We start from the raw sequence: 57,671 nt of genomic DNA, 5'->3' as shown, positions 1-57,671 counted from the left end.
TAAGCTTTGCCATCCTATTGACAGAGCCCTGCCATCATTATGGCAAAACATTGCATCTTAAATGACATAACACAGTCAAAGGGGAGATACAATCGCATTTACGATAAGACACTGTAGACCAGCACAAAGGCTGGAAACACTTCATAGTTTAAAGTATAAGACAAGGTTTCCGGCGTCCGGGTTTCGTTAGCACGGATTTGCCCCGAGTTTGCATAAGTAAAAGGTTCGACATGCAGATGTTTAATAAAGTCGACATCCTGCTGGCGGATCATCTTAAATAAGGCTTCTTTGACACACCAGTGAATGAGCAGATGTTCCACCACATGGTCAGGACAAACGGATGCATCTTCTTCCGGAGACATAAAACGGCTACGGATCTTCAACACACGATTGGAATGATATTCAATATCTATGCCGGCAGTCTCCTGATCCTGCAACAGCACTGCCGCATAACCGTTTGTATGGGAAATACTCAGAGAAAGAGACGAACCGGGCAAGTAAGGAGCACCATCGTCATGATAAGCGATCAGCAACTCCTCTCCTATCAACTCTTTCAGAAGAACACGCGACGCCAGCCATTCCTGACGACGTTTTTCCGTTTTTATCCCTTGCAGAAAAGGGAGGTATTCAGATTGTAATCCCAGCATAGCGAGCAATTCATCCGAACTTTCTTCGATCTTCCACACACCCAGTAACGGTTCTGTATGTTTAAACAGGAGAGGCATTATTTTTTCCAGCTAAAAGATTGTATCAACTCTATAATATCTTTCCGCAGATAATCTGTTACGGGAGCCAGCGAATCGGCATTCGGCACGCAATCATAATACAAAGCACCACGAAAGAAATTTGAAATACTGTCGGTCAGCATGAACTGAACAGGAGAAGCAGCTTCTCCACCCAACAGAAACAGAGAGCCATAAACCCGTTCTTCCGAATTACTATATTCCTGCACCTTTACCTCATTCGCCGTTTTTATCTGACGGGAAACCAGCGAACGGGATTCACTCGCGGCGACCGGTAAAGTAGCCGGTGTTACCGGCAAATAACTGCAATAAATCTTTACTCCCAGAGATGGATAAGATAAATTAATCCATCCTTCCGGACTTCCGGCTTCCGGCAACTCGACAGTAGCCAGTTGGGATACATTAAAAGAATAAGGCAAACTGTCCAACGACAAAACCTGATAACGCGCCGCAGGTGGTTCGATACGAAAATAACCACGTGGTTTCGGCGTATAATCCGTACAAGACGAACCAATCAGGAGATACAGGAAAAGCGCAACGGACAGTACTCGCTTCATCAGTCCTCCCCTTTTTTCACTGTATCCGTAATACAGTTAAATTTTACTTTCAGGATTCTTCTGTTGTCCATTTCCAGCACCTGGAAACGATACTTCCCATAATCCAGGATCTCCCTGCGACGTGGAAAGTCACCCTTTATTTCCAGTAAAAGTCCGGCTAATGTTTCTACATCTTCGGTCAGTTTTCCAAATTCCGTCGGATCGACATTGATCACACGGAAGAAATCGGTTAATAATATCTTAGCTTCGAAGATCAGGCTTCCATCCGCCAAACGGACAAACTGCTTTTCATCATCATCGTATTCATCCGATATTTCTCCGACAATTTCCTCCAGAATATCTTCCATCGTCACAATACCGGACGTACCGCCAAACTCATCCACAACGATTGCCATATGGATCTTATTCGTACGGAATTCTTCCAGCAGGTCGTCGATCTTTTTGGTTTCAGGAACAAAGTAAGCCGGACGGATCAGGCTCTGCCAACGGAATGTATCCGGTTTGTCAATATAAGGAAGCAAGTCTTTTATATAAAGGATACCTTTAATATTATCTTCCGAATCAGCATACACCGGAATTCGTGAGTAACCTGATTTGATAATAAAATCTATGACATTACGAAAGCTGGTCTTTATCTCCAGATCCTCCATATCCAATCTCGGTGTCATGATCTCATCGGCTGTTTTATTATAAAATTTGATGATCTCGGCCAGCATCTCTTTCTCTTCCGGAATCTCTTTAGATGTCAACTCCAACGCTTTGGATAACTCGTCGACCGACAAGTCATATTTTTTCTTTACCAACGCCTTGTTGATAATAGATGTAGAATTTACCAGCACGGTCGAAAGCGGGCGACAGATACGTTCCACCATATTCAACACGGAAGCCGAACGACGGACAAAGCGAAGTGAATTTTTTTGTGCATAGATCTTAGGCATGATCTCGCCAAAAAGTAAAAGCAAAAAGGTCAGTACGATCGTTTCAAGAACAAAACCCAAAACCGGGACAGCCGAGAAATTGATCAAAGAATTGATGCCGTAAGTACAAAGCATGACCACGGCTACGTTCACAAAGTTATTGGCAATCAAAATAGCCGCCAGTAAATATTCGGAGCGGTCCAGTAATTTCCGGATAAGCGGATCTGAAGGCGAATTCTCCTCCCGGATGTCATTGATATCACCCGGGGTAAGAGAAAAAAATGCCACTTCTGAAGCCGATACGAAACCGGACACTAACAGCAGTAAACAAGCAAGGCTTAATGCTATAACAGGACCTGCTGTAAGTGCCTGCATAGTTACCTGGTCAAATAAGCCCGACAAATAATAGTCTGAGTCCAAGGGGAACCGTATTAGTTAAACAATATCAGAACGGAAGATCATCCGCACTGTTTGATTCTGATGAAATATCCGGTTGCGCCGGCTGCTGATAAGAGGTCGTCTGTTGTGCCTGTCCTCCCTGCTGGAAACCGGTTCCGGCATTCGTAGTCGTACCATCGGCTGGCCGTGTACCCGTATTATAAAATTCAATACGGTCCGCATGAATTTCGGTAACATAACGCTTCACGCCACTCTGGTCGTCATAACTGCGGGTACGGATCTTACCTTCCACGTAAACACCTGAACCTTTCTTCACCCATTTTTCTACAAAAGCAACCTGGTCGCGGCGAACAACGATATTGTGCCATTCCGTTCTTTCCGGAACAACCGTACCATTAGCCAGTGTATAACCTCTTTCAGATGTTGCTAAAGGGAAGTTTGCAACAGCCGTACCGCTGTCGAAATAACGAACGTCGGGATCTTTACCCACGTTACCGATCAATATGACTTTATTCAATGACATAGTAGTAATTCTTTTAATATCTTACAAAGAAACATAAATTCGATCATTCAGACAAATTTCCGTTTAATTTCTCTAAATAAATATGTATCAGCCGGGGAACGGCATAACGTTCTATATCTTCATACGGAACAGCCAGATACGAATTCAGTGCCTCCGGTATTTTTTCAATCTCTACCCGGTAAAAAGTAGTGTACAGGACCTGATGGGAAAGGACATGTTTTACTTCTGCCATGTCGGAAGATATATTTAATCTGCCGACCCCGGTAAACAATTTCCGGAATGCCTCCGTTTCCTGCAATCCGGCAAAATCCATCGGTTTTTCCGTCTCGATCAGAGGGAACTCGTATAATCCTTCCCAGATATCTTTTTTACCCCGGCGGGAAAGCCAGGTTTGTCCTCTATATATAATGTATAAGTAATGAAAATAACGGGCACGCGTCTTTGTCTTATTCTGCTTGACCGGTAAATCCTGTACAGTGCCGGAAGCATACGCCATACACCGTTCTTTCAACGGGCAGACTTCGCAGTCCGGATTCTGCGGAACACATTGCAATGCACCGAACTCCATGATTGCCTGGTTATGCTGTCCCGCCTGTTTGGGATCCATAACGATCCCCGCCAGTTCTGTAAACTGTTTCTTCCCCTGCGTAGTGTCGATAGGCACATCCATCGCAAACAAACGTGCCAATACACGAAACACATTTCCGTCTACGACCGGATAAGGTTTATTCCATACAAAAGAGGCGATCGCCGCTGCCGTATAGTCGCCAATACCTTTCAAGGACAATATATCTTTATGCTTCTCCGGAAAAACACCACCGAACTTTTCCATGATCTCTTTAGCGGCAGCATGCAGATTCCGCGCCCGGCTGTAATACCCCAATCCCTGCCAGTATTTCAATACCTCATCCTCTTCTGCCGAAGCCAGAGAAGCGACATCAGGGAAACGCCCGGTGAAGCGGAGAAAATAATCCATCCCCTGAACAACACGGGTCTGTTGAAGAATAATTTCTGATATCCAGATAATATACGGATCGGACGATTCCCTCCAGGGCAGCATCCTCTTATTTGTTTTATACCAGGTCTGTAAAATATGACTGACTTCCAATTCGTTTTCCATTTACTATATCGTGTCCTCTTTTTGTACGTTTTCAAACTCTCAACTCGTTGATTAATGCAAACATACACAGATATAATGAATTGTAAGGAATCTTTTTTATTAAAAAATGGCAGGCAATTCTTTTTCCACTTAAATAAAAAGCTATATATTTGCATTCCAAAAAATTAATAGGTCCAAATCATTAATTAATTTATAGACATGACTAAAGCAGATATTGTTAGCGAGATTTCAAAAAGTACCGGTATCGATAAGCAGACGGTATTGAGTAGCGTAGAATCTTTCATGGACATCGTGAAAAGTTCATTATCTCAGGGTGAAAACGTTTACCTGAGAGGATTCGGAAGTTTCGTTATTAAGAAGAGAGCTCAGAAAACTGCTCGTAATATTTCAAAGAATACTACGATCATCATTCCGGAGCATAATATCCCTTCATTCAAACCGGCTAAAACTTTCCTGAACGAAGTTAAGTAATTAGTAATTATAGTTTAATTTAAAATTTAGAAACGATGCCTAGCGGAAAAAAAAGAAAAAGACATAAAATGTCTACGCACAAGCGCAAAAAGAGACTGAAAAAGAATAGACATAAAAAGAAATAAGTCTATCAAGAAACTCTAAAGAACAAACTTAATAAGTGACCTTTTAAGTTTGTTCTTTGCGTATTTAGAAAGGTCTGAATAAAAAAACCCTTTTTTAGTGATAAGTGAATTAGTAGTTGATGTACAACCCAAAGAGGTATCTATTGCCGTATTGGAAGACAAGAACCTTGTGGAACTCCAGAAGGAGGCCCGCAATGTCTCGTTTGCCGTAGGCGATATCTATCTTGGCAAAGTTAAAAAACTGATGCCGGGTCTGAACGCTGCTTTCATTGATGTAGGGTATAAAAAGGACGCATTTCTTCACTACCTGGACTTAGGTCCGAACTTCAACACCCAACAAAAGTTCCTCAAACAAGCACTTGGCGACCAGAAAAAAATGCCCGCCATTTCTAAAATGCAGATACTTCCTGAAATAGAAAAGGACGGAAGCATCAGCAATGTGCTTAAAGTCGGACAGGAGGTGTTGGTACAGATTGCCAAAGAGCCGATCTCAACAAAGGGTCCACGATTGACTTCCGAGCTGTCTTTTGCCGGAAGATACATCGTTCTGATACCATTTGCCGACAAGGTCTCTGTCTCCACAAAAATCAAGTCGAGCGAGGAACGCGCCCGTTTGCGGCAGTTAATCCAGAGCATCAAGCCGAAAAACTTCAGTGTGATCGTACGTACTTCCTCCGAAGGAAAACGCGTGGCTGAACTCGACCATGAATTAAAGACATTAGTGAAACGATGGGAAGAAAACATCGTCAAGGTCCCTAAATTAAAAGTACCGTCGATCGTATATGAAGAAACGGCACGTACTGTGGCCTTGCTCCGTGATATTTTCAACCCTTCTTTCCAGAATATTTACGTAAACGATGCGGATGTTTACCATAACATACGCGATTATGTCAGCCTGATCGCTCCCGGGAGGGAAGAGATTGTACAGCGATATACCGGCGAACTACCGATCTTCGACAATTTCGGTATCACCAAGCAAGTTAAATCGTTGTTTGGACGGACGGTTACGTATAAAAGTGGAGCTTACCTGATCATCGAGCATACCGAGGCCATGCACGTAATAGATGTGAACAGCGGCAACCGTTCCAAAGGAAGCGATGCCCAGGAAAAAACAGCTATCGATGTAAATACTGCTGCCGCCGACGAAATCGCACGCCAGCTTCGTCTTCGTGATATGGGCGGTATTATTGTAGTCGATTTCATCGATATGGCAGAAGCCGCCAACCGGCAAAAGCTGTTCGAACACATGAGCAAAGCAATGGCAAACGACCGGGCCAAACACAACATCCTGCCTCTAAGCAAGTTTGGCCTGATGCAGATTACCCGTCAGAGGGTACGCCCGGCAATGGATGTGGATACGACAGAATCATGTCCTACCTGTTTTGGCACAGGAACAATCAAACCTTCGATCTTATTCACCGACAATCTGGAAGGAAAGATCGACTGTCTGGTAAACAAACACAATGTGAAGAAATTCGCCCTGCACGTACATCCCTACGTTGCAGCGTTCGTAAACAAGGGGCTTTACCCCCTTAGTATGAAATGGAAACTGAAATACTCTATGAGTATGAAAGTCATTCCTAATCAAAGTCTGGGTTTTCTGGAATATAAATTTATCGATTCCGACAAAAATGAACTCGACATGATGGAAGAAAAGGAAATGAAGTAAAAAAATCCCTGAGCTTTTATAGGTCAGGGATTTTTTATATTCGGACTAAAAAAAAAGGAGCCAAAAACTTTTTACTTGTTTATATTGTCTATTTACATACTCTGCAATACGCTCATAAGCCTTAGCAATATGTATATTCACAGTCTTCTCACTAATACCTAACAGATCTGCAATTTCCCTGTTCTTTAATTTATCGGAGAGAACAAGACGGAAAACCTCCTTACATTTAGGAGGTAAAGAATCGATAGCCTGTTTGATTAATGCCTGGTATTCCTCATCCATCAAACTTTTTTCCGGTGTATCCGAATCCGGAATCAGTTCTATTTCATACAAAGAAAAAGAATCCTTTTCCTGCACATACCCCCTTCTTACATAATGTAAAGCCTGATTTTTTACTGATATATACAAATAACGTTCCGGTTCTTTCACATGGGACAACGTTTCCCTCTTTTGCCAAATGACAGTAAAGACATCCAGAACAGCTTCTTCTGCCAGTTCACGAGAATTCAGATAATAATAAGCGACATGGAACAGACGCCGGGAATAAGTTTCAAATAATAACCGGAACGCTGTTTCATCCCCTCTCACTACACTTTTAAAAAGAGACATGCCACTCTCCTTCTCCATCTCGAATACAGTCTTTTTACAATATATTAGTCAGTAAATGTAATTAAAAATTCTTCAAGATACTACCTAAAGATAAAAAATGTATCTTTTCATGAAAGTATTTTATACTCCACATATGATATATAATACAAAAATACACAACAACCATAGATGTTAGGGTTAAGAAGAAAATGAGCATGTAAATGACTATTTATCGATGTATTTTGAATACTTCCTAAAAAAATATATTTTTTTCGCATTCCGAGTAGGAGTTTTTTACTTTACCTGTCATCTCTATCTATAAAGGTATCGGAATAAGATGAAAAATGAACAAAACAACAAAGAACTCGAATCACTGACAAAGCGTATACATTTTAAGTCTTTGCCATTTGATGAAAAGCAGATGTTCGATCGCTTAGCAGATAGAGTCAAACGACCTGTCGTCATTTCTTATGCCGATAGAGGAAATTCCGCCTGGAAATATTTATCTATAGCTGCATCCATTGCCCTATTAGTTGTTACAAGTATCTTCCTGATAGATAAAGAACCGAAACGAGCGCTTGTCTATTATGAAACAACGGCGGTTCCTGATGCTAAAACAAAAATTACATTGCCGGATAGTAGTGTCGTATGGTTAAATGCAAATGCCTGTTTACGTTATCCGAGAGAATTTAGTCAGCAAATCCGTCAAGTTGAAATAAAAGGAGAAGCATTTTTTGAAGTCCGGAAAGATGAAAAAAGACCTTTTATCGTTCAGACCGATGGAGTAGGAATCAAGGTTTTAGGCACAACATTTAATGTCGATGCCGAACCGGATAAAACACAGATCACTCTTCTTACCGGAAAAATCGGATTATACAAAAGTACGAATCAATCACAAACAGCAGACCGCATACTACAACCTGGCGAACAAGCAGTATATTTCAAATCAGACAATGACTTGAAGATTTCTACTATACGCCCGGAAAATACAATATCGTGGGTTACCGGAATATTTGAGTTTAAGGACAATTCGTTAGAAGACATCATGCAAGAGTTGCAACGGGCTTTCCATGTGAAAATACATATCGAAAACGAAAATCTGAAAGGACAGACTTTCAATGCAAACTTTACAGAAAAAGAAACACTGGAAGAAATATTATCAGTTTTACAGATCTCTGCCCGATATAAAATAGAAAAAAAGAAAGGAGAAATTTTCCTCAAATAAATACAAAATGTCAAACCACAAAAACAAACAATTATGGATAGTTCATGAAAAACATAACTTAATTCAATGAGACAGATACAAAAAGAATTGGGAATGTTGAGACCATTCCCGAATTCTACATTGTTTATCAGCAGATACACACCTGCTAATTAAAAAATTAATACATACAAAATTATGGATAAAAATTCATTTATCAGGCAAAATCTGAAGGATTTTACCTGCAAGGAATATTATTCCTTATCAAAAAAGACTTTTAAACATAAAATCAGTGTTACCGGACTTCTTTTACTATTTCTGTTTATCAATATTTCATTTATACATGCGCAGACGGTAAAGTTCTCCCTTCATAAACAAAATGCAACGCTTGAAGAGATATTCAACGAGATAGAAGAAAAGACCGGATATAAATTCGTCTATAATACTTCCGACATCGATCGAAATGAAAAAATTTCCATTCAGGAAACCAATCTTGATTTAAATGAAATGCTACGGAGTCTACTCCGCAACAAAAGAAATATTTCTTTTCGCATATCTAATAAACACATTGCCCTATTCAAAGCGCAGATCAATACTATTTCCGGAACTGTTCTTGACTCTCAGGGACAATCGGTTATAGGAGCCAACGTTCTGGTCAAAGGCACTACGAATGGAACCATCACCGACATTAATGGCAAGTTCCAGCTGGAAGCCGCTGAAGGCGACATCTTGTTAATATCCTATATTGGTTATAACACTCAGGAAATCACTATCAACAAAAAACAGACTCTCTCCATTACCCTGGTTGATGACACAGAACTGTTAGATGAAGTAGTCGTTACAGCTTTGGGGATCAAACGAGAACAAAAGGCACTGGGATACGCAGTCCAGGAAGTGAAAAGTGATCAATTGACTGTTGCCAAAGGAGCAAATGTAGCGACCTCTCTGACCGGTAAAGTTGCAGGTCTGAATATCAAGAACAGTACAGAATTTGCCGCATCCCCCACTCTGACTTTGCGCGGAAGCACACCTTTACTGGTTGTAGACGGCATTCCCCATTACAATGTTTCTTTATCCGATATCCCGGCAGACGACATTGAATCCATCAGCGTCTTGAAAGGTTCTACAGCTTCGGCTCTATATGGTTCGAGAGGTGGAGACGGAGCTATTATGGTTACAACTAAAAAAGCACAAAAAGAAGGACTGGATATTTCCGTGAACTCCAGTACAATGTTTCATGCCGGTTTTTTAAAATTACCGGAAGTGCAAAATTCATATAGTTCGGGGGGGAGCGGTAAATATGCCCCTGGCGATTATGTATGGGGAGACAAGTTAGATATAGGGCGCGTGGTCAGCCAATACAATCCCTCCACCTATGAATGGGAAGACCAACCTTTAACCTCTAAAGGGAAAGACAATCTCAATAACTTCCTTGAACAAGCATTAGTTACCAATAACAATATCAGCGTTTCACAAAAAGGTGAGTATGGCAGCGTACGAGCCTCTCTGAATCATGTGTATAATAAGGGACAATATCCGAACTCAAAGCAACAAAAATTGACTTTTTCCGTAGGCGGAGTTATGGATTACAAAAAATTTCATTTAGATGCAGAGATCGCTTACAATAAAAATATATTCTCAAATAATAACGGAGCCGGTTACGGAATGGGTAGTTATATGTATAATCTGCTTATTTGGACAGGGGCGGAATATGATATCCGGGATTATCGTAATTACTGGAGAGAAGGCAAAGAACAGGAAGAACAGAACTGGATGGATGATTGGTGGTACGATAATCCTTATTTCCTGGCTTATGAGCGCACCAACCACCGTCATCAAGATTTAACAAATGGAAGCCTGAATATGAGTTTGGAACTGACCGATTGGCTAAAACTGGTTATGCGTGTAGGAGGTGACAGTTTCAGAAACCAGTATACGTTTAAAGAACCCATCAGCACACGCAGCAATCGAAAAGGAGGATATAGCGTGTCAAACTATTCTGGCTACAGTACTACAGATGATGTGATGTTATTGGCAAATAAAAAACTGGGAGATTTTACATTAGACGGCTTTCTGGGAGGCTCCTTATATTTCAGAGAAAATAACGATCAATATTCTTCGACCAATAACGGGCTGAATATGCCGGGCTTTTTTTCATTGAATGCTTCCGTAGATCCGGCAACAACATCTTCTTCCGTAACGAAGGAACAGATAAACAGTCTATATGGGAAAATCGGATTTTCCTGGAAAAGTGCCGCTTTTATAGAAGTGACCGGACGTAATGACTGGGCTTCTACTTTGGCTAAATCGGAACGGTCTTATTTCTATCCTTCCGTTTCCGGAAGCCTTGTTATATCCGAACTTGTCCCGCTGCCCGAGATTTTCAATTTCTGGAAGATAAGAGGTTCATGGGCACAAACCAAATATCCGACTGGAGTATATGATATAAATTCGACGTATAGCGTTTCACGTAATTACTGGGGTAACATGACTGCAGCTTTTTATCCTTCTACAATTCGTGACGTTTCATTACGTCCCCGTTCTTCCCGCTCTTATGAAATAGGTACGGATTTATATTTCTTCAATAACCGGTTAAAATTCGACTTGGCTTATTACCATAAACTTCTTTATGATTTACAACGATACGTTGACATGAGCTATGCCAGCGGTTTTTCAAATACATTGATAAATTACGGAGAAGAACAACTAAGCCGAGGAGTTGAATTTACAATCAGCGGCGACATTATCAAAGAAAAAGATTTTTCATGGAATTCTTCATTCAATTGGGCTGCAGACCGGTACTATTACGCAAAAGTAGACGAAAAGTATTCAACTCAAAAGCCTTGGGTTGCTGCCGGAAGAGATTGGTACTGGTTAGAAATGAATGATTGGGAAAGAAGCCCGGACGGCCAGCTGATCCTCTATAACGGAATGCCTAAAGAAAGTATTTACCCCAGTTATGCAGGTAGTTACAACCCGAAATGGATCTGGGGTTGGACAAATACATTCAATTATAAAGATTTCACCTTGAGCTTTTCTTTTGACGGCCGTGTCGGCGGTCATATGTTTGACTACATGAGTTCCCGTTTATGGCACTCCGGACGACACATCGATTCTGATAACGAATATCGGTACGACGAAGTGGTAAACGGGAATCATGAAGGATATATCGCTGAAGGGGTTAAGGTCATTTCCGGGGATGTCAAGTATGATTCTGACGGAAATATACTTGAAGACACCCGTGTTTTTGCGCCGAATGATGTAGCCGTTTCTTATGAAACTTATATGCGCTCCTATAATGGAAGTTCTTCTAAATCAAACTTTAAGAAAAGTAAAACCTTTTTTAAATTAAGGGAATTATCAATCGGCTATCGGTTACCGAAAAAATATTGTACACATATTGTAAAAGGAGCAGAAGCAGCCTTGGTAGGACAGAACCTATTAATATGGACGAAAGGTTTTAAATTTTCGGATCCGGATGTTGATACGGAGAATATAAACTCACCGTCTGTACGTTATGTCGGGGTTAATCTAAAGTTGAACTTCTAAAACAGAAATGACATGAAAAAAATAAAATCATATATCAACTATTGTCTTTTGGTTGTAGTAATATGCATGACTTATAGCTGCAGCAAGTTTGATGAAATTAATACGAATCCGGATTCTGCAACTACTGCAACTCCGGGGATGTTGGCTACCGGGCAATTGAAAGAAGCCTTGAGAATAGGCGGAAAATCTGATCCTAAAGGATATTTTTACGATATGTTCTTCACTAAAATGATTAGTTGGCATGAGGGAGCGGAAGATAGCCGAAAAGTTCAGTATAACCGGATAAACACAACCGGATTCGGAGTGTACAATAGCCTGACAAACTGTCTTAAGATGGTAGAGCTGGCATCGGATATTGATAAGGAGGCTTATCAAGGATTAGCACTGTTCATAAAAGTGTTCAGGCTTTATGACACCACAATAAGTCTGGGAGATATTCCTTATTCGGATGCATTGAAAGGAGAAGAAGGAAATATCAAACCGAAATATGATACCCAAAAAGAAGTGTTCGTGCAAATGTTGGATGACCTGGATGCTTCGTACACACATTTTTCCAATGCGACTCGTAATTTCGATGGAGATTTTGTGTATGGGGGAGATCCTGAAAAATGGAAAAAAGCCGTATCCGCGTTGCAGTTAAGGATATTGATGAGCTTGTCTAAAAAAGAGAAAGAGGCAGGACTGAACGTCAAACAACGCTTTGCGGCAATCGTATCTCAACAAATTTTATTTGAATCAAACGCCGACAATTTCCAGTTAGTCTACGGGACGTTGTCTTCTCAACAGTATCCTCTTTATCTTTCACGATTCAATTTTTACTCGGGAGTATCCGTTACAATAATAGATACCCTGAAAAAATATCAAGACAATCGTCTTTTCTTTTATTGCAGCCCGGCAAAGGCACAAACTAAAGCGGGTATGACTGACGACGACTGGGATGCTTACTTAGGAGTTGACCCGTCCCGGGTGTATAGTGAAATATTGGATTTATATACTGCCGATAGCATATCAAATATAAATTCTCGTTTCTTTGAAATAGACAACTGCCAACCAACAATCCAAATGGGGTATGCTGAACTAAATTTCGTTTTAGCGGAAGCTTGCCTCAGGGGATGGATTGATGGAGACGCAAACTCTTATTATCATAAGGGGATTGAAGCCAGTATGAATTTCGCAGCAGATTACACTCCTCTCGCTTACAGGCATAATAGAGAAATAACGGACGATTATATCCAGTCTTTCTTAGATAAACCTGAATTACAATTAGGTGCAAAAGAAAGTACTTTTGAAAATGACCTGAATAAAGTTCTCACACAAAAATATCTGGATCTGTTCATGCATAATACTTATACCTGTTATTATGATTTTCGTCGGACCGGATACCCTAAACTACCCGTTAATCCGTCGACAAACATGAATACTATACCGGACAAGATGCCGATGAGATGGAGATATGAACAGCGCGAGTATGATTTTAACCGCGAAAACCTGGAAGATGCGATTCAACGTCAATATAATGGTAATGATGATTGGAATGAATTAATGTGGATATTAAAATAAAAACAGACTTATGAAACTCAAATGGATAATACTTTTTTGCAGTATTTCTTTAATATCTATGGCTACAAAAACAAAAAAAGCTGTGTTTATTATTGTTGATGGTATTCCTGCCGACATGATAGAGCGTCTAAACACACCGGCTATTGACGAAATCGCATCCCAAGGGGCTTATGCCCGAGCCTATACCGGAGGAGAAATTGGTAATTATTCACAAACTCCGACAATTTCAGCAATCGGCTATACCAATTTGCTTACAGCTACCTGGATGAATAAACATAATGTAGATGGTAATTCGAATTTGAAGCCTAATTATAATTATTGGACGATTTTCCGGATTGCCAAAGAGCAATCTAAACCGTATAAAACGGCGATTTATTCAAGCTGGACAGATAACCGGACAGTTTTGTTGGGAGAAGGAAAGCCGGAAACAAATTATTTGAAGATAGACTTTATTTGCGATGGATATGATTTGGATACACTTCGTTTCCCGAAAAAAGAGAAAGACCTGCGCATTTTCGACATTGACGAGTATGTGACAGAACAGGCTGCCAAAGGTATACGACAAGATGCCCCGGATTTAAGTTGGGTATATCTGTGGTATACGGATGATGCTGGCCATATTGAAGGGAACGGGCATTTTTTTGACGGTTATACGCAAAAAGCAGATACACAGATCGGCAAGATCTGGGACGCAGTGAAGTATCGGGAAGCTAATTTTGACGAAGAGTGGATGATAGTCGTTACGACTGATCATGGGCGCAGCGAGAATGGTCATGGACATGGTGGCCAATCGAAACGAGAACGAACTACCTGGATATCAACAAACCAACCCGTCAATGAGCGATTCAATACTGATGGCTTGGCCATTGTCGACATAACCCCTTCCATTTGCCGTTTTATGGGATTTAATATTCCTCAACAGGTAGGATGGGAACAGGATGGAATCCCCTTTATCGGCCAAGTGGATATCACACAAATGAGTACTTCTCCTTATGACAACTCTGTCACACTTTCTTGGAATTGCCTCAATCCGGACGCAATGGTGGATATTTATGTGTCTTCAACGAACCAATACAAAGAAGGCGGCAAAGATCAATGGAAAAAAATTGCGAGAGTTCCTGCCAAGAAACAGATGTATGTGGTTCCCGCCGATGAATTACCAGATTCTCAATATTACAAATTTGTATTGGAAACCCCCAACAATCATTTGAACCGTTGGGTACAATAAACAGATAAATAAAAGTAGAATATAAATAAAAGAAAGTATAATGAAACATATTTGTGTTTGGATAACACTGCTCGCATTTGTTTGTGTGGGCTGTACAAAGGAGACACATGAGTTAAGTGTTTTGCATCTGAATATTTGGATGGAAGGGACCGTTGTAGAAAATGGCTTTGAAGCTGTAGTAAACGAGGTAGTTCGGATAGATCCGGATATCGTAATGTTTAGCGAAGCCGGCAATAAAGAGGGCGTTTTGTTTGTACCTCGTATTCTAGAAGCTTTACGCAAAAAAGGGAAAACTTATTATGGGCAAAGCAGCTTGTTGGATGTCGCATTGTTGTCTAAATATCCTATATTGGAACAAACGGAAAATATCCCGCAAAAAGACCGGGTATTGAGAACCCGGTTGGATGTTGAAGGCAAACAGGTGGTTGCTTATACAGGTCATTTGGATTATACACATTATGCTTGTTACCTGCCACGGGGATATAGCGGTGTGACGTGGAAAAAACTGAAAGCCCCGGTAACAGATAAGAAGGAAATAGAGAAAGCGAATAACGAATCTTTGCGTGATGAATCCATCCGGCTCGTGATTGAAGATGCCAAAAAACTGAATGCGGATTTCGTAATTTTGGGAGGTGACTTCAATGAGCCTTCCCATTTAGATTGGACGGAAGATACAAAAGAACTATGGGATCACAACGGAGCAGTAGTTCATTGGGACTGCTCTAAATTGTTATATGAAGCCGGTTTCCGGGATGCCTATCGTGTTAAGCATCCGAATCCGATAACCCATCCCGGTTTTACCTTCCCTTCGGACAACCCGGATATGGCAGTTGAGCGATTGACATGGGCACCGGAAGCAGATGAACGCGATCGTATCGATTTCATTTATTATATTCCGGCTGACGGTTGGAAAGTGAAAGACGCTATCGTGGTCGGCCCCAGATCCTCTATTGTTCGTAGCCAACGTGTCGATGAAAACAGCCAGGATTCTTTTTCACCCCCGGCAGGGATTTGGCCGACGGATCACAAAGGAGTCTTGATCAAATTTAGTTTCTAATTTTATTCACATTGAGACACGCGAAATAACAAATTCAAATCCGTGTCTCAATGTTTTTATTTTTAAGCCGTTCTTTATTTTTTCTTCGCTTTCGCCATATCCAATGCCGATGTCGTCGTGTAATACTTAGCCAGCATATTAGGTACTTCCCAATCCGGCAATTTACCATCCTTCAGATATTCCAAAAAATGTTCCGTTACCTGACCGAAATGAGCTTCATGACCTACACGATATCTAGCCGGTATTTCAATCTGCCATACACCATCACCTTTCTTATTCAGAGCAACACCGGGATATGCGGCTGATACTTTTTCCATTGAAGCTGCCAGATCCTTTTCATAAGCAGCCAGGTCAATCCCCTTAACAGCCTCTACAAATAATTCCGGTTTATACCCCTGCTCCTGTCCCTGACGGATCACCAGGTCGGCTTTGCTTCCTTTCATAACAGAAAAATGCGTATCGCCGCCACCTTCCGGAAAGGTATAATTCCAGATAACGGAAACTTTGGCTGTCACCCCTTTGATCTTATAGACGATATCACCATTACAATACACTTTTAGCGTATCGTTTACGACATCTTTTTTCAGGAAATCGGGATAAGCATCTGTACCCGTCACCTGCTTAAACTCTTCCGGACTAATCGAAGTCGTCCAACGGTTCGCATCGACCAATTCTATATCTTTTTTATAATCGATAATCTGTTCCGGAAAAGCTTCCCACTGAACGAGATCCACCAGATGGGTCGTCACATCCACGATACCTTCCCCCTGCTGAGTTACATCAAAATACCACACCGGACGGGTCAGCGGTTTGTTATCTACCAGTTTAAATAAATGATGTACACTTTCTTTCACAATAGCCGGTTCCTCAGGAGAACCTTTCAACTGTTCGCCATATATCGCGGGGATTGTTGAAAGTTCACGCTGCAACATCGTTGTGATCTCATTCCTTTCAGTCATAATGTCATACAACAGAATATTCTTCTGCTTTGCAATATCAAAACACTCTTCCAGCAGTTGGAAATTCTGACTGTTGATCGCCATCGGCTTGTCAGAAAGAACATGGATACCGGCTTCCAGGGTTTTCTTTATATATTCGGTCTTTTTGCCGTTATTTCCGGCCTGGACCATCACATTCCCCTTCTTTTCGGATAGCATTTTCTCCAGATAATCCGGACCTGTATAAACAACCTCATTCCACGCTGTCGGATTCTCTGCACGCGAATTAAATCCTTCGATACGCTTTAGATGTTCATTCACATCGAAGCCGGTGGGGGCGTACACAAAAACATCTTTATAAACCTGCGGATAAGACACCTTCTGTACCAGTGACGCATGAAAATGTCCGGGATCGAGCGTTATAAGCTTTACCTCTCCCGGAGCACCGGTAAAACTTTCAGCCTGCTCTTTTTTAGAGGAACAGGAAGTTCCTAATAAAAGTGTAGCCATGGTAAAAACTAGATAGTTTTTCATTTTATAAATGATTTAATTGATAATAGTCTCTTCTTTACATATAAATTAGGACATAATTCCTCCTATGGCACAAAGATAAAAATATATCGTTTTAACAACTGCCGTATTGTCATTATTTCTGACAGCAAAAACAATTCAGAACTGTTCATTGTTACTTTGGCATACGTTTTGTATACTAATTGGTGCAACTCGACAAGAGAAAAAGCAAAGACGAAAAATAATAACAATTAAAATATTATCGAATTATGGGAAAAATTATTGGAATCGACTTAGGAACAACCAACTCATGTGTTGCCGTACTGGAAGGTAACGAACCGGTTGTTATTGCAAACAGCGAAGGTAAAAGAACAACTCCTTCAATCGTTGCATTCGTTGAAGGCGGCGAACGTAAAGTTGGTGATCCCGCAAAACGTCAGGCTATCACCAATCCGGAAAAGACTATATTCTCTATCAAACGTTTCATGGGTGAAACATACGACCAGGTTCAGAAAGAAATCAATCGCGTACCTTATAAAGTTGTACGTGGCGATAACAACACTCCGCGTGTGGATATCGAAGGCCGTCTGTACACCCCGCAGGAAATTTCAGCTATGGTTCTTCAGAAAATGAAGAAAACTGCTGAAGATTATTTAGGTCAGGAAGTAACAGATGCCGTTATCACTGTTCCGGCTTACTTTAGCGATGCTCAGCGTCAGGCAACAAAAGAAGCAGGTGAAATTGCAGGTTTGAATGTTCGCCGTATCGTAAACGAACCGACTGCCGCTTCTTTGGCTTACGGCCTTGACAAGACCAGCAAAGATATGAAGATCGCTGTATTCGACCTTGGTGGTGGTACATTCGATATTTCAATCCTTGAACTGGGCGACGGTGTATTCGAAGTAAAATCAACAAACGGTGATACACACCTGGGGGGTGATGACTTCGACCATGTGATTATCGACTGGTTGGCAGAAGAATTCCTGCGTGAAGAAGGTGTCGACCTGCGTAAAGACCCGATGGCTTTACAACGTTTGAAAGAAGCTGCTGAAAAAGCGAAGATCGAACTGTCAAGCACAACAAGCACAGAGATCAATCTGCCATATATCATGCCGGTTAACGGTATTCCAAAGCACTTGGTAAAAACATTGACACGTGCTAAATTCGAACAACTGGCAGACAGTCTGATCCAGGCTTGTATCGAACCGTGCCGTCAGTCATTGAAAGATGCCGGTTTGAGTACTTCCGATATTGACGAAGTAATCTTGGTTGGTGGTTCTACACGTATCCCGGCTGTACAGGCTATCGTTGAAAAATTCTTCGGTAAAGCTCCGTCCAAAGGTGTTAACCCGGATGAAGTAGTAGCCGTAGGTGCTGCCATTCAGGGTGGTGTATTGACCGGTGAAGTAAAAGACGTACTGTTGCTGGATGTGACTCCGCTGTCTCTGGGTATCGAAACAATGGGTGGTGTAATGACCAAGTTGATCGAAGCCAACACAACTATCCCGACTAAGAAATCGGAAACATTTACAACAGCTGTCGACAACCAGCCGTCTGTAGAAATCCACATCCTGCAGGGTGAACGCTCTTTGGCAAAAGATAATAAGTCTATCGGCCGTTTCCATCTGGATGGAATCCCTGCTGCACAGCGTGGCGTACCTCAGATCGAAGTAACATTCGATATCGATGCCAACGGTATCCTGAATGTATCTGCAAAAGATAAAGGAACCGGTAAAGTACAGAGTATCCGTATCGAAGCATCCAGTGGTTTGAGCGATGACGAAGTAAAACGGATGAAAGATGAAGCTGCAGCCAACGCTGAAGCTGATAAGAAAGAAAAAGAACGTATCGACAAGCTGAACCAGGCTGACAGTATGATCTTCCAGACTGAAAAACAGCTGAAAGACCTGGGTGACAAACTTCCGGCAGACAAGAAAGCTCCGATCGAAGCTGCATTGAACAAGCTGAAAGAGGCTCACAAAGCTCAGGATATTGCCGGTATCGATGCCGCTATGACAGAACTGAACACCGTATTCCAGGCTGCAAGCCAGGAAATGTATAATGCTCAGAACGCTCAGGGTGGTGCACAGCCGGGTCCTGACTTCGGACAGCAGCAGGCAAATAACAATGCCGGTGGAAACAAAGACGGCGGTGTTACAGATGTTGACTTCGAAGAAGTTAAATAATTAAATTACATTTTCCACATAAGATGAAAGCGATTGTCGGATGCAAATCCGGCAGTCGCTTTTTTTTATTCTGCTTACTTCCAAAATAAATAAACAAAGAACCATTGAGATTCAAATAGTCTTTCATATATTTGCGGTTATCAAGCAAATGTATGCAGCAACCTTTTTTTCAACATATTATTAAAATCACGTGGATATTATTACTAATAATTACCACATCATGTAGCAAAGATCGCCAGAAAGAAAAACACAGAATTTTGGTAATTGAATCTTTTGAGCCCGAATACACAGGCTATGAAGGAAGAAAAGAAAAAATACATCAGGAATTTAAGAAACATAACATAGATGCTAACCTGAAAACATTCTACCTGGATTGTGATTCTTATCTGGATGCAGAAGAAAAAGTCAGAATGTATGAATTTCTCGATACGGTCTCTATCTGGAATCCCGAACTTATCCTGGTTTATGATGATCAAGCGGCATATTCGATAATGGCTTGCAAACATCATCTCATCAGAGAGATCCCCGTCGTTTTCGACGGCGTCAATTTCCCCAACTGGGAATTATTAAAACAGTACCCCAATATTACAGGTTTTTGGGATAAGCCGGAGTATATGAAAACGGTTCAATTAGGGGAAATAATATTCGGCCCTATGTACTTCAATATATGGACAGACAATACATTTCTCGGAAGGAAAACGACAAAAGTTTTTTTAGATGATGCGAAAAATGCGGGCATAGAAAGAGTAAACGAAAAACTCTTTACCATTGGCAGAGATGGAGCCTATTCATTTACATTGGATAGTATCACAACAATAAAAGATAAAAGCCGGATACTCAAAAAACCAGCGAAAACCAAATTCAGATTAATTGATGCCCGCGAATCCACTTCCAGCGGTTTATTATGGTCACTTTCAGGGCTAGCCCGCTATACCGTGTTTGTACAAAGCAAAAGAGATTTTGCATCCAAACGACTGGGCCTATTCGCTAATGGTCCCACACTATCTGTTGTCAATGAAGGCTTCGGTCTGAAAGAAGGGATCCTCGGTGGCTATTTAACATCTCCTGAAACACAAATATGCCAATCCGTAAATCTGGCAACAGAAATTCTACAAGGTAAAAAGGTAGAAGATATCCCCATTATCCCCAGTCCCAAAGAATACCTGTTAGACTGGACTGAAATAGAACGCTGGAATATACCCTCAAACAGCATTCCAACCTCTTTTCACATCATAAAAATGCCTTTTTACGAACGATATAAGCTACAGATCATAATTATAGGTATCCTGACAGGTATTGCCATTATTCTTATCATATCCTATCTGATATATCTCTATTTACGGGAAAACAGGAATAAACAGATCGCCCAGGAAAATCTGAAGAAAGGAGAACGCTTTTTATCCTTGGCACTTACCGGAGGCAAAGTATATGCTTTTCAGTTCAGAGACAACATGTTCTCTTTCGATAAAGAATTCTATATAGATGCCGGAATAGAAGAAAAAATGCTTCCCACAGACGAATTCAAAGCTTGTGTCCATCCTGCCAATCTGGAAAATTTTAATAACGACGTTATAAACGCACGGCAAGGAAAAATACAAAAGAACATTTCACAGATACGCTGTAACTTTGACGGGAAGGGTTATCAATGGTGGGAATTCCGCTATACATACAATCTGGAAGAGGATATCTTCAACGGACTTTGCCTGAACATACAACAGAGTAAAGAAGCAGAGCAGGAACTGATCAATGCCCGGCAGAAAGCGGAAGAATCGGATAAGATGAAATCTGCTTTCCTTGCGAATATGAGCCATGAGATACGTACACCTTTAAATGCAATCGTCGGTTTTTCCAACATAATCGCAGAGGAGGAAGAGGTTGAACTGTCTACGGAAGAACGGAAAGAGTTTTTAGGCCTGATCAATTCCAATTCCGAGTTACTGCTGAAATTGATCAATGATATTCTGGATCTGTCACGTATCGAATCGGGTAAAATGGACTTTTCGTTCAAGTCTTGCAATTTAACCGATCTGATGAAAAACATCTATCATACCCACCAGGTACTGATGCCGGCGGAGGTCAAGTTACAAATAGATATTCCGGAAAAACCGATTGTGATAGAAACAGATGCCCTCCGGTTGACGCAGGTCATTACAAACTTTATCAACAATGCATCCAAGTTCACACACGAAGGTTACATCAGAATTGGTTACACATACGATATCACGGAAGAAACAGTAGATATTTACGTAAAAGATACGGGGATAGGAATACCTAAAGAAAAACAACAAGCCGTATTCGAACGCTTTAATAAACTGGATGAATTTGCCCAGGGGACAGGATTGGGACTGGCAATCTGCCAGGTCATCATCAAACGTTTCGGAGGAGAAATAAGGCTTCAGTCTGAAAAAGGAAAAGGCAGTTGCTTTACAATAGCCCTGCCTTTATAAATTTGATTCAGAAAAAACAATCATTATTCTATCGAGAAAGTATCGGCATCTTTCCACGCCGGGAACTTTGCACGTAGCTCCTCCAGGTCTCCCTTGTTCAAGGTACAAGTACGGGTTATCTCTTCCCGTTTACCGGCATCCGCCAACTTCTTTCCTTTCGGAGAAAAAGTCATTGAGTCGCCACGGTAAGTAAACCCTTTTCCATCGATCCCCACCCGGTTAACCCCACAAACATAAGCCATATTCTCAATAGCACGAGCAGGAAGTAATGCCTTCCATACCTTCTTACGTGCCTCCGGCCAGTTGGCTACATATATTAGTAAGTCATATTCATTATTCCGGTTACGGCTCCAGACAGGAAAGCGAAGATCATAACATACCTGTAAGCAGATATTCCAGTCTTTATAGCTGATGATCGTACGCTTATCCCCGGCAGTAAAATGCTTATCTTCAGCAGCCATACGGAATAAATGACGTTTGTCATAATAATACTCGTCCCCTTCGGGAGTGATAAAAAAGGCACGGTTGAAGTAGCTTCCATTGTCTTTCACAATAAAGCTACCCACAACAGCAAGGTTATATTTACTAGCCCAGCCTTTTATAGACGGAACAGTTGGCCCGTCCATCGTATCAGCCAACCTTTCCACCTCCATGGAAAAACCGGTCGTAAATGTTTCCGGTAACACGGCAATATCCGTTTTTCCACTCACACGCCGGAGTAATTCTCCGTAATAACCAAGATTCTCATCCCTGTCTTCCCAAATGATATGGGACTGGATCATACTGATACGTAAACTGTCTGCCATAATAGTAAATTAAACTTGTACGAAATTTTCCGGGTGACAAGCTGTCACATCTCTGTAATATTCGCGGATTGTATGAATATCCTTTTCTGCGTCACCAGTCGGATAGAACAATCCTTTGATACCAGCTTCCTTCTTTGCATAATCGAAATAAGCGATCATGATAGGAACCTGTGCTTTCTGTGCTATATAATAAAAACCTTTTTTCCACTCTTCTACCCTTTTCCGTGTGCCTTCCGGTGTTATAGCCAGTTGAAATATCTTACGTTTATTAAAAACCTCAACCATCTGGTCGGTCACAGAAGTATGTTTCTGCCGGTCGACCGGTACACCACCCAACCACGAAAAGAATAAATTAAAGGGGAAAAAAAACCAGTCCTTTTTGATCAGGAAACTGGCGTTACGCCCTAATGCCGTATAAAGTAACTTTCCGACAATAAAATCCCAATTGCTGGTATGCGGGGCAACGCATATCACACATTTAGGCACATCTTCGCACATTGGACCCACTTTCCATCCAGCCATGCGAAGAAGTGCCTTACTAATAGCTTTCTTCATTATTTACTTTTCTTTGCTTAGCTCTCCTATTTCGTTTGCGATAGCATTTACTTCCGTCTGCAAATCCACACGCAACTTACGATAATACTCTTTCACCAGCGTTTTGTTGTCTTTGCCATCCGGGCTACCGGCACGGCGGATAAACTCATCCTGCATATCCAATATTCTAGTCAACAGAACATCAGCTTTTTCCTCCTCTACACCAGGAATAAATAGCCTACAAACCAATACTTCAGAAAATAGTTCACCTGCTACATAGCCGATTTCTTTCTTTAAAATTCTTCTCTTAGCCATAATTTTCAAATTAAATTATCTACAAATCTACAAAATCCTTTATTAAATAACTCATACCGCGGGAAAAAAGATAAAAATAATGTATCTTTGCAGCTTCAAATTCTCTGATTATAAACAAAATCGTTTATGGATACAAAGACAACAACGCCAGAATATCTCTTTGAAAGCAGTTGGGAAGTCTGTAATAAAGTGGGAGGAATTTACACTGTGCTGTCTACAAAAGCGCATACTCTGCAACAGATGTTCAATGATAAAGTTATTTTTATCGGACCTGATGTGTGGGGGCCCGCAAATGCTCCGGACTTTATCGAAGATGATACTCTGTTTGCTGATTGGAAAAAACATGCGAGAACCACTGATAAGCTAAAAATGAAAGTCGGACGCTGGAACGTGCCAGGTACACCTCCGGTCGTTTTGGTCGACTTCAAGCCTTTCTTCAGTGAGAGAGACGCTTTTTTCTACTCCATGTGGGAAAATTTCCGGGTAGATTCGATGCACGCTTACGGTGACTATGACGAATCCTGTATTTTTGCCTATGCCGTAGGAAAAGTGATAGAAAGTTTTTACAACTTCTATAATCTCTCCGACAAAAAAGTAACAGCTCTATTCAATGAATGGATGTTGGGTATGGGAGCACTTTACATTCAAAAGCAACTTCCTGCCATAGCTACGCTGTTCACAACACATGCTACTTCCATCGGGCGTTCCATTGCCGGTAATAACAAGGCTTTATATGCCTATATGGACGGATACAACGGCGACCAGATGGCAAAAGAACTGAACATGGAAGCCAAGCACTCGCTCGAGAAACAGGCTGCACACCATGTCGACTGCTTCACGACGGTCAGTGATATCACAGCCAGGGAGTGTAAACAATTACTGGATAAAGCACCGGATATTGTTACTCCGAACGGCTTCGAACCGAATTTTGTTCCCGAAGGAAAAGAATATACAAAGAAACGTGCGGAAGCCCGCAAGACATTGATCAATGTAGCTGAAAAACTCCTGGGATGTTCCATCTCTCCGGATGCATTACTGGTATCGACCAGCGGACGTTACGAATACCGCAACAAAGGGATCGATGTTTTCATCGAGGCCATGAACCGCGTGCGCAACTCAGGAGAATTACAGCGCGAAGTCGTTGCGTTCCTGATGGTCCCTGCCTGGGTCCGTGATGCACGTGCCGATCTGAAAGAGGTCATTGAAAAGAATATTCCGACGACCTCTCCCATGCAAATGCCTTTTATTACCCACTGGCTGAACCTGATGGATCAGGACAAGGTATTAAATTATATCTCACATGCAGGATTTACAAACCAGGCTTCCGAGAAGCTCAAAATCATATTTGTACCCTGCTATCTGGACGGGCGCGACGGTATCTTCAATAAACCCTATTACGATCTGCTGATCGGTATGGATGTTACCGTATATCCGTCTTACTACGAACCCTGGGGATACACACCACTGGAAAGTGTTGCTTTTGGCATACCGACAGTAACTACCAACCTGGCCGGATTCGGCTTATGGGCGGAAAAAAGTGTATCCGGCAAAAACATCAGTGAAGGAGTTGCCGTTATCGAACGGACAGACTTCAATTACTTCGATGTTGCCGACGCTATCACGACTTCAATTCTCTCGCTCGTCAAGAAAGATGAAAAGGAAGTTGAAGAAATACGCAAACGCTGTTTCAAACTGGCAAAGCAGGCTGAATGGAGCAAATTTATCGTATTTTACCAAAAGGCTTTCAGCGATGCACTAGCAGCTGCGGCCAAAAGAAATGGTTAAATTTGGCTCATAATTAGCGAGATAATCCTATCTTTGCCACAGTTTTTTACATCTTATTTTAAGTTGAATCATTTTAAATCTCACAATAATGAAAATCAAAGCGAATAACGCAAACAGTCCGATCTGGAAGGACGTTTATTCACATTCGATGCTTCCTGAAGTATTGCAACCCTTACACGAAATGGCGACAAACCTGTGGTGGGTATGGAATCATGAAGGAGCTAAATTATTTGGAAAAATCGACAAAGACCTTTGGGTATCTACAGAAGGTAACCCGGTACTTTTGCTCCAAAGCTTATCTTACAAACGCATTGAAGAAATCCAGGCTGACAAAGTATTGATGGCCGAAATCCAGGAAGTTTACGCTGGCTTCAGGGAATATGTAGATACTAAACCTGATGCAACGAAACCTTCTGTTGCTTATTTCAGTATGGAATACGGACTTACCAACGTACTGAAAATCTACTCCGGTGGTCTGGGCGTACTGGCTGGTGATTATCTGAAAGAAGCCAGTGACAGTAATATCGACCTGACAGCTGTCGGATTCCTGTATCGCTACGGATATTTCACACAATCCCTGTCTATGGACGGACAGCAGATTGCGAACTACGAACCACAGAATTTCAATTCATTACCTCTTTCTCAGGTTACACAGTCTAACGGCGAACCGATGGTTTTGGAAGTTCCTTACCCCGGCAGAACCGTATATGCTCACATTTGGAAAGTAAGCGTAGGCCGTGTGCCTTTGTATCTGATGGATACAGATATTCCTCAGAACAGCGAATGGGACCGCTCGATCACTCACCAGCTATATGGTGGCGACTGGGAAAACCGTATGAAACAGGAATATCTGTTAGGTATCGGTGGTATCCTGATGTTGAATAAATTGGGTATCAAAAAGCAGATCTACCATTGCAATGAAGGTCATGCTGCATTGATCAATGCTCAACGTTTAGTTGACTATATTCAGAACGACGGACTTACTTTCAACCAGGCGTTGGAGGTTGTGCGTGCTTCTGCTCTTTATACAGTACATACGCCGGTTCCTGCCGGACACGACTATTTCGATGAAGGCTTGTTCGGTCGTTATATGGGTGAATTCCCTGGTAAGCTGGGTATCAGCTGGCAGGAATTTATCGATATGGGACGCGAAAATCCGGGTTCCAACGAAAAGTTCTCCATGAGCGTATTTGCTTTGAACACTTGCCAGGAAGCAAACGGTGTAAGCTGGTTGCACGGTAAAGTATCACAGAAGATGTTCGCTCCGGTATGGAAAGGTTATTTCCCTGATGAACTTCACGTTAGCTGGGTTACCAATGGTGTACACATGCCGACATGGGCTTCTACGGAATGGAAACGTTTCTTCTACGAACATTTCGACAAGAAATTCTTCACCGACCAGTCGAACAAAAAATACTGGGAAGCTATCCAGAATGTCAACGACGATGATATCTGGGATCTCCGCAAGACATTAAAGAAAAAGCTGATCGAATATATCAAAGTTCAGTACAAACAGAACTGGTTGAAAAACCAGGGCGATCCTTCAAAGGTTGTTTCCGTACTTGAAAAGATCAACCCGAACGCACTGTTGATCGGTTTCGGACGCCGTTTCGCGACTTACAAACGTGCTCACCTGCTGTTTACCGACCTCGACCGTCTGGCTAAGATCGTAAACAATGAAAAATATCCGATCCAGTTCGTATTTACAGGAAAAGCTCACCCGGCTGACGGTGGTGGACAGGGATTGATCAAACACATCGTTGAAATCTCACGCCGTCCGGAATTCCTGGGTAAGATCATCTTCCTCGAAAACTACGACATGCGCCTGGCTCGTCACCTGATTGCCGGTGTCGATGTTTGGTTGAACACTCCGACACGTCCGCTGGAAGCTTCCGGTACATCTGGTGAAAAAGCTGAAATGAATGGTGTACTGAACTTCTCCGTACTCGACGGATGGTGGTACGAAGGTTATAAAGAAGGTGCTGGTTGGGCATTGACCGACAAGCGTACTTATGAAAACCAACAGTACCAAGATCAATTGGACGCTGCAACAATCTACCATATCCTGGAAACAGAACTTATCCCGACTTATTATGCTAAGAACAGCAAGGGATATTCTCCTGAATGGATCCAGTATATCAAAAATTCCATGTCACAGATCGCTCCCGACTATACAATGAAACGTATGTTGGACGATTATATCAATCGTTTCTATAACAAGCTGGCTACTCGTTCCGCTCATTTACGTGAAGGAAACTTTGCAGAAGCAAAAGAGATCGCAGCCTGGAAAGAAGAAGTGGCAGAACATTGGGATAGCTTCCAGGTTGAATCATTCACCTGTAGCAAAGACCTGGCTATCGACGGACCGGTTGTTGGTAAAGAATACTCTTTCAACCTTGTGATCGACCGTAAAGATCTTCAGGGAATGTTAGGAGCCGAAGTGGTTGTTACCAAAGAAAATTCTGAAAACCATCAACTCGAATTACTTTACACTAAACCGTTCGAATTGAAGAAAGAAGAAGGTTCTAAACTGTTCTTCGAACTGAAAACGACTTCAAGCGAAGCTGGTGTTCATAAGATGGGCTTCCGTGTTTACCCTGTAAACAAAGAATTGCCTCACCGCATGGACTTCGCATATGTTCGCTGGATTCAGTTATAAAAAGAATTCCATATAAACTAAGTAAAAAAAGGATGCTCTCCCTGGGAGGCATCCTTTTTTTATTCGATTGCTAATATCCGGGATTCTGTGTCAGATTGCCATTCAATAATAAAATATTCTCCGGAATCGGGAAAACGGTCGTATAACCGCTGCTTTCATCCGGCAACTGCGGACGGCTGCTATAGGCACGTGTAAACAGTCCGAAGCGAACCAGATCCTGTCTCCTCCACCCTTCCCAGGCAAATTCCATTTGCCGTTCCGCCAGGAGATTCTCTAATGTGGCCTGCCTGTCAGCCATACCGACACGGGAACGTACCTGATTCAGTTCCGCATCCCCGTTCTCTCCGTTCCTAACCTTGGCCTCACTCTTCATCAAGAGGACATCTGCATAACGGAACAACACAATATCATTATCCGACAATTTTCCGTCTTTAGTCGCCGTTTTATCTATCGCATATTTCTTCATACGGGCACCGGCCACTTTTTCATACGGTTTGCCGGTAATATCCACATCCACCAGCCAGGGCAGATACTCCAGCACCTCTCCGGTATCGAGCCGGACAGTATCTCCATTCAGATCGAGTACGACACCGGCAAAATAACATTTACTGAAACGGGCATCGACCTCTTCCGTATCATAACCAAAAGTCCGGAGTACTTCCTGAGTGGCAGAAGAGCCGTTTTCTCCGGATAACCCATATGCTTTCGCATGATTATAGTGACGGGAACGAAACAGGTATTGCATCTGATTCGTATAAAAGTTCTTATCCATCGGAACAGTAAAGATATTTTCCACCGATGTTTCATTGAATACTGAAAAATTCTCTTCATAAGTAGGCGTAAGCCGATAACCCGATGCGGTAATGGAATCACAATAAGCCATTACCGTCTGCCAGGCATTCAAACGCTGCCCGCCCACCTCAAAAAACAGGTTCCTGCCGTCCGGACGACTACCGCTGGTCCAGTTATTATTCGTATAAACCTCAGCATTTAAGGCTAATTTAGCTAACAGGAAATAAGCTACCGGACGAGTCATACGACCATAATAGTCACCGAACTGGTTGCTACGTTCCGGACTCAATAAGGGAGTTGTCTCCTGCAATTCTTTCACAACAAATTCAAAAACCTCCTGACGCGTACTCTGTTTGACCTCTTTCATCGGTGTAGAAGATGACAGCACAAGAGGAACACGTCCGAACATATCCACCAGATAATAATAATACATCGCCCGGAAAGCCCGTACCTCAGCCATATAAGGCGGAATATATTTATTTCCGGTCTGTTTATAAAATTCGTCCAGACGTTCCAGTGACTTATTACTCAATACTATCACCTTATACAAATACTCCCACGTGGCCCGTATCGCATCGCTGCTCACCCCCCATTTATGCAGGAAAAGACCTTGCCAGAAACCACCGTCATACCAGTCACCGCCACGTGTAGGCAGAATAGCCTCATCGGTAGTGAATGTATTCAGATCGTATATTCCCCGGTATGTCCCCTGTAATCCCTGACTATCGCTATAGCCTCCCACATAATTATAAAGCGTAGCAACCGTATTCAGATAAACAGCAGTCGCACTATCATACGCATCTTCTTCCGATATCTGATCTTTCGGATTCTCTTCCAGAAACTTACTGCAGGAAAGGAAAGCAAAGCTATATAATATACAGAAAAGCAAAACAAACTTCTTCATCGCCATAAACTATTAAAATTGAAAACTCAAACCGACCGTATAAGAGCGGTAAACCGGATAGTTCCGTTTATCGTCTATTCCCAGCGTATTATTTACAATATAACTATTGATCATCGGCGTCAAACCGGAATAACCAGTAATCGTCGCCAGGTTATTGACAGAACAGGACAAACGCAGATTCTGTACATATTTTCTCCATTTACCCAAAGGCACATTCCAACCGACAGTCAGGTAATCGAAATTGATATAATCCCCTTTCTCCAGCCAGTAATCTGTAGCTGTCTGGTCCTTGATATTTCGTTCAGGAGCCCCTTGCATTACATTGTAATCAGGGAAACTCCCCATATTCATATAAGTAAGAGAAGTTCCGTTATATATCTTATGGCCGAATGCTCCGTTTATCTGTAAAGAGATATCAAACTGTTTGTAACGGAAACTGATATTCGATCCCAACATTGTCTTTGGTGTTGCCTGTCCGGCGATGTAACGGTCTTCCCCATCTTCCAGGTTCACGCCGTTACCATTCAGGTCGGCGATCTCATACTGGTAACTCCCGTCTTCACGCTGCGTCAACCCGGTACAATGAGGAAGATAAAAGACACCTAACGGTTGTCCGACCACCTGGTAAACAATGTGGTTATATCCACCATGAAAACCAGCGCCGTTCAGGTCCGAAATACTGGTATATTCGGGAGCCGACATATATTCACCGTTGTACATACCACTCAGCGATAATAGTTTATTCTGCTGGAACGTCACATTCACATTGACACTCAGCTCCATATCTTTCGTCTGCAACGGAGTAACGCCGAAACCCAACTCTACACCGCTGTTCCGCATAGATCCCAGGTTTGCCAACAACTTATTATAAGCGAAAGGAGGAACACTCACATCATAAAGATAAAGCATATCGCTGGTTTTCGAATTATAATAATCGATCGTCATCAACAGGCGGTTACGGAAAAAACCGACATCTATACCGGCATTCACAGTACGTTTTACCTCCCACTTCAGATCGGGATTGGCATTCCGTATCACACCCATCGTTACCGTCGGGCTTCCTCCCACCGATACAACGCCATTAGGCTTAACCAACTGCAAGGAATTATAGCTGTCTATTGCATCCTGATTACCGGACAAACCATAACCGGCACGTAATTTCAGATTGTTCAGGAAAGTGAACTGTTTCATAAAATCCTCTTCCGTTATCACCCAGGCGGCCGAAACCGAAGGAAAGAACCCCCATTTATTATTCTTACCGACTTTCGAAGAAGCATCCGCACGGGCATTGACCGTTGCGACATATTTGCCGGCATACACATAATTCACACGCCCCAGAAAAGAACTCAAACGGGGATCTTCATAATAAGAGTTCGTTCCTTCCCAAAGCCGTACGGCACCGGCCTGCAAATTATTATACCCAAACTTATCCGTAGAAAAATTGGTGACCGTTGTATAAAATCCGGTCAATATATTCTTCTGTGCCTCTGCCAGGCCCAGCGCATCCAGATGATGCTCACCCCAATCGTTGGAATAACTCAGCATCAGATTTCCCAACAGGTCTTCCATCTTCCTCTCCCCTTTATAGGCTTGTCCATGTGCCCATACCGTTGTCGGCAGATATTGAGAGTTATCTATTATATTATATGTATAAGAACCGAAGGCGGAAAACTTCAATTGCTTGCTCAGCTTCAGTGTAAACTTGAGATGCGTATTAAAATGAGCATTCGAGTCGTCATCTTTTACTTCCAGCCAGGCAAGCGGATTGGTGATCTGGCTGGCATTGGTTACCCCATTCCACGCTCCGGTCTGTTCATCCCGGTGATTCGGGAATGTCGGGTTGAAAGCCGCAGCCGAATAAAAAGTCTTCTGGATATCGTTCAGATAACGATTCTTTTGAAGGGAACCGAAAACACCCAGATCGATCTTCAACCGATCGTTGAACGCACGCTGGGCAATATCCAGCTTGACTGTAAAATTCTGCAAATCATTGGTCCGCACTACCCCATCCCGGTCCATAACCCCGAGGGAGGCACGATAATTGGACGTTTCAGAACCTCCCCCCAAAGCGATATGGTGGTTCTGCACAATCCCGGTCCGGGTTATTTCTTCCGGAAAATTCGTATTGAAGCCCAGATCCAGTATTTCGATATTACGGTCTGCCGCCACTGCCCGGAAGTCACCTCCTGACAACATCTTCATATTCTTGTAGACCGCCTCGATCCCGAAACTGCCATCGTAACTGATACTGAATGCACCGCCTTTTCCTTTCTTCGTAGCGACTTCGATAACTCCCGAAGCACCACGAGAACCGTATTGAGCCGTCTCGGAAGCATCTTTCAGGATGGTAAAGCTTTCGATATCCGCCGGATAGATAGAACTAAGCGTATTCAGATCGGAAGAAACACCGTCGATAATAACCAACGGATCGTTGCCCCCTGTCAGGGAGGTTGTTCCCCGAACCCGGACGGAACTCAACGCTGCCGCCCTGTTCGCCCCGGTAGAAATACTGACACCCGCCGCCTGCCCGCTCAAGGCATTCAGCGAACTGGATACATATCCTTTGTTCATACGTTTCTCGGAAACTTTATCGACAGAACCGGAAATGGTCTGCTGCCTGCCGGTAGCATATCCGACAGCGATCTCATCATCCAGTCTCACAGTATCAGGAACGACCGCTCTGAATGTATCCGGCAATAACGGTGCTACCTGTGCCTGCCCATCCAGTCCGGAAACAAATAATAAGATGACAGGATATATCATTAAACAAGAATGAAATAACTTAATCATATGCACACAGATTTAAGATTAGTAAACCCCTTTTTAATAAAACTACTGATCAATAGCGATTGTTCATGATACCGGTAATGTTTTTTAAGAAATCCGCTCTCCCTCTATTTAGCGATAATTAATAATCCGGAGAATTAAATTATTTACGGAAATATTTCTTTATTCAGCAATACATTGTACCTTTGTCCTCGATAAAAACAGGAAGTATTTTTATAAGTAATAACATATAAAACTTATTATTATGTCTAAAGTAACAGTTGTTGGCGCCGGTAATGTAGGTGCTACTTGCGCAAATGTTCTTGCCTTCAATGAAGTGGCAGACGAAGTTGTAATGCTTGATGTTAAGGAAGGTGTTTCCGAAGGTAAAGCAATGGATATGATGCAGACAGCTCAGCTGCTGGGTTTCGATACAACAGTTGTAGGTTGCACTAACGACTATGCTCAAACTGCAAATTCTGATGTTGTAGTTATCACTTCAGGTATTCCCCGTAAACCGGGTATGACTCGTGAAGAGTTGATCGGTGTTAACGCTGGTATCGTTAAAAGTGTAGCTCAGAACATCCTGAAATATTCTCCGAATGCAATTATCGTAGTTATCTCTAACCCGATGGATACAATGACTTACCTGTCATTGAAATCTCTGGGTCTGCCGAAAAACCGTATCATCGGTATGGGTGGTGCATTGGATAGCTCACGCTTCAAATATTTCTTGTCTCAGGCTTTGGGATGCAACGCTAACGAAGTAGAAGGTATGGTAATCGGTGGTCACGGTGATACAACAATGATCCCGTTGGCTCGTCTGGCTACTTACAAAGGTATCCCTGTTAGCAAATTGTTAAGTGCTGACAAACTGCAGGAAGTGGTTGCTTCTACTATGGTAGGTGGTGCTACACTGACTAAACTGCTGGGTACTTCTGCATGGTATGCACCGGGTGCAGCAGGAGCTTATGTAGTTGAATCTATCATCCACAACCAGGGTAAGATGGTTCCTTGTTCAGTTTATCTGGAAGGAGAATACGGTGAATCAGATCTTTGCATCGGTGTTCCTGTTATCCTTGGCAAGAACGGTATCGAAAAGATCGTTGAATTGGAACTGACAGCTGAAGAAAAAGAATTGTTCGCTAAGAGCGCTGCAGCTGTTAAGAAAACAAACGAAGCATTGAAAGAAGTAGGTGCTTTATAATCAGTAAACAAACTCGATTGATTATATCTTAAGAGGATAGCTCCACGGAGTTATCCTCTTTTTATTTTTATCATTAACTTTACACAAAAAAGAATCATGATACGCCCGATGACATTGAACGATGTGAGTGAGATAACCTACATCTATGCCCACTACGTAAACAATACCGTTGTGACTTTCGACACAAAAGTCCCGTCTGAAACAGAGATGCGCGAACGCCTGCTGCCTATTATCGAGAACTGTCCTGCCTGGGTCTGTGTGGAAGAAGGTAAAATAGCAGGCTATTGTTACGCCCATGAATGGAAAACGAAGAAAGCCTACAGCAGCACCGCAGAAACGACCATTTACCTGCATCCGGACCATCTCAGGAAAGGATACGGAAGAATATTAATGGAGCAACTGATCGAAGACTGCCGCAAACGTTCCTACCATGCACTGATCGCCTGTATCACTATCCCCAACGAGCCGAGTGTGAAACTCCATGAGAGACTGGACTTCAAACAGGTATCCCACTTCCATGAGGTTGGACGGAAATTCAACCGATGGCTGGACGTTACCGATTATGAACTAATTCTTGAATGACCCAGTATAAAATCAAATTCTCCATATCTTGTAAGAAATTACCTGCTTCTACGACTATATAGTACAGTTCAATAAAAAACATTCAGTATGAAACAGTCGCATGAAGATTTCCTCAGGATACTGTCCGACTACCAGGGTATCATCCACAAGGTAAATCTACATCGATAAAAGCATCGCTTACCAAAAGAAATATGATACCTACATCAGCATCGGACTAACTCTCTTTATCGTAGGAGTCTTTATCATACGGAATTATATCCTACACGGAACAATCATTTTGTTCACATTAATTGTGGTACTGATTACGGTATCCATTGCATTATATTTATCCTACGTTCGCAAAAAACGCTTCAAAGAAGTACGTAATTACTTGCAATCGTTATATGACTTGCTTTAGTCAAACCATGTAATCTGATATAGATTTCAGGCAGACATCAAATTACAAACGGAACGGGAAGTATTTCAATTGTTCCCGTTCCGTTCATCGATAAAAAGCATATATCCTATATCTGGTAATGTTCTTATAGTCAGACTATCATCTAAAAGTAAAAAGGCTCTCAATTTGGATATAAAATTATTCAAGCTAGCATCATAAATATCACAATCATCCCAAATCTCCTTAAAAAAACGGCTGCGAGGAACTACTTCACCCTGTTTTTCTATCAACAATAATAATATCTGGTATTCAATCTTGCTAAGCTTCTTTATTAATCTATTTTCCAAAAATAGGTCACGAGTTTCTTTATTTAATTGTAATCTGCCAAAATTGATCAAATGAGAATGCCCAGAAGAAGAACAAGCATATTGCCGAATATAGACAATAAGTTCTTCCATATCAAAAGGCTTTTTAATATACACTTTCCCTCCGGCTTGTATGCCTTGGGCAACCTCATATCCTCTAACATGTGAAGACACAAATAATATAGGAGTTGTAATCCCCCTGGATTGCATCTCGGAGGCAAAGTCAATCCCACTATCCTCCCCCATCTCGACATCTAACACAATTATATCCGGCTCAAAAGAGAGGACAGCTTCCTTTGCCCCATATAAAGAGGATTGGTAAACAGCCTCCATTTTCTCTTCTTTCAAAATAGATACGATCATATTTCCCAACAAAATATCATCGTCAAAAACAATCACTTTTATTATTTTATCTGAATTCAACATGGTAATGTTATAATAAATGTACTACCTTCTCCTTCTACACTTTGGAAAGTAAGATCTCCCCCCATATTCTTTACAACCCGGGCTGTATACATCAATCCGAGTCCATGTCCCTTTGGCTGGTCATGTCGATCACCTCTACAACATTGTGCAAAAAGTTTTTTCCGAAGCTTTCCGGAAATTCCCCAACCTGTATCTTTTATAGCAATAGAAAAAGTATCCAACCTCTTTTCAAGAAGAATTTCTATCTTTACATTTTCATCAGAATACTTTAATGAATTATCTAACAAGTTTGTAAGACTATTCCTCAGATAAAAAAGATCTGCTTCAATCCAATCTGTTTCCATTTTATCTTCTATCAATAGTGTAAAATGCTTATTAAAGTAAAGTACTGATAAATTTTCAATAATAGAATCTATCAACCCACGCAAATCGACAGGTTCCTTTTTTATAGAGACGTGTTGGTCAGTCATTTTCAAAACAGACAATAGTGTCTCTATAGCATTACTCAACGTATATAATTGTGCTTTACATACCAGAAAAGATTGTTTCTTTACATGATCACTTTCCTTTCCGGCAAATCTTGAAATAAGTAAATAAGTCAAACTTAAAGGTGATTTCAAATCATGTATAGTTCCATATATTACTAAAGCATTTGATTTCAACTTCTTTTCCTTTTTCATGATATTTAGCAGCAAATAAATCAAACATGCAATACTAAATATCATTGCCCAACATGATATATCATTAATTCTCTTCATTTTTCCTATGATAAACGAAGAAGGAATAATGGCAGAACAGCATAAAAATAAAGAATCTGAAATTGCTATCCGTGGAGACAGATAAATATAATCATCTGCTTTTTCCACATAATTCCCAACCGTATTAATTATCCGTTCATTTTTACACAACTCTAATTTATAAGGGAGCATAAGGTTAGCTTCTTCCAAATGTTTTTTCAAACTTATATCCACTTTCTCCAAATTAACAGACAAAGAATCCTGATCATCTCGTTGAATACTAATATTCAGCAAGTTATTAAACAAAAGAGAATAATCTTCATAATATGTCTTCTTCATATTATGAATCCAGATTCCCTGATTCAAAATAATTGACAGGAACCCTAAAAGAAGAACAAAGGTTGCACCTTTCATAGATATCTTGATATGAATGCAAATATAACTAAAATAAATATCAATGATTATTCAATTATGAGATAATAGTTAGAATACATTATAGCCATCACCAGTAATTTTGTCACACATTAAAATTTAATAATATGAAAAAAAGTTATTACCTACTTACTTCGCTGCTAATTACAGCCATTTTATTCTCTTGCCAATCAATATTTGACCAAGAAAGTAAAGTTTCTAACAATCCTCAGGATTATATAGGACAACTCCACAATGAAGGTATGGATTATATTTTAAATGAAATAATCAAACTACCCAAAACGAAATCAGGAACAAAATTTTTTGATATCCAGTATATCAAAAAAACGACTATTTCCTTTATGAAAAAGAAAGAACTACTCAATAAACAGATTACAAAATCTGCATATAACGATACTTTTCCTGATTCTCTCAATTTCTCTGATGTTCCAATATCTAATCTTCAAAAAGACTATCTTATTCGTTTAATTGACATTTTAACAGTACCAAAAGAGGCTGATATAAAAACTGTTACAAACAACATCATAGAACTTGAAAACGAAATACTACAAAATAATAATCTTGGAGAAAATGAATGTTTTCCTATTCTCTGTGGTTGTTCTGTTGCACGCTATTCTGCAATATACTGGAATGAAAATTTAGAAAAATGGAGAGTAAATATTTTAGGGATAAATAAATCTCAACAAAAAACTATAACAACTAAAAGCGGAGATCCGGAAGAAGGCTTTTGGGATGGTGTATGGGATATTGCAAAAGAAGATGCTATTGGTGCTGCCTTAGGCGCTCTTGGAGGAGCTGGTATAGGTGGTATAGGAGCTGGTCCCGGTGCTATTGGCGGAGGATGTATAGCTTCTGGAACAGAAGCTGCACACAAAATATTTTAAATAGAACAAAATGAAATATATTTTAAAATGGATTTTATTTGCCATTCTTATATATGCATTCTTCTTTCTATCCAATTTAATAATAGAAGGAGGTAGTAAAGATTTAACAAATCTCATTTATAGGAGTCTTATGTTATCATGGCCTTGTCTATTTTTTTTCATTTGTACTTCTAGATACATACAAAAAAAACAGATTATATATAAAGAATTTTATTCCTTTTCATTTATATTCTATATTATACAGTCATTGATATTTTATAAATCAAACATAGTGAATAATCTAAATAAAAACTATATATTATCCAATATAGAAGCAATATTCTTAACTTTTACAATCATATTAATTGTAGTAGGTATTGTGAAATATAAAATAAAAAAGTAGTTATTATCAGAATTAGCCTATTACATCTTAGTTGAATAGGCTAATTCTAAGATTATATTATTTTCAATGAGAAAGAGATTCAATTTTCAACAAAAACAGAATACTGAGATCTTTACTAATCTAACATTAGCAAGCTTACTATTTTTATTTCCTTTAATATCAAATAGAACAAATTACATATACATAAAAGAAATATTAGTTTTTAGTACCTGTGCAATTCTCATATTACCCCATTTATTATCCAAAAACAAAATACATATACAGATATACGACATCTATATTATCATAGGAATTGTTTATATCACTTCACATATAAACAATTGGGAAAAAGACACTTATACAATAATTTCCTATCTTATCTTATTTTACTCAATATCAAAAACAAAATGGAATATTAACATTTTACGACTAATCATATCGATAAGCACCATTCATGCTGTCATGTCAATTGTCAATAATTATACAATGCCTTTAATCGGTATAATGGGAAACTCAGGTATAACAGGTATATATTTAGCTATAACCTATCCTATCGGATTTTATTTACTTCTAAACAGTAATACTATACATAAAATAATATTTGGAATACTATTACTTCCAATCATTCTTACTATATTCCTAACAGATTCAAGAAATGGTATTCTATCAGTATTAACATGCAGTATACTAATTTACTGCAACAATAGTAATTCATTTATAGAATATATCAAAAAAATAAACCTCAAACAATCTATTATTTTTGCTCCAATAATAATCTTACTTAGCATATTCTCATTATATAATCTAATTAACCATAGAAAAGATTCGGTAGATGGCCGAATTCTTATATACAAAATAACTACAAATATGATATTCAACAGACCTATATCTGGTTTTGGTTATAATACATTTTATTCTATATATCCGGAATATCAAATGACCTACTTTAAAAAGAACCCTGACAGTAAATACATAAAATTTGCTGACAACACAAAATATGGATTCAATGAAATACTACAAATAGGAGCAGAATATGGAATAATTGGTATAATATTAACCTTCGTTTTCACAATATACTTATTTACGATTAAAAATGAAAAAAATAAATTCATCGTCTCTCCTGTAAAATATACAATACTATCTATTTTTCTTCTTTCACTATTTAGTTATCCACTCAGAAGGGTTGAAACATTATTAACAATAACAACCTTTACAGGTATATTAGCATCTTTTGATAAGAGATTTTTGCTTTCATTCAACAGAACACATCATAAATTAATAATTATATCATTAGCGATTTGCTACTTTGAAATTATAAACACGACAATTAACAGGAATTATGCTTACACTATTTGGCAAGAATCAAAAAAGACTTCAATACCTGATAAAGAAAAACTTTTAATTTACAATTCGATTGAAGATAAATTAAAATATGACACTCTATTTCTATATGATTACGCGGTTATATTATCTAACTGTAATAAAAATGAGGAAAGTAATATTTATTTCGAAAAAGTATTAAAACATATGAACACTTCGTTCATTTGGATACTAAAAGGAAACAACTATAAAAACACTAATAATTTCAACAATGCTCAAAACTGCTATATACATGCATTTAAAATGGTTCCAAACAGAATATTTCCTTTATATCAGTTAATGCTATTATACAAAGAATACGATAAAAAAAATGAAATGATAAAAACCGCCAAGTTAATCAAAGATTTTAAGATCAAAATACCATCTTACACAACACTAAAAATAAAAGAAGAAGCAAATGAAATCATTTCAATATACAACAAATAAAAAAACACTTATAGTATTATTATCTATAACAATATCAATTTGTACAATTAATACATTAAACAACAATTACAGTATACTATCTTATAGCAGAAACAATAAAGAGCTAAAGAAAGTTTTAAAGCACTATAAAAACGACAACAAAAAATACAATGCTGTACTATTTCTAATCAAGAATATGAAGAATAAATATTCTTACAAATTAATAGTCAAAGATACATTAAACAGAAAGAATAATTTCTGTTTATTTGATACACATATAGATAAGAATAATTATCAATCTATATTAGACTCTTTAAACTTTCATTTAGAGATAGATTCCATAAATGATATGGAACACATTAATGCTCAATATTTAATAGAAAATTGTGACTACGCATTTTATGCATGGGAAAACTTCCCATGGTCTAAGGGATATACAAAAAGTATATTTTATGAATATATCCTTCCATATAGAATAAATAAAGAAAATCTAGTAGACTGGAGATCATTCTTTATAAAACGATATAAACCAATGATTGATACTATGAAAAATGAGAAAACAATAAAAAACATCTCCCAATTAATCATTAAAGATATAAATAAGCAAATATCTTACTCCTGTGATGCTTTAAATCTTAAACCCTCATTAGATTATAAAGAAATTCTCTATTACCAAAAAGGTAATTGTTCCATTATAGCCGATATTATAGTATTAGCATTACGATCTATGGGTATAGCATCAACTAAGGACTATATCCCATTATGGGGAAGTACAGATAATGGCCATACAGAAGTTGTCTATTTCGATGAATGCTGCAACCCTGTAATGCTACAAACAGGAAATTGGCTAGCCGCCCATCCACCTAAAATATTTAGACAAATATATTCAATAACAGAATCAAGTAATACTGAACAATTCGACAATAACAATTATATAGATGTAACAAACAATTATATACCAACAACAGATATCAGAATTTCAATAAAATCTATACCCGAAGAGGTCTATTTGGCAGTATACAATAATAATAAATGGAAAGAAATCTCTAAAGGAAGTCTATTTGAAAAACAGTTATACCTTTTTCATAATATGGGACGATCTATTATATATTTACCAATCACTAAAACAAATTACAATGGAATAAAAGCAATTGACAGTCCTCTTTCGGTAGACTTTCTCGGTAATATCAGAAAATATAAAATAAACAATGAGAGTAAGGTAGATATTAATCTCACCCAATATCTATCAAAAATTCACATTATAGACAATATTGATAATTATGAATTGGCTTACTGGAACATTAGCCATTGGAGTTCAATTCCTATTTCAGAAAATAAAAATACAGGATTCAATGCACATCAAGTTCCATCAAATACTATATATACAATATTAGATAAAAGAAATTTCAGGTTAAAAGGAAGAATCTTTACATACGATAATAACATCATAATATGGTAATATTCTTTTCTATATTTTCTTATACTCAATCAATTTATATATATTAGAGAGTTTTATAGAGTATCAAAAAGCAAAAACAAATGTCTATGAATAGATATATATTACCTACAACAATATTCTTTATTGGAATATTAATTCTAAGTTTCGCTAAAAACTTATTCTTTGGGTTTGAAGCTCAATTCTTCTATGCAATTGAAAGTACTTCATATTGGTTCTTTTTCATTATCATTTATACACGGTGCAAAAGAAAAAACAAAATACTCTATCTTGAATATATCATCTGGTTGCTTCTTTCTTTTGTATCCAGTACAGCAATTAACTACTTTAGGGATATATATACAGAAAGCAACGAAAGTAATACAATCATATTACGATCATTAGTAATGAATATTTTCCTGTTCTTTGTTACCTTACTATTATTGATATATAAAAAGAACAACGATATTTGAATACCTTACAAAGAAACGAATCTTCTTGCATCCTATTCAATATCCATTTTCCGGATCGCGTTCAAACTTTGCCTTCTTCAGTTTTCTGTTGATCGCTTTGGAAGTACGAAAGTTAAGCCCTTTTACTGTGATCGACTCGGCACGTATCTCGTTCTTCTTTTCTACAAGGCGACTTTCGGCTGAAACAGAGAAAGTCCCGAAATCATTCAGACAAACGTCAAAGCCCTCTTCCAATAGTTCGATTATGGAATCTTCTATCAGCATCCACGAACGGGATAACTCCGCCCGAAGCGGTGCCGAACCATGCGAAATATGGTCGAATAACTTATCTTTATGAATTGTTCCGCGACTGACAACTTGCGGATAATACCCTTTTACTTTCTCCCCATCCTTATTCAGATTGTCATAAATAGGAGTAAATTTATACCTTATACTCATGGATTTACTTTTTATATCAGATTGTACAGTTATTACTTTATTTTCTTAATCATCCTCCTAAAGATAGACTTTTATTTTCAAACTCTCCATACATATTCATATAAATATGCCATTCAGAAGTTACATAACAAGTATTACTCACATTACAGGAAAGTATCTTCAGACAAACGGGAAACTATTTCCTGGTATATAACAAACTATACATACCTTGTACACCTTATCGCATATAAGTAGTACAGGATATCACATATAAGGTGTACAACATATCAGACATTAGTACTACAGCATATAAATAGTTTGTAATATACCGGGAAATAGTTTATCATATAATAAAAATTAGTTTTTAGTAAGACAACCGATAGTTCATCGGTTAGAGGCCTGGGTAAAGACAAAAAAAACGAGGATACCTATGCAGATATCCTCGTCCCCTTTTATATACAAGCTTGTTATCTTCCGATAATCCCCAGTTTGGAATCATTGATAAAATCAATGATATGCTGTATTTCATCACTCATCGGCACCTGGTCCTTGATCATCAGCAAGGCATCAAAAAGGCTGGTGTTACCCTGATAAATGATGCGGTAGGCATGGCTGATATGTTTAATGACCTTATCGCTTACCCCCTGGTGTGACAGGATGAAAGAATTAACGCCATAATAAGTAGTCGGTTCCTGAGCCGCCACGATATAAGGAGGAACGTCTTTACGGAAACGGCAACCGGTCTGTGTCATCGACCAGGTACCGACACGGCTGCCCTGGCTTGCCAAGACGTTTCCGCCGAAGATCGAATAATCTTCAAAGAAACAATTACCGGAGACCTTGCTACCGTAACCCAATACGCAATGGTTTCCGATATGTGTATCGTGTGAAATATGCACCCCTTCATGTAGGAAATTACCATTACCGATAAAGGTCTGCCCTTCCGGAGTCGTAGCACGGTTGATCACTACGTTCTCACGAATCACATTATCGTCACCGATAACAACCAGCGTACTGTCGCCTTTATATTTGAAATCCTGGGGTTCTGCCGCAATAACAGCCCCATTGAATACACGGTTACCTTTCCCCAGACGTGCACCACTCATGATACTGGCATGAGGCATGATCTCGCAATTATCGCCGATCTCGACATTCTTATCGATGTATGCAAACGGATGAACAGTAACGTTCGCTCCCAGTTTTGCACCGGCATCTACATAAGCTAACGGACTAATCATAATAATCTAAGTTTTAATGGTTATTACTCTCTTCCTCCACCTACAGCACTATACAGGTTGATAACAGCCTGCATACGCTGAACGTTGTCGGATACTTCTGTCAATTGTGCACTCAAAAGGCTCTGCTGGGCCGACAGGATCTCCAGATAAGTAGACTCAGCCGACTGGAACAACGCTTTCGTATATTCTACAGCTTTTTCCAGTTGTGCGATCTGTTCTTTATCCTGAACCAGCATTTTATTGGTTGCATCGTACAGATGCAATGCATCGCTCACCTCTTTTCCTGCCTGGAGGATAGCCTGCTGATAATTCATCTGAGCGATCTTCTCTTCCGCTTTCGACACTTTCAGGTTAGCCATCAACTTGCCGTTGTTGAAGATTGGCTGTGCAAGAGATGCCAATGCCTGGAACATGAATTGTCCCGGATTGGAAACTGTAATACCCGAACCATTCGTCCAACCGGCAGTAGCCGTAATATTCAACCCCGGATAGAAAGCAGCACGTGCTTTGTTCGTTGTATAATAAGCGCTTGCAAGCGACATTTCTGCGATCTTCACGTCCGGACGGTTTTCCAGCAATTGCAAAGGTACACCTGCCATCAGTTCATCCGGAATATATTGATCTTCCAATCTGCCACGTTCGATCTGCTGGGGGGCTTTCGCCAACAGTACCGACAAAGAGTTTTCTACTTCACGAACCTGACGTTTCAGGTTGATCAGTGAAGAGGAAACCTGATGGTATACGGCTTTCATCTGTACAACGGCAGCTTCGGTGGTCATACCTGCCTCCTTCATAGCTTCCATCGCGCGTACATTTTCTTTATAGATATCAACTGTTTCTGTTGTAATCTCTACCTGGCGGTCGAGCATCAGCAAAGTAAAATAGGTATTGGCGATACCGCTGATAAGCTGTGAACGTACTGCCTGCTGTGAATACTGGCTTTGCAGATAGATCGTTTTCTGGTCGCGGCTTGCATTCAGCAGCTTACCGAACAGATCGACTTCCCAGCTTGCTGCTGCCGGTAAGGTATATGCTTTGGCAAAACTAGAACTTCCGATCGTCGTGGTCGAACCTTGCGGAGCCAGATTCAGAGACGGCAGGAAAGATAAACGGGCGGCTGTCAGCAACGCTTTCGACTCTTCCACACGGAGAATTGCAGCCTGCATATCCACATTGTTTGCCAATCCTTCTTCAATCAAAGACTGCAGTTTCGGATCACGGAAAATATCCGTCCAGGGTATATTTCCCATATTGGTCGTATCGGCAGCCAGGGTGTCCGTTACTGATACCGGATCACGGTAAATACCGGCGGTCTCTATCGTATCAGGACGGTCGTATGCTTTGTAAATGTGGCAACTACTCAGTAGAGCGGTTGCACACATCATATATATAACTTGATTTTTCTTCATTGTCTTCTCACTTATTTTTTAGCGTACTGTTCTATTTCCGTATTCAGATCACTGTTGTCCAGATCTTCCCATTCGATCGGTTTCAGTCTTTCCTGCAAGTACTGGAAGACCACGAACAGTGCCGGAACGATGAGGAGCTGGAAGACCATACCGACAAACATACCGCCGATAGCAGCAGTACCCAAAGTACGGTTACCGTGTGCACCTACACCAAAAGCGAACATCATAGGCAACAAACCGACTACCATTGCCAGAGAGGTCATCAGGATCGGACGCAGACGAGCGGCAGCACCTAATACCGCAGCCCAGGTAATACTCATACCCATACGGCGACGTTCGAGAGCAAACTCTACGATCAAAATAGCGTTCTTTGCCAACAGACCCATCAACATGATCAATGCGATCTGCATATAAATGTTGTTCGACATTGTTCCCAGAATCATCTTCAATGCCGGAATGCTACCTAAAGCAGCCCAACCTTGTACAAACAGGAAGCTACCCATCAAACCAAACGGTATTGAAAGCATTACCGCCAACGGAAGAATGTAACTTTCATACTGTGCACTCAACAACAGGTAGACGAAAACGAAACAAAGGATAAAGATCAGACCGGTTGTGCTTCCGCTTGTCTCCGCTTCTTCACGGGCCATACCTCCTAATTCATAACCGAAACCGGTAGGAAGTGATGTACTTGCGACTTCTTCGATTGCTTTCAACGCCTGACCGCTGGTAAAACCTTCGGCTGGGGCAACCATCACTTTCAAAGAGGTGTACATATTGAAACGACTGATAATATCCGGTCCATATACTTTCTCGATCGTAATGAATTGGGAGATCGGAGCCATTTCGTCACCGTTCCTTACCTTAATGTTCTTCAAAGACTCCATATTGGCTCTCATGGAAGGATCAGCCTGCACCATTACACGATACATCTTACCGAAACGGTTGAAATTGGAGGCATACAAACCTCCATAATATCCTTGCAGAGTCAAAAGAATATCGCTCGGACTGATACCAACTTTCTTACAAGCTGCCGCATCGATATCGATCATATACTGCGGGAAGTTCGGATTGAAAGTCGACTGGGCCGATTTGATTTCCGGACGATTCGTCAATGCAGCCATATATTCTTTGGAAACAGAGAAGAATCTATCCAGGCTACCACCTGTCTTATCCTGCATGTTCAACTCGATATCGCTGGAAGCCGAATAACCCGGGATCATAGGCGGAGTAAAGAACAAAACCTGTGCATCTTTTATTACTTTCTGGGCACGCATAAACAAACTGGCATAAACCACATCCGAACTTTGTGTCATCGAACGTTCTTCCCAGTCCTTCAATTTGATGATGAAAGAACCGTAAGACGGTCCCTGGCCACCGATAAAGCTGAAACCGGTAATTGCCGTACGCGATTTAATTGCAGGATCGGAAGCAATCAGGCTATCGACACGTTGCATGATTTCCTGCGTACGTTCCTGAGAAGTACCCGGAGGCAATGTCACAGCTCCCATGATCGTACCCGTATCTTCATTCGGTACCATACCGGTCGGCGTTACCTGCATGAAGAAAATCAGCAATGCAATAGAAGCAGCTACCGTACCAAATGCCAGCCATTTCTTCTGGATGAAAAACAAGACACGCTTCTTATAACCTTTCAGCAACGAATCGTATGCCACATTGAAAGAGGTATGGAAACGGGATATAAAAGTAGATTTCTTTTCGCCATGTTCATCGTGAGGTTTCAGGAAGATAGAACATAGTGCCGGACTCAGCGTCAATGCATTCAAAGCTGACAAACCGATTGCAATAGCCATCGTCACACCGAACTGACGGTAAAATATACCGGCCGTACCTCCCATGAAACTAACAGGGATAAACACGGACATCATCACCAGTGTAATTGAAACGATAGCACCGCCAAGTTCACTCATCGCATCGATAGATGCCTGCTTCGCCGATTTATAACCCTGGTCCAACTTGGCATGGACCCCCTCGACGACGATAATCGCATCATCGACCACAATCGCAATGGCAAGCACCATCGCACAAAGTGTCAGCAAGTTTACACTAAACCCGATCAACGACAACAGGAAGAAGGTACCGATCAGGGCCACCGGAATAGCAATAGCCGGAATCAAGGTCGAACGCAAATCCTGCAGGAAGATATAAACAACGATAAACACCAGAATAAATGCTTCGAGCAAAGTCTTCAACACTTCATGGATAGAGGCATACAGGAAGTCGTTGGCATTCATGGAAACTTCCACCTTCATTCCCGGCGGCATCGTCTTTTCCGATTTCACCAACAGTTCCTGAATTTCATTGATAGTCTCCGTAGCATTCGTTCCAGGCATCTGGTAAACAATACAGGTAACAGCGCTATGTCCGTTTACTTTGTTGACAAAGTTATAGGTCAAACGTCCCAGTTCAATGTCGGCAATATCTTTCAGGCGGAGCACCTCGCCATCGGCAAGAGCTTTTACAACAATATTCTCAAACTCATCAGCCGTCTGCAAACGTCCTTTATAACGGATAGTGTACTGGAACGTCTGATTTCCCTGTTCACCGAAAGAACCCGGAGCTGCTTCCACGTTCTGTTCTGCCAATACGTTGGAAACATCGTTAGGTACAAGTTTGTATTGTGCCATCACATCCGGTTTCAACCAGATACGCATAGAGTAGTCGGTACCCAACACGTTAGCATCACCCACACCAGGAACACGTTGTACTTCCGGGATCAGGTTGATCTTTGCGTAGTTTTCAAGGAACTTCTGATCGTAACGGTCTTCTGCATCGTAAACGGCAAAAACGATCAACATGGAGTTCTGACGTTTCTGGGTCGTCACACCGACCTTTGTTACTTCGGCGGGCAACAGACCCTGAGCCATAGATACACGGTTCTGCACATTGACAGCCGCCATATCGGGGTCTGTTCCTTGTTTAAAATATATGGAAATATCGGCAGAACCATTGTTCGAGGCATTGGATGTCATATACATCATGTTCTCAACCCCGTTTATCTGGTCTTCCAAAGGTGCGATCACACTATTCAATACAGTCTGCGCATTGGCACCTGTATAAGTGGCCCGTACCGAAACGGTAGGGGGGGCAATGTCCGGATATTGGGTAACAGGCAGTGTGAGCAAACCTAATATACCCAGGATGACAATCAAGATGGAGATCACCGTTGAAAGCACCGGACGGTTAATAAATCTATCTAATTTCATATTTTACTTTTTTATATACGGAAGAATCGGACGGGAACCCGGTCCTTTCTATACCTTTAATTAATTAAAAGCTGTTTTTAAATTTCCTTCGCTCTGGTCTTTCATCGCCTGCTGAAATTTTTCAGCCTGTTCGCTTTTAGTGATTGGCTTAATTTCCTGACCGTCATGCAAACTTTGGACACCTTCGACAACGATCTTGTCGCCAGCCTTCAATCCTCCGGTCACCAGGTAAACCTGTCCGTCGCTCAAAGGAGATACCTGAATTTCCGTATTCTTGATCGTATTATCCGATTGTAGCACATATACAAATTTCTTGTCCTGGATTTCAACCGTAGCAGACTGCGGGATCATAATGATGTCATTCATTGTATAAGGGAATACAACATTTCCCGTACCACCGCTTCGCAGGATATTCTTGTCATTGGGGAATACGGCACGCATACTTACCGAACCGGTAGACTGGTCGATCACACCGCTGACAGCATCGATCTTTCCTTTTTCATCCAGCATAGTACCATCTGCCAATTGTAACTGAACGGCCGGCATCTTATCCAATTGTTCCTTCAAAGTACCGCCAGCCTTCGTCAGCTGCAACAATTCTTTTTCCGTCATGGAGAAATAAACATATACCTCTCCGATCTCCGAAACTGTCGTCATCGGACTGGAGATAGACGGACTGACCAAACTTCCGATACGATACGGGAAAGTTCCAACAACACCGTTGGATGGGCTGGTTACCGTACAAAAATCCAGATTTTGTTTTGCGCTCACCTTAGATGCTTCCGATTGTGCCAAAGTGGCTCTGGCCGAAGCAAGCTGGTTGACAGCGGTCTGATACTCAAAAGAGCTGATAATGGACTTATTATACAACTCTTTCTTATTCTTCTCGGTCAACTCCAACGTACTGACATTTGCCTGTGCCATCTCTACCGCAGCTTTCGCCTGGTTGTAGGCAGCTTTATACTGTGTCGGATCGATTTCAAACAAGGCCTGTCCTTTACGCACAGTTGCCCCTTCATCAACACATAACTTAACAATAAACCCTGATACCTGTGGACGAACTTCGATATCCTGCGTACCTCTGATGGTCGCGGGGTAAGAGGTTGACTGGTCGGAAGAAGAAGAATTAACGGTCATTACAGCATATTCACTGTCGCCTAACTTCATACCCCCCTGGCTGTTTCCACAGGCGGTTAATAAAGACACTCCCACTGCAAATAACGCAATTTGCCTTAATTGGGTAATAGTAGTTCTCAACATTTGTTTATTCATAATTATAATTTAATATATTTCTGCCTATTAATAGTTTCATACTTTTTATTTGAAGGCTTGTATTATCAGGCTCGACAACAGGGGACTCATATCCTAAAAAACGTACAAATGTAAAATCTTTTTATTGTACTTTTCCCGTTTATACATTCTTTTATACTAAAAAATAGCTTTATTTATATGTAGAGATCAAACAGATAGCCAATATTTTGACGGATCGAAAGTAAATTAGTCCAAATTTGCATATATTCTTAAAACGAGGTTTGCTTATTCAATAATTTAGTTTAAATTTACAGCTATCTATAAACTTAATTAATCAATAAGCTGATGGGACCAAAGTTTTCAATTTCGGAAGTATGTAGCACTTCATGGCAACGGACCAAAGCTCAGATATGGGTTTTGTCCGGATTATTGATCGGTATGACCATAATTTCTTTCACTTTAAGTGCATTTGCTATGCCTATGCAGAAATCCATAGTGGGTACAATCGTTATCAATCTGATTAGTTGTATTATCTCATGTATCTTTGCTCTGGGATACATGAAAAACATATTCCAGACTCTGGATGGAGAAGAGCCGCAGTTTTCGGCCTACGGTCAGCAAGCCCGTAAAATCATCACTTATTTCGTGGCTAATATTTTTATGGGGATCATCGTCCTGTTCGGTATCTGCCTGTTCGTTATCCCGGGTATATACCTGGCCATACGGTTACAGTTCTTTACAGCTTTCATTGTTGAAGAAGATGCCGGGATCATCGAATCATTGAAACGCAGCTGGGAAATAACCCGCGGACAAGAAATGCCGTTGTTTTTACTTATGCTGGCAATGATCGGTATTTTTATACTGGGACTTATCGTGCTGGGGATAGGAATTTTTGTAGCAATGCCTCTTATCTATGTAATGTATGGCTATGTTTTCCGTAAACTTAATGCACCTTTGCAAATTATTGAAGAATTATAAATTGAATAACACTAAACAGCCCGTAGATTTCTAAAGTCTACGGGTTACTTATGATAACAAAATTGCCCTATGGGGAAGACTTACAGAATTAAAGACATTGCAGAATTATCCGGTGTATCCACCGGAACTGTCGACCGCATATTACATAACCGCGGAAAAGTATCGGAAGAAGCACAGAAGAAGGTTGAAAAAGTTTTAAAAGAGATAGACTATCATCCGAATCTGATAGCCCGTTCGCTGGCACTTAAAAAGAAGTATAAGTTCATAACACTGATACCTTCTTTTGCACAAGGCGAATACTGGGCCAAACTGTCCGAAGGGATCAACAAAGCAGAGCAGGAACTATTCAGTTACAATATCGAGGTCGACCGAATGTTCTTCAACCAGTATGATAAAAGCAGTTTCGACAATCTGATACCGAAAATCGAAGAGGCCGATTGCCAGGGAGTGATCATAGCCACTCTTTTCAAAGAGAGTGTCATCCAGCTCACTCAGCAACTCGATAAGCTGGAGATACCCTACGTGCTGATCGATGCCTTTATCGAAAACACAAACTGCATCGCTTATTACGGAACCAATTCCTATGATTCCGGATACATTGCCGGACGACTGCTTTTCGAACAGATACAACCGGAAGATAACATTGCCATTTTCCGCTTTATCCGTAAAGGAGACATGCATTCGACACAGGTGATGAAACGCGAAGAAGGTTTCCGTGACTACCTGTACGGTCATGATTTCCTGGGGAAAATATATCCGGTACATATCCATGCCGACGAATCGGAGGAAAATAAAGAGATACTCGACTCTTTCTTCGCAACACACGAAGAGATCAAGGCCGGTATTATCTTTAATTCCAGGGCACATGTACTGGGAGACTATTTCCGGAACCAGGATATCGACAGACATTTTAAACTGATCGGTTACGATGTGATCGACTCGAACCTGAATCATCTGAACGACGGATATATCACTCACCTGATCGCACAGCGTCCGGAAGTACAAGGATTCAATTGCGTCCGTGCATTGTTCCGCCATCTGGTGTTGAAGGAAAAAGTCGAACAAATCAACTACATGCCCATTGATATACTTATTAAAGAGAACATTAAGTATTACAACAACTATATTTAAAGGCATAAATTAATTATTTTTCTTCGATATTTTTTTTGTTTGACAAATAAATACTATACATTTGCATTCAATGTGTGCTCGCGCACATATTGGCGATAAAATGAAAATATCACAATAAAAATCATATATAAAATGGCTAATTTATTTTGTATTAAAGACAGAGTTGTCATTATTACCGGTGGAGCCGGTATCCTGGGTAGCGGAATCGCAGGCCATCTGGCTGAAGAAGGTGCTAAAGTCGTAATCCTTGACCGTGCCGTAGAAGCCGGTGAAAAGATCATTGCCGATATTAAAGCAAAAGGTGGTGAAGCCTGTTTCTTCCTGACTGATGTTTTGAACAAAGAAACACTTGAACAGAATAAAAAAGATATCCTTGCCAAATATGGCCGGATCGACGCATTGCTGAATGCAGCAGGTGGTAATATGGCAGGTGCGACCATCGGTCCGGACAGCAATATATTCGACCTGCAGATCGATGCTTTTAAGAAAGTGGTAGACCTGAATCTGTTTGGAACCGTACTTCCGACAATGGTATTCGCCGAAGTAATGGCACAACAAAAAGAAGGTGCCATCGTGAACTTCTCTTCCGAATCGGCTCTCCGTCCGCTGACACGTGTTGTCGGATATGGTGCTGCCAAAGCTGCTATCTCCAACCTGACCAAATACATGGCTGGTGAATTGGCTATTAAATTCGGTGAAGGTTTGCGTGTAAATGCGATCGCTCCGGGATTTTTCCTGACGGAACAAAACAGAACACTGATGACCAACCCGGACGGTTCTTATACGGAACGTGCTAAATCAGTTATCGCCCATACACCGTTCAGACGTCTGGGTACACCGGATGAATTGTTCGGTACGATCCAGTATTTAATCAGTGACGCATCTAAATTCGTAACCGGAACAATTGCTATTGTGGATGGCGGTTTCGATGCATTCTCTATCTAATAATTCATAAACACGATACACTTATGTATTTATGCGAACAAACGTGGCGTTGGTACGGGCCGAATGATCCCGTCAGCCTCTGGGATATCAAACAGGCCGGAGCTACCGGTATCGTAAATGCCCTGCATCACATCCCCAACGGGGAAGTATGGACAGTGGAAGAGATCATGAAACGGAAAGAAATGATCGAAGAAGTCGGTCTAAGATGGTCTGTTGTAGAGAGTGTCCCTGTACATGAACATATTAAAACACAAACCGGAGATTTTCAAAAATATATCGATAATTACAAAGAAAGCCTACGTAACCTGGGTAAATGTGGAATCAATGTTGTTACATACAACTTTATGCCTGTACTCGACTGGACACGTACCGACCTGGCTTATACAATGCCGGACGGATCCAAAGCACTTCGTTTCGAACGTGCCGCTTTCATAGCATTCGACCTTTTCATCCTGAAACGTCCGGGAGCAGAAAACGACTATTCGGCAGAAGAAAAAGCGAAAGCAAAAGCCCGCTTCGATATAATGACGGAAGACGATCGCCTGTTGCTTACCCGCAATATGATCGCCGGCCTGCCCGGATCTGAAGAAAGTTTCACTGTCGAACAATTCCAGGAAGCATTAGACCGCTATAAAGATATCGATGCAGAAAAACTGCGTGCCAACCTGATCTATTTCCTGAAAGAAATTACTCCGGTAGCCGACGAAGCCGGTGTCAAACTGGTTATCCATCCGGATGATCCTCCCTACTCTATTCTCGGTTTACCGCGTATCCTGAGTACGGAAGATGACTTCAAAAAGCTGATAGAAGCAGTTCCCAATAAAAGTAATGGTCTGTGTCTGTGTACCGGTTCATTCGGTGTCCGCAGCGACAACGATCTAGCTGGTATCATGGAACGCTATGGCGACCGTATCGATTTCGTCCACTTCCGCAGTACACAACGTGATGCTGAAGGAAACTTCTACGAAGCAAATCACCTGGAAGGCGATGTAGATATGTATGGCGTAATGAAAGCGCTGCTTGAATTGCAACAAAAACGCGGTTGTTCGATCGCTATGCGTCCGGATCATGGCCACCAGATGATCGACGACCTGAAAAAGAAAACAAATCCCGGTTATTCCTGCATCGGCCGTCTAAGAGGTTTAGCTGAACTTCGCGGCTTGGAGATGGGTATAGCTAAATCTCTTTTTAAGAAATAACAGAGATAAATATTTCATTTCTTATTGATTTATATAGAAAAAGGTGTCCAATTCCGATTGGCGCCTTTTTCTGTTTTATCACTTGTCAATTCCACTACCCCGACCATTGAAAAGCATAAATAAATGAAAAAGAACTATAAAGTATTCCTGATTAGAACTTTAGACTGGATTGTTTTTTCTATTTTTGTCCAGCTAAAAAATTATTTTCATAATGCCTAAGATCTATAGTTACATATTATCATTTATTACACTCATAACACTAAGCACCTGTTCATCGGTACTATCAGTGCAATCACCACTACCAGTAACCGCTCAGGAAGTTGCAATCGCTCCTCCGGCAAGCGAAGTTCCGCTTCCCAAAGTCGATTATATATTTCTTCCTCCTGCACCGGAATTAGGAAAAACAGAATATGCACGCAAAGATATTACAGAAGATTTCTCTCTACGCGAAAAAGCAGATATAGCAGTCCCCGATCCCAAGTTACTTGCCAATGATAACTCACTGGTTATTGATCTGGCTCTTATCACTGAAGAAGATTATGCTTTCCCTTTACCCGGAGCAAAAGTCATATCTCCTTACGCCGGACGGAGAAGACATCATTCGGGTGTTGATCTGAAAACATGCGCTAACGATACGATAGTTGCAGCATTTGACGGCATTGTCCGTATAGCAAAACCTTATGCTGCTTATGGTAATGTAGTTGTCATCCGTCATTATAACGGATTGGAAACTGTTTACAGCCACAATTCCAAGAATCTTGTAAAAGTAGGTGAACGTGTAAAAGCAGGTGATCCGGTGGGATTAACAGGCCGGACCGGAAGAGCGACTACAGAACATCTGCATTTTGAAGTACGTATCAACGGACAACATTTCGATCCCAATAAAGTTTTCGATCTGGAAAAACGTAAATTACATACCACTTGCCTGGTTGCAACCAAGACCGGAAGAAACATCGCTGTTAAAGCGGTCGATATATTACCGCACCAGCGTGCCGGTGAATACCAATATTCTTATGTAGGCATTCCGGTTTCTGATAAAAACAAGAAAATAAACTTATAATTCAGTCAATCAAGAAACAAAAAAAGGCTAATAATCAATGATTATTAGCCTTTTTTTGTGGAGCTGGAGAGATTCGAACTCTCGTCCAAACGAGGAACTAATCTGCTTTCTACATGTTTATCTTCGCCTTCGATTGTCGGGATCAAGCAAGACCGAAGCCACCCACTTAATCCTTATCCTCTAAATTTTCGTCCGAAACCCGAGGCTCATTTCAGACTATCTCCGATATTGCTGCACCACCTGATCGGAACGCTTCGGAGCAACAGCATCCGGGTGATGTCACGTCCCCGCAACTATTGCAGGGATTAAGCTTGAATCTACTATACTTCGATTAAGCAGCGAGAGCGTAATTGTTTTCGCCAGTTAATTGTTCGTTGTCTGAGATTTAAGTGCAAGCCAACCACGCACTACATGCTTACAAACCACTTCTGCCCGCTGTCTAAACCGGTCAGCCCCATGATTTGTGAGTACAAAGATACGAAGAATCTCCATATCTCTGTACTCTATTTAGTTTTTTTATTCTATTACCCCTATTTCACGGAACCAGTCTTCAGCCCTGTCAGGCCATTCATTGACAGCCGCCCCCGTGTCCCTCAAACCGTAACCATGTCCGCCTTTGCTATACAAATGCATCCAGACAGGAACACCTGCCTCTTTCAAGGCATAATAATAGAAAAGGCTACTGTTAATATAAGATTTATCATCTTCCGTCTGAATCAACATAGTCGGTGGTGTAGCCGATGTCACTTTAATCTCCGGTGCTAACCCGAAGTTTTCACCGTCCAAATAAGCCGGATAGACCAACAGACAGAAGTCCGGACGACAGCTAACCTTATCTGCTGCATCGACTGCCGGATAGGTCCGCTTATCAAAGCTATTGCTAACCATAGCAGAAAGATGCCCCCCTGCTGAAAATCCCATTACACCGATACGTTGCGGATCGACATTCATCTCTTCTGCATGCGCTCTGACATAACCGATTGCACGCTGCAGATCCTGCAATGGTGCTTCATGTTTCTCACGGCCTTCCCGGCGAGGAACACGATATTTGACCAGTACAGCTGTTATTCCCAGATTATTCAACCATTCACAAACTTCATCTCCTTCCAGGTCGTAAGCCAGAATATTGTAGCCGCCACCAGGACACACAACCATTGCCGCGCCTGTTGCCACTTCATCGGGAGCCGGATAAACCGTAATCGTCGGTTCACTCACATTGGTAACCCGCAAGACTGTTTCACCACCGGTTTTACCTCCATCGGTATCAGCCTTTTCTATCAGCTTGGTTGTCTCACCAGGTGCCCCCTTCGGGAACAACAGGATCGGGTTATCTTGTGCCATAGCTGAACCAATTAAACAACTTGCCCCAACAAGCAGGAGCATACATTTTCTGATCATACACTACACTGTTTAAAGAATTTATAAGAACCATTATTTTTGAGGGAAATTCGGACTATACAGCATTGTCTTTTCCAACGTCATTAATTTACCATCTTTCACAAAAGCTTCTCCTCGTTCCGAAAGATGTTTAACCATCTCTTCACGGAGTTCTTTCAGTTGTTTACCATACTTGGGTTTTGAAGAACAATCAACCAGTTCACCCGGATCTTTTACCAGGTCGAACAACTGTTCTTTTCCATTATGGAGATTCCATACATATTTCAGTTTACCATCCGTCAAAGCACACCAATAATTATCTGCACTGTAACAGGTGGCATGTTCCATGTCGATATATTTACGCCATTCATTTCCACGCCCCTGTACCAGCTTCAGCAACGAGCTTCCGTCCATATCGGGAGGAACTGCACCGCCTGCCAGATCAATAAAGGTAGGCAGGAAATCACGAAGTTCAACGGGTTGCTCGATCTTCGTTCCGGCCGGAACAATTTTATCAACATACGATGGCCATTTTACAATATACGGAATATGAGCCGAACCTTCATACGGATAAGTTTTTCTCCAATGATAATGATCCCCCAGCATGTCTCCATGATCGGCAGTAAAGCAAATTACAGCATCATCATACATACCTTTCTCTTTCAAGGCTGCGATAATCTGTCCTATCTGATCGTCGATGAAAGTAATATTTGCATAATAATGCCTTCTTGAATTAACGGCATATTCGTCTCCTAAATTACCAAAAGGAGCATCGGATGCAACCTTCTCTGGATCGAGACGTTCTGCATACTGGCCACACCAGTCCCCTATAAACGGTTTGGGTATTTCTGTATTCTTATACATATCCAAATAACGCTTCGGTGGGTCATAAGGACTATGAGGGCGGGCAAAAGATACTTTCAGGAATAAAGGCTTATCATTATCATAATTACGGATAAGTTCACAGGCTGTCTGTCCGGTCCAGGTAGTCGGATGCAAACGTTCTTCCAGTTTATAAATACCGGCGCCGTGATCATTCCAACCAATGCCTGTCAAGTCCGGATTCTTCCCCGGAGCATTCAACTGGAACCATTCGCGATAATCGCTGATAAAGTCTTTTGATTCAACTCTACCGCTTTCGTCGATTAAAGTGGCATGGAAACCATGAAGAGCCTTCTGTGGGAACCAATGCATCTTTCCAACGCCAAATGTAAAATAACCCAGATTACGCAACATCTGAGGCATTTCATATTTATACTGTTCCGCCATTCTGCCATAGCCTAACATACCATGATGCCAGGGAGACAAACCTGTCAACAGACCGGCACGTCCGGGCGTACTACTGGGAGCTGATGAATAACCGTTTACAAACAAAGTTCCTTCTGCTGCCAATTTATCCAGATTAGGAGAAATCACAGCTTTATTCCCCATACACCCCAATGCATCTCCACGATGCTGGTCGGTCATAATAAAAATGACATGGGGTTTCTTTTTCATTTCCTTTTGTTCTTTGTTTTGTTCATTTAAGGAAGAAGCAGCAGATTGAGCGGAATGATTAAATCCGACTCCTGCACCTGCTAATAGTGACGATTTAAGAAAGGCTCTTCTTTTCATTATATGTTTTTCTATGAATACTGATTCAGATAGCGAAGATAAATATCTTATTTGATTCGTGCAATCAGAAGAAGGTTAATATTATCGGGAAGAATAAAACAAAAAAGGAGTCCACTCTTTCGAATGAACTCCTTCTACCTTTCAGCTCTCGCTTACTAAAACGGCGGCTATCTACTCTCCCACTTTTACGCAGTACCATCGACGTGGTTGGGCTTAACTTCTCTGTTCGGAATGGGAAGAGGTGGATCCCCAACGCTATAACCACCTTAATACCTTTTAAGATGTTTGACTTGGACAACGTTACTTTAACGTAACTCATTTTCTTTGAGCCATATGACAGGTATTACTACCTACCACCTGCTGATATATCAACCCTTTCTCCGGAAAAAGAAAGTCTCGGGCTATTAGTACTA

Annotated in this window: 42 protein-coding genes, 1 rRNA gene and 1 other RNA gene; 21 read left to right on the top strand and 23 right to left on the bottom strand. The window is 40.9% G+C overall.

The annotated features are described in order from the left end of the window. Positions 1-98: 98 nt before the first annotated feature. From DWX23_RS18180 to mutY, 5 genes are read right to left on the bottom strand one after another with little or no spacing between them, the layout of a single operon-like run. Positions 99-725, bottom strand: a complete 627-nt coding sequence (locus tag DWX23_RS18180) for a 4'-phosphopantetheinyl transferase superfamily protein (RefSeq protein WP_122375493.1) — start codon at positions 723-725, stop codon at positions 99-101. Beyond that, positions 725-1,300: a gliding motility protein GldD gene (locus DWX23_RS18175; RefSeq protein WP_122352195.1), complete on the bottom strand. Its 576-nt coding sequence runs from the start codon at positions 1,298-1,300 to the stop codon at positions 725-727. Before DWX23_RS18175 ends, DWX23_RS18180 begins: the two co-directional genes overlap by 1 nt. Next, positions 1,300-2,637 (bottom strand): gliding motility-associated protein GldE, encoded by a 1,338-nt coding sequence (gene gldE / locus DWX23_RS18170; protein WP_122352194.1) that lies wholly within the window; start codon positions 2,635-2,637, stop codon positions 1,300-1,302. Before gldE ends, DWX23_RS18175 begins: the two co-directional genes overlap by 1 nt. A gap of 25 nt (positions 2,638-2,662) precedes the next feature. Continuing rightward, the gene (locus tag DWX23_RS18165) at positions 2,663-3,139 is read right to left on the bottom strand and encodes a single-stranded DNA-binding protein (protein WP_122352193.1); all 477 of its coding nucleotides are present in this window, start codon (positions 3,137-3,139) and stop codon (positions 2,663-2,665) included. Between the two features lie 43 nt (positions 3,140-3,182). Further along, the gene (mutY, locus tag DWX23_RS18160; protein ID WP_122375492.1) at positions 3,183-4,259 is read right to left on the bottom strand and encodes an A/G-specific adenine glycosylase; all 1,077 of its coding nucleotides are present in this window, start codon (positions 4,257-4,259) and stop codon (positions 3,183-3,185) included. 198 nt (positions 4,260-4,457) lie between these two features. On the opposite strand from mutY, the gene DWX23_RS18155 reads away from it, so the two are divergent. Together DWX23_RS18155 and DWX23_RS18150 are read left to right on the top strand one after the other, a co-directional pair. Further along, positions 4,458-4,730 carry an HU family DNA-binding protein gene (locus DWX23_RS18155; protein ID WP_008148996.1) on the top strand — a complete coding sequence of 91 codons (273 nt, stop codon included), beginning with the start codon at positions 4,458-4,460 and terminating at the stop codon, positions 4,728-4,730. A gap of 222 nt (positions 4,731-4,952) precedes the next feature. Then, complete coding sequence (locus DWX23_RS18150) at positions 4,953-6,524, top strand: Rne/Rng family ribonuclease (RefSeq protein ID WP_122352191.1); 1,572 nt, start codon at positions 4,953-4,955, stop codon at positions 6,522-6,524. 45 nt (positions 6,525-6,569) lie between these two features. Here DWX23_RS18150 and DWX23_RS18145 read toward each other — a convergent pair whose 3' ends face one another. Then, positions 6,570-7,151 carry an RNA polymerase sigma-70 factor gene (locus DWX23_RS18145; RefSeq protein ID WP_122375491.1) on the bottom strand — a complete coding sequence of 194 codons (582 nt, stop codon included), beginning with the start codon at positions 7,149-7,151 and terminating at the stop codon, positions 6,570-6,572. A 298-nt stretch (positions 7,152-7,449) separates the two neighbouring features. Here DWX23_RS18145 and DWX23_RS18140 point away from each other — a divergent pair, with 298 nt between their 5' ends. From DWX23_RS18140 to DWX23_RS18120, 5 genes are all read left to right on the top strand, one after another. After that, a complete protein-coding gene (locus tag DWX23_RS18140) occupies positions 7,450-8,337 on the top strand; it encodes a FecR family protein (RefSeq protein ID WP_122375490.1) in 888 nt (295 codons plus the stop codon). A gap of 174 nt (positions 8,338-8,511) precedes the next feature. Beyond that, positions 8,512-11,862, top strand: a complete 3,351-nt coding sequence (locus tag DWX23_RS18135) for a SusC/RagA family TonB-linked outer membrane protein (RefSeq protein WP_122375489.1) — start codon at positions 8,512-8,514, stop codon at positions 11,860-11,862. Between the two features lie 12 nt (positions 11,863-11,874). Further along, complete coding sequence (locus tag DWX23_RS18130; protein ID WP_122375488.1) at positions 11,875-13,422, top strand: SusD/RagB family nutrient-binding outer membrane lipoprotein; 1,548 nt, start codon at positions 11,875-11,877, stop codon at positions 13,420-13,422. 58 nt (positions 13,423-13,480) lie between these two features. Next, positions 13,481-14,650, top strand: a complete 1,170-nt coding sequence (locus tag DWX23_RS18125; protein ID WP_233587666.1) for an alkaline phosphatase family protein — start codon at positions 13,481-13,483, stop codon at positions 14,648-14,650. A gap of 40 nt (positions 14,651-14,690) precedes the next feature. Further along, positions 14,691-15,707, top strand: a complete 1,017-nt coding sequence (locus tag DWX23_RS18120; RefSeq protein ID WP_122375486.1) for an endonuclease/exonuclease/phosphatase family protein — start codon at positions 14,691-14,693, stop codon at positions 15,705-15,707. A gap of 74 nt (positions 15,708-15,781) precedes the next feature. Here the strand turns inward: DWX23_RS18120 and DWX23_RS18115 are convergent, their stop codons facing one another. Continuing rightward, positions 15,782-17,179: a putative oxidoreductase C-terminal domain-containing protein gene (locus DWX23_RS18115; protein WP_122375485.1), complete on the bottom strand. Its 1,398-nt coding sequence runs from the start codon at positions 17,177-17,179 to the stop codon at positions 15,782-15,784. A gap of 245 nt (positions 17,180-17,424) precedes the next feature. Between DWX23_RS18115 and dnaK the strand changes: the two genes are divergently transcribed. Then, positions 17,425-19,341, top strand: coding sequence for a molecular chaperone DnaK (gene dnaK / locus DWX23_RS18110; RefSeq protein ID WP_122352187.1), 1,917 nt, complete (start codon positions 17,425-17,427; stop codon positions 19,339-19,341). Between the two features lie 257 nt (positions 19,342-19,598). Then, positions 19,599-21,788, top strand: coding sequence for a HAMP domain-containing sensor histidine kinase (locus DWX23_RS18105; RefSeq protein WP_158607090.1), 2,190 nt, complete (start codon positions 19,599-19,601; stop codon positions 21,786-21,788). 23 nt (positions 21,789-21,811) lie between these two features. Here the strand turns inward: DWX23_RS18105 and DWX23_RS18100 are convergent, their stop codons facing one another. From DWX23_RS18100 to DWX23_RS18090, 3 genes are read right to left on the bottom strand one after another with little or no spacing between them, the layout of a single operon-like run. Further along, on the bottom strand, positions 21,812-22,594 hold the full coding sequence (locus DWX23_RS18100; RefSeq protein WP_122375483.1) for an amidohydrolase: 783 nt from the start codon (positions 22,592-22,594) through the stop codon (positions 21,812-21,814). Between the two features lie 9 nt (positions 22,595-22,603). Further along, complete coding sequence (locus DWX23_RS18095; protein WP_122375482.1) at positions 22,604-23,149, bottom strand: 1-acyl-sn-glycerol-3-phosphate acyltransferase; 546 nt, start codon at positions 23,147-23,149, stop codon at positions 22,604-22,606. A 3-nt stretch (positions 23,150-23,152) separates the two neighbouring features. Then, complete coding sequence (locus tag DWX23_RS18090) at positions 23,153-23,443, bottom strand: hypothetical protein (protein ID WP_122352183.1); 291 nt, start codon at positions 23,441-23,443, stop codon at positions 23,153-23,155. Between the two features lie 126 nt (positions 23,444-23,569). Here DWX23_RS18090 and DWX23_RS18085 point away from each other — a divergent pair, with 126 nt between their 5' ends. Then, complete coding sequence (locus tag DWX23_RS18085; RefSeq protein WP_122375481.1) at positions 23,570-25,228, top strand: glycosyltransferase; 1,659 nt, start codon at positions 23,570-23,572, stop codon at positions 25,226-25,228. Positions 25,229-25,316: 88 nt separating this feature from the next. After that, on the top strand, positions 25,317-27,887 hold the full coding sequence (gene glgP / locus DWX23_RS18080) for an alpha-glucan family phosphorylase (RefSeq protein WP_122375480.1): 2,571 nt from the start codon (positions 25,317-25,319) through the stop codon (positions 27,885-27,887). A gap of 70 nt (positions 27,888-27,957) precedes the next feature. On the opposite strand, the gene DWX23_RS18075 is transcribed toward glgP, so the two are convergent. Together DWX23_RS18075 and DWX23_RS18070 are read right to left on the bottom strand one after the other, a co-directional pair. After that, on the bottom strand, positions 27,958-29,583 hold the full coding sequence (locus tag DWX23_RS18075) for a RagB/SusD family nutrient uptake outer membrane protein (protein WP_122375543.1): 1,626 nt from the start codon (positions 29,581-29,583) through the stop codon (positions 27,958-27,960). 12 nt (positions 29,584-29,595) lie between these two features. Beyond that, positions 29,596-32,373, bottom strand: a complete 2,778-nt coding sequence (locus DWX23_RS18070; protein WP_122375479.1) for a SusC/RagA family TonB-linked outer membrane protein — start codon at positions 32,371-32,373, stop codon at positions 29,596-29,598. A 241-nt stretch (positions 32,374-32,614) separates the two neighbouring features. Here DWX23_RS18070 and mdh point away from each other — a divergent pair, with 241 nt between their 5' ends. After that, positions 32,615-33,556, top strand: coding sequence for a malate dehydrogenase (gene mdh, locus DWX23_RS18065; RefSeq protein WP_122352179.1), 942 nt, complete (start codon positions 32,615-32,617; stop codon positions 33,554-33,556). Positions 33,557-33,652: 96 nt separating this feature from the next. Beyond that, positions 33,653-34,138 carry a GNAT family N-acetyltransferase gene (locus DWX23_RS18060; protein ID WP_122375478.1) on the top strand — a complete coding sequence of 162 codons (486 nt, stop codon included), beginning with the start codon at positions 33,653-33,655 and terminating at the stop codon, positions 34,136-34,138. A 462-nt stretch (positions 34,139-34,600) separates the two neighbouring features. On the opposite strand, the gene DWX23_RS18055 is transcribed toward DWX23_RS18060, so the two are convergent. After that, complete coding sequence (locus DWX23_RS18055; RefSeq protein WP_122375477.1) at positions 34,601-35,305, bottom strand: response regulator transcription factor; 705 nt, start codon at positions 35,303-35,305, stop codon at positions 34,601-34,603. Further along, positions 35,299-36,381 carry a sensor histidine kinase KdpD gene (locus DWX23_RS18050; protein WP_233587665.1) on the bottom strand — a complete coding sequence of 361 codons (1,083 nt, stop codon included), beginning with the start codon at positions 36,379-36,381 and terminating at the stop codon, positions 35,299-35,301. The genes DWX23_RS18055 and DWX23_RS18050 overlap by 7 nt, the downstream gene beginning before the upstream one ends. A 200-nt stretch (positions 36,382-36,581) precedes the next feature. Between DWX23_RS18050 and DWX23_RS18045 the strand changes: the two genes are divergently transcribed. The 3 genes from DWX23_RS18045 (at position 36,582) to DWX23_RS18030 (ending at position 40,963) form a co-directional block, all read left to right on the top strand. Continuing rightward, complete coding sequence (locus DWX23_RS18045; protein WP_122375475.1) at positions 36,582-37,358, top strand: hypothetical protein; 777 nt, start codon at positions 36,582-36,584, stop codon at positions 37,356-37,358. Between the two features lie 448 nt (positions 37,359-37,806). Beyond that, a complete protein-coding gene (locus DWX23_RS18035; protein WP_122375473.1) occupies positions 37,807-39,525 on the top strand; it encodes an O-antigen ligase in 1,719 nt (572 codons plus the stop codon). After that, positions 39,497-40,963, top strand: a complete 1,467-nt coding sequence (locus DWX23_RS18030) for a transglutaminase domain-containing protein (RefSeq protein WP_122375472.1) — start codon at positions 39,497-39,499, stop codon at positions 40,961-40,963. Before DWX23_RS18035 ends, DWX23_RS18030 begins: the two co-directional genes overlap by 29 nt. Before the next feature lie 485 nt (positions 40,964-41,448). Here the strand turns inward: DWX23_RS18030 and DWX23_RS18020 are convergent, their stop codons facing one another. The 5 genes from DWX23_RS18020 to DWX23_RS18000 form a co-directional block, all read right to left on the bottom strand. Next, positions 41,449-41,850, bottom strand: coding sequence for a hypothetical protein (locus DWX23_RS18020; RefSeq protein ID WP_122375470.1), 402 nt, complete (start codon positions 41,848-41,850; stop codon positions 41,449-41,451). A 446-nt stretch (positions 41,851-42,296) separates the two neighbouring features. Further along, positions 42,297-43,067, bottom strand: a complete 771-nt coding sequence (gene lpxA / locus DWX23_RS18015) for an acyl-ACP--UDP-N-acetylglucosamine O-acyltransferase (RefSeq protein WP_122375469.1) — start codon at positions 43,065-43,067, stop codon at positions 42,297-42,299. Positions 43,068-43,090: 23 nt separating this feature from the next. Then, positions 43,091-44,476 carry a TolC family protein gene (locus DWX23_RS18010; protein WP_199673323.1) on the bottom strand — a complete coding sequence of 462 codons (1,386 nt, stop codon included), beginning with the start codon at positions 44,474-44,476 and terminating at the stop codon, positions 43,091-43,093. A gap of 11 nt (positions 44,477-44,487) precedes the next feature. Beyond that, the gene (locus DWX23_RS18005; protein ID WP_122375468.1) at positions 44,488-47,703 is read right to left on the bottom strand and encodes an efflux RND transporter permease subunit; all 3,216 of its coding nucleotides are present in this window, start codon (positions 47,701-47,703) and stop codon (positions 44,488-44,490) included. A 60-nt stretch (positions 47,704-47,763) separates the two neighbouring features. Next, positions 47,764-48,975, bottom strand: coding sequence for an efflux RND transporter periplasmic adaptor subunit (locus tag DWX23_RS18000; protein ID WP_122375467.1), 1,212 nt, complete (start codon positions 48,973-48,975; stop codon positions 47,764-47,766). Between the two features lie 324 nt (positions 48,976-49,299). On the opposite strand from DWX23_RS18000, the gene DWX23_RS17995 reads away from it, so the two are divergent. The 5 genes from DWX23_RS17995 (at position 49,300) to DWX23_RS17975 (ending at position 54,267) form a co-directional block, all read left to right on the top strand. Beyond that, on the top strand, positions 49,300-49,932 hold the full coding sequence (locus DWX23_RS17995) for a glycerophosphoryl diester phosphodiesterase membrane domain-containing protein (protein WP_122352173.1): 633 nt from the start codon (positions 49,300-49,302) through the stop codon (positions 49,930-49,932). A gap of 69 nt (positions 49,933-50,001) precedes the next feature. Further along, entirely contained in the window at positions 50,002-51,063 is a 1,062-nt protein-coding gene (locus tag DWX23_RS17990) for a LacI family DNA-binding transcriptional regulator (RefSeq protein ID WP_122352172.1), read from the top strand. Positions 51,064-51,195: 132 nt separating this feature from the next. Beyond that, a complete protein-coding gene (locus DWX23_RS17985; protein ID WP_122375466.1) occupies positions 51,196-52,008 on the top strand; it encodes an SDR family oxidoreductase in 813 nt (270 codons plus the stop codon). Positions 52,009-52,031: 23 nt separating this feature from the next. Next, entirely contained in the window at positions 52,032-53,207 is a 1,176-nt protein-coding gene (gene uxuA / locus DWX23_RS17980) for a mannonate dehydratase (RefSeq protein WP_122375465.1), read from the top strand. A 208-nt stretch (positions 53,208-53,415) separates the two neighbouring features. Continuing rightward, positions 53,416-54,267 (top strand): M23 family metallopeptidase, encoded by an 852-nt coding sequence (locus DWX23_RS17975; RefSeq protein WP_233587669.1) that lies wholly within the window; start codon positions 53,416-53,418, stop codon positions 54,265-54,267. 55 nt (positions 54,268-54,322) lie between these two features. Here DWX23_RS17975 and ssrA read toward each other — a convergent pair. The 4 genes from ssrA to rrf all read right to left on the bottom strand — a co-directional run bounded on the left by ssrA (position 54,323) and on the right by rrf (position 57,527). Then, positions 54,323-54,723, bottom strand: a transfer-messenger RNA (tmRNA) gene (ssrA, locus tag DWX23_RS17970). A gap of 60 nt (positions 54,724-54,783) precedes the next feature. Then, complete coding sequence (locus DWX23_RS17965; RefSeq protein ID WP_122375463.1) at positions 54,784-55,665, bottom strand: alpha/beta hydrolase; 882 nt, start codon at positions 55,663-55,665, stop codon at positions 54,784-54,786. A gap of 33 nt (positions 55,666-55,698) precedes the next feature. Next, on the bottom strand, positions 55,699-57,258 hold the full coding sequence (locus tag DWX23_RS17960) for an arylsulfatase (protein ID WP_122375462.1): 1,560 nt from the start codon (positions 57,256-57,258) through the stop codon (positions 55,699-55,701). Between the two features lie 158 nt (positions 57,259-57,416). Further along, a 5S ribosomal RNA gene (rrf, locus tag DWX23_RS17955) occupies positions 57,417-57,527 on the bottom strand. Positions 57,528-57,671: the final 144 nt, after the last annotated feature.

The sequence above is a fragment of the Parabacteroides sp. AF18-52 genome, from assembly GCF_003479145.1.
In the GTDB taxonomy this organism is placed as follows: Bacteria; Bacteroidota; Bacteroidia; order Bacteroidales; family Tannerellaceae; genus Parabacteroides; species Parabacteroides faecis.
The sequence above is the reverse complement of the archived record's forward strand: the minus strand, read 5'-3'. Positions and strand labels throughout refer to the sequence as shown.

What these genes read in the sequence shown, in the direction of transcription:
- DWX23_RS18180 (WP_122375493.1), bottom strand. Translation starts at nt 725, where the DNA reads ATGCCTCTCCTGTTTAAACATACAGAACCGTTACTGGGTGTGTGGAAG.
- DWX23_RS18175 (WP_122352195.1), bottom strand. Translation starts at nt 1,300, where the DNA reads ATGAAGCGAGTACTGTCCGTTGCGCTTTTCCTGTATCTCCTGATTGGT.
- DWX23_RS18165 (WP_122352193.1), bottom strand. Translation starts at nt 3,139, where the DNA reads ATGTCATTGAATAAAGTCATATTGATCGGTAACGTGGGTAAAGATCCC.
- mutY (WP_122375492.1), bottom strand. Translation starts at nt 4,259, where the DNA reads ATGGAAAACGAATTGGAAGTCAGTCATATTTTACAGACCTGGTATAAA.
- DWX23_RS18155 (WP_008148996.1), top strand. Translation starts at nt 4,458, where the DNA reads ATGACTAAAGCAGATATTGTTAGCGAGATTTCAAAAAGTACCGGTATC.
- DWX23_RS18145 (WP_122375491.1), bottom strand. Translation starts at nt 7,151, where the DNA reads ATGGAGAAGGAGAGTGGCATGTCTCTTTTTAAAAGTGTAGTGAGAGGG.
- DWX23_RS18140 (WP_122375490.1), top strand. Translation starts at nt 7,450, where the DNA reads ATGAAAAATGAACAAAACAACAAAGAACTCGAATCACTGACAAAGCGT.
- DWX23_RS18135 (WP_122375489.1), top strand. Translation starts at nt 8,512, where the DNA reads ATGGATAAAAATTCATTTATCAGGCAAAATCTGAAGGATTTTACCTGC.
- DWX23_RS18130 (WP_122375488.1), top strand. Translation starts at nt 11,875, where the DNA reads ATGAAAAAAATAAAATCATATATCAACTATTGTCTTTTGGTTGTAGTA.
- DWX23_RS18125 (WP_233587666.1), top strand. Translation starts at nt 13,481, where the DNA reads ATGGCTACAAAAACAAAAAAAGCTGTGTTTATTATTGTTGATGGTATT.
- DWX23_RS18120 (WP_122375486.1), top strand. Translation starts at nt 14,691, where the DNA reads ATGAAACATATTTGTGTTTGGATAACACTGCTCGCATTTGTTTGTGTG.
- DWX23_RS18115 (WP_122375485.1), bottom strand. Translation starts at nt 17,179, where the DNA reads ATGAAAAACTATCTAGTTTTTACCATGGCTACACTTTTATTAGGAACT.
- dnaK (WP_122352187.1), top strand. Translation starts at nt 17,425, where the DNA reads ATGGGAAAAATTATTGGAATCGACTTAGGAACAACCAACTCATGTGTT.
- DWX23_RS18100 (WP_122375483.1), bottom strand. Translation starts at nt 22,594, where the DNA reads ATGGCAGACAGTTTACGTATCAGTATGATCCAGTCCCATATCATTTGG.
- DWX23_RS18095 (WP_122375482.1), bottom strand. Translation starts at nt 23,149, where the DNA reads ATGAAGAAAGCTATTAGTAAGGCACTTCTTCGCATGGCTGGATGGAAA.
- DWX23_RS18090 (WP_122352183.1), bottom strand. Translation starts at nt 23,443, where the DNA reads ATGGCTAAGAGAAGAATTTTAAAGAAAGAAATCGGCTATGTAGCAGGT.
- DWX23_RS18085 (WP_122375481.1), top strand. Translation starts at nt 23,570, where the DNA reads ATGGATACAAAGACAACAACGCCAGAATATCTCTTTGAAAGCAGTTGG.
- glgP (WP_122375480.1), top strand. Translation starts at nt 25,317, where the DNA reads ATGAAAATCAAAGCGAATAACGCAAACAGTCCGATCTGGAAGGACGTT.
- DWX23_RS18075 (WP_122375543.1), bottom strand. Translation starts at nt 29,583, where the DNA reads ATGAAGAAGTTTGTTTTGCTTTTCTGTATATTATATAGCTTTGCTTTC.
- DWX23_RS18070 (WP_122375479.1), bottom strand. Translation starts at nt 32,373, where the DNA reads ATGATTAAGTTATTTCATTCTTGTTTAATGATATATCCTGTCATCTTA.
- mdh (WP_122352179.1), top strand. Translation starts at nt 32,615, where the DNA reads ATGTCTAAAGTAACAGTTGTTGGCGCCGGTAATGTAGGTGCTACTTGC.
- DWX23_RS18060 (WP_122375478.1), top strand. Translation starts at nt 33,653, where the DNA reads ATGATACGCCCGATGACATTGAACGATGTGAGTGAGATAACCTACATC.
- DWX23_RS18055 (WP_122375477.1), bottom strand. Translation starts at nt 35,305, where the DNA reads ATGTTGAATTCAGATAAAATAATAAAAGTGATTGTTTTTGACGATGAT.
- DWX23_RS18050 (WP_233587665.1), bottom strand. Translation starts at nt 36,381, where the DNA reads ATGAAGAAGACATATTATGAAGATTATTCTCTTTTGTTTAATAACTTG.
- DWX23_RS18045 (WP_122375475.1), top strand. Translation starts at nt 36,582, where the DNA reads ATGAAAAAAAGTTATTACCTACTTACTTCGCTGCTAATTACAGCCATT.
- DWX23_RS18035 (WP_122375473.1), top strand. Translation starts at nt 37,807, where the DNA reads ATGAGAAAGAGATTCAATTTTCAACAAAAACAGAATACTGAGATCTTT.
- DWX23_RS18030 (WP_122375472.1), top strand. Translation starts at nt 39,497, where the DNA reads ATGAAATCATTTCAATATACAACAAATAAAAAAACACTTATAGTATTA.
- DWX23_RS18020 (WP_122375470.1), bottom strand. Translation starts at nt 41,850, where the DNA reads ATGAGTATAAGGTATAAATTTACTCCTATTTATGACAATCTGAATAAG.
- lpxA (WP_122375469.1), bottom strand. Translation starts at nt 43,067, where the DNA reads ATGATTAGTCCGTTAGCTTATGTAGATGCCGGTGCAAAACTGGGAGCG.
- DWX23_RS18010 (WP_199673323.1), bottom strand. Translation starts at nt 44,476, where the DNA reads ATGAAGAAAAATCAAGTTATATATATGATGTGTGCAACCGCTCTACTG.
- DWX23_RS18005 (WP_122375468.1), bottom strand. Translation starts at nt 47,703, where the DNA reads ATGAAATTAGATAGATTTATTAACCGTCCGGTGCTTTCAACGGTGATC.
- DWX23_RS18000 (WP_122375467.1), bottom strand. Translation starts at nt 48,975, where the DNA reads ATGAATAAACAAATGTTGAGAACTACTATTACCCAATTAAGGCAAATT.
- DWX23_RS17995 (WP_122352173.1), top strand. Translation starts at nt 49,300, where the DNA reads ATGGGACCAAAGTTTTCAATTTCGGAAGTATGTAGCACTTCATGGCAA.
- DWX23_RS17990 (WP_122352172.1), top strand. Translation starts at nt 50,002, where the DNA reads ATGGGGAAGACTTACAGAATTAAAGACATTGCAGAATTATCCGGTGTA.
- DWX23_RS17985 (WP_122375466.1), top strand. Translation starts at nt 51,196, where the DNA reads ATGGCTAATTTATTTTGTATTAAAGACAGAGTTGTCATTATTACCGGT.
- uxuA (WP_122375465.1), top strand. Translation starts at nt 52,032, where the DNA reads ATGTATTTATGCGAACAAACGTGGCGTTGGTACGGGCCGAATGATCCC.
- DWX23_RS17965 (WP_122375463.1), bottom strand. Translation starts at nt 55,665, where the DNA reads ATGATCAGAAAATGTATGCTCCTGCTTGTTGGGGCAAGTTGTTTAATT.
- DWX23_RS17960 (WP_122375462.1), bottom strand. Translation starts at nt 57,258, where the DNA reads ATGAAAAGAAGAGCCTTTCTTAAATCGTCACTATTAGCAGGTGCAGGA.